This window comes from Sedimentitalea sp. XS_ASV28, assembly GCF_041224545.1.
GTDB lineage: Bacteria > Pseudomonadota > Alphaproteobacteria > Rhodobacterales > Rhodobacteraceae > Sedimentitalea.
This window is the reverse complement of sequence record NZ_JBGFGP010000176.1, coordinates 285,482-332,545: the sequence shown is the minus strand read 5'-3', so window position 1 is coordinate 332,545 and position 47,064 is coordinate 285,482. Positions and strand designations below refer to the sequence as shown.

The window sequence follows — 47,064 nt, the reverse complement described above, 5'->3', positions numbered from 1 at the left end:
CCCGCGGTTCCGCGCAGCGCTGCGCGGGTGCTGGTGGCGCAGGGCGATGACATCACCGATACGAAGGTCAGCGCGCTGCCCGGCTGGTTGCGTCCCGGCGACCGAATGGTGCTGAACGATACCAAGGTGATTCCCGCCCGGCTCAGCGGCACCCGTGAACGCCAGAGCGCCCAGGGACGCACCAGCGCGCGGATCGAGGTCACACTGCTGGAGCCGCGCGCGGATGGCAACTGGTCGGCGTTGATCAAGCCGCTGAAAAAGCTGCGACCGGGCGAAACCGTTACCTTTTCCTCTGACCTGTCTGCCGAGCTTGACCATGTGGAAGACGGGCAGGGCGTGCTGCGCTTCAATCTGAGGGGCGACGATTTCGACACCGCGCTGGCCCGGGCGGGCGCCATGCCCCTGCCGCCCTATATCGCGGCCAGACGTGCCGCGGACGAGCGCGACAAGACCGATTATCAGACGGTGTTCGCGCGTCACTCCGGGGCCGTCGCCGCGCCGACCGCATCGCTGCATTTCGACGACGCGCTGCTGGCGGACCTGTGCGACAAGGGGATCGAATTTACCCGTGTCACGCTGCATGTGGGGGCGGGGACCTTTCTGCCGGTCAAGGTCGATGACGTCACAACCCACAAGATGCACGCGGAATGGGGCCGTGTCAGCGCCGCCGCCGCCGCCGAGATTGCCGCCACCCGCGCGGCGGGCGGTCGGATCATCCCGGTTGGCACAACCGCGCTTCGCCTGATCGAGACGGCGGCGCGGGGCGGCGAGATCGTTGCCTGGGAAGGCGATACGGACATTTTCATCTATCCGGGGTTCGACTTCCGCGTCACCGATGCGTTGATGACGAATTTCCACCTGCCCAGATCGACCCTGCTGATGCTGGTCTCCGCTTTGATGGGGCAGGACCGTATCGGGCGGATTTACAATCATGCGGTAAGTGAAGGGTATCGGTTCTTCTCTTACGGCGATGCGTCGCTGCTGATCCCGCAAAAAGGCTGATTTTGCCTCTTGCGACTCACAGGATGTCGCTGCCAAGGGGGACGCGTCCGGTCTGAGCCGCGATACACGGCACCAATGCCACAACGCCAACGATCGGAGGCGCGAGATGTTACAGGTCCTGTCGAGCGCTTGGGCGTTGCTGTTGGGCATGATGCTGCTGATGGTCGGAAACGGGCTTCAGGGCACGTTGCTCGGCGTGCGTGGCGAGATCGAGGGCTTTTCGACATTGCAGATGTCGATCGTCATGTCCTCGTATTTCGTCGGCTTTCTCGGCGGCTCGCGGCTGGCGCCCGACATGATCCGGCGGGTGGGGCATGTGCGCGTGTTCGCGGCGCTGGCCTCGTTCATCTCGGCGGTGATGATCCTCTATCCGACCTTTACCAATCCCTTTGCCTGGGCCCTGGGGCGGGTCATCATCGGCTTCTGTTTTTCGGGCGTGTATGTGACGGCCGAAAGCTGGCTGAACAATTCGGCGACGAACGAGACTCGCGGGCAGGCGCTGTCGCTCTACATGATCGTTCAGATGGTCGGCATCGTCACGGCGCAGGCGCTGATGCTGGTCGGCGACCCGGCAGGGTTCGTGACCTTTGTCATCGCCTCGGTCCTGATCTCGGTGTCGTTTGCGCCGATCCTCCTTTCGATCAGTCCGACACCGGCGTTCGACACGACCAAACCCATGACCCTGCGCCAATTGCTGAAGATCTCGCCGCTGGGCTGTGTCGGCATGTTCCTGCTGGGCGGCGTCTTTGCCTCTCAATTCGGCATGAGCGCGGTGTACGGTGCCCGTGCCGGACTGAGCGTGGCGCAGATTTCAACCTTTGTGGCAACCTTCTATATCGGCGCGATGCTGCTGCAATATCCGCTGGGCTGGATCTCGGATCGCATGGATCGGCGGTTGCTGATCCTCGCGGTGTCGGGCTGCGCCGGGATCGGGGCCTGCATCGGGATGCTGTTCGGGTCGGATTTCACCCTGCTTCTGCTCGGGGCCTTCCTGATCGGCGGTCTGAGCAATCCGCTCTATTCGCTGCTGCTTGCGCATACCAACGATTATCTCGAACACGAAGACATGGCGGCCGCCTCGGGGGGGCTGGTCTTTATCAACGGTCTGGGTGCGATTGCCGGGCCTCTGATCATCGGCTGGCTGATGGATGACGGCGTGTTCGGACCGCCGGGCTTTTTCATGTTCATGGCCGGGTTGCTCTTTGCGCTTGCGGCCTATGCCGCCTATCGCAGCACCCGCCGTCCGGCGGTTCCGATCGAGGAAACCGGCAGCATTGCGCCGATGTATCCGTCCGCGACATACGTGGCCGTTGAATATGCGCAGGAACTGGCTATCGAAGCTGATCTTGAAGACGAGCAGGTGACGGAAACGCCACATGCAGGTCGATAATGCCCCGAGTGTAGCAAAATGTTACTGTAAAAATTTTGTAAATCGGTTTCACTATTGCTGTGGCTTGGGAGGGAATGTCGAGAACGTAGGGAGTGGACCATGGTTGGCCCCGAAGAAGTACTGAGTTTTTGGTTGGACGAAGTTGGTGAAGCCGGATGGTACGCCCAGGACAAGGACCTGGACGCCGAGATAACGCGCAGGTTCGAGACATCCTGGGAAGGTGCGCGCGATGGGCGGTTTTCGCTCTGGATGACATATCCCAGCGGTGCGCTTGCCTATATCATCCTGACCGATCAATTCCCCCGCAACATGTTCCGCGGCAGTGGCAACGCCTTTGCGACCGACGGTGCCGCGCTTGCCGTGGCCAAGGCCTGTGTCGACAAGCGGTGGGATATGCGGATCGATGAACCGGCGCGGCAGTTTTTCTATCTGCCGATGATGCATTCGGAGAACCTGTGCGACCAGGAGCGCTGTGTGCGCCTGATGTGCGAGCGGATGCCTGAATACGGCGCATCGAACCTGCTGCATGCGCGGGCGCATCGCGAGGTGATCCGCAAGTTCGGGCGTTTCCCGTATCGCAACGATGCGCTGTCGCGACCGTCGAGCGAACCGGAAACCGCCTATGTGGTTGCGGGTGGCTACGGCACGACCGTGCGCGAGTTGCAGCAAGCGGGATAAGGGCCGGCGGCCTTATCCCGAAGGGGTCGTTGCGCCGTCCGGTGGAACGCAGCCCCGGATACGCCCTGCGGTCAGAACCGCCTGATCCCCGGCCTTTTCGATGGCCTGATCCAGCAGCCGTTGCGGGGTGCCGCGCAGTTCGGTCAGAGTGGCCATCATCTCGTCCAGGCGCGCCTCCATCGTTTCGATGCGCTCCTCGACACGCGTCATGGTGGCGGATGAGACATCCCCCGACTGCTCCTTCAGCCCGGTGAGGTCCGAGCGCAGCGCCGCGACCTCGGCGCCCGTATTCCGCACGCTCTCCTGAAGCGGTGTCACGATCTGAAGGTTCTCGGCAAAGCTCTCGGCGAGCGAGTTGGCCCTGTTGAAGACCATCAGAGCCAGCACGAGGCAGAGCGCAACGAGGATCAGCGTGGCATTCAGCAATGCCAGAAACAGGTCTTTCACGGTCTTGCCCATGACGTCACTCCGGATTGTTCCGGTTCAGACTATCACGCGATCTGACGCTGACCAGCGCAATCTCGGGGCGAGGCGTCGATATCTTTGCAAAGGCAGAAGGCTGTTGCTAGGCTCGGGTTTGCAGGTGCAACTCCTTTTGGGAACAGGGTAATCATGGCCGCCAAAACCTTTGATATGATTGTTGTCGGGGCAGGTCCCGGCGGATATGTCGCCGCCATTCGAGGCGCGCAGCTGGGTCTGAGCGTTGCGATCGTCGAACGCGAACACATGGGCGGTATCTGCCTGAACTGGGGCTGTATCCCGACCAAGGCCATGCTGCGCAGCGCCGAAGTGCTTCACCTGATGGAGCGGGCCGGGGAGTTCGGCCTGAAGGCGGACAAGATCGGTTACGATCTGGACGCGGTTGTCAAACGCAGCCGCAAGGTCGCGGGGCAATTGTCCGCGGGGGTCAGCCACCTGCTCAAGAAGAACAAGGTCACCACCGTGATGGGGGCGGCGACCCTGACCGGCAAGGGGCGGATCAGCGTCGAGACCGACAAGGGGCAGCAGGAACTTGCCGCGGACCATATCGTTCTGGCCACCGGCGCGCGCGCCCGCGAATTGCCGGGGCTGGAAGCGGATGGCGATCTGGTCTGGACCTACAAACACGCGTTGCAGCCGCCGCGGATGCCGAAAAAACTGCTGGTGATCGGATCGGGCGCCATCGGGATCGAGTTTGCCAGCTTTTACAATACGCTCGGAGCCGACACGACGGTTGTCGAAGTGATGGACCGTATTCTGCCGGTCGAAGATGCCGAGATCAGTGCCTTTGCCAAAAAGCAGTTCGTCAAGCAGGGCATGACCATCATGGAGAAAGCGAGTGTAAAGAAACTCGACCGGGGGCAGGGCAAGGTCACGGCGCATATCGAAACCGGGGACACGACCGAGACGCTGGAGTTCGACACGGTCATTTCGGCGGTCGGGATTGTCGGGAACGTGGAAAATCTCGGTCTCGACGCTTTGGGCGTCAAGGTCGACCGAACCCATGTGGTCGTGGACGAATTCTGCCGCACCGGCGTCGATGGCCTCTATGCGATCGGCGATATCGCAGGGGCGCCGTGGCTGGCGCACAAGGCCAGCCATGAAGGTGTCATGGTGGCAGAGCTGATCGCGGGCGAAAAACCGCACCCGGTCCGTCCCGACAGCATTGCCGGTTGCACCTATTGCCAGCCACAGGTCGCGTCTGTCGGGCTGAGTGAAGCGCGCGCCAGGGAATTGGGACATGACATCAAGGTCGGACGTTTCCCGTTTATCGGCAACGGCAAGGCCATTGCCCTTGGCGAGCCCGAGGGGATGATCAAGACGGTGTTCGACGCCGAAACCGGCGAGTTGCTGGGTGCGCATATGGTCGGCGCAGAGGTCACCGAACTCATTCAGGGGTATCTGGTCGGGCGTCAGCTTGAAACCACCGAACAGGACCTGATGAACACGGTCTTCCCGCATCCGACCCTGAGCGAGATGATGCACGAGTCGGTTCTGGATGCCTGGGGCCGCGTGATCCATATGTGACGGCATCGCGAAACATGCTCTTGCCGACGGGGCGCGATCTGCCCTAATGCAGGGATCTCATGAGTCCCGCAATGTCATATCCCGGCCACGTCAGGGCCATTCTCGTACTGGGCCTTCCGCTTGTCGGAGGGCACCTTGCGCAGTTCTCGATCGGTCTGGTCGATACGGTGATGCTGGGGTGGTACGGCGTCGATGAGCTTGCGGCGGTCACGCTGGCATCGACCTATTTCTTCGTGCTCTTCATCCTTGGGTCCGGATTCGCCATGGCGGTGATGCCGATGGTCGCCGCCGCCGCGGCATCGGACGACGAGATCAGCGTGCGCCGCACCACCCGCATGGGCCTGTGGCTGTCGGTTGCCTACGCCATTGCGGTCATGCCTCTGATGATCTGGTCTCGCCCGATCCTGCAATTGCTGGGGCAGGAGCCCCAAGTGGCGCAGCTGGCATCGGAATATCTGCGCGTGGCCTGCTGGGGCATTATCCCGGCCCTGCTGGTGATGGTGTTGAAATCCTACCTCGCGGCGCTTGAGCGGACACAGGTCGTGCTCTGGGTCACGGTCGGGGCGGCGGTGACCAACGGGATTTTCGACTACATGCTGATTTTCGGCAATTGGGGCGCGCCGGAACTGGGGTTGATGGGGGCTGCGCTGGCTTCGCTGGTGACACAGATGGTGTCGCTGATTGCCATTGTCGCCTATGCCGCGTGGCGCTTGCCCGATCACCGGATCTTCCTGCGGCTCTGGCGTCCGGACTGGGAAATGATGGGCCGGGTTTTCCGTCTCGGGGTGCCGATCGGATTGACCATGGTCAGCGAGGTCGGGCTGTTTGCGGCGTCGGCGCTGATGATGGGCTGGCTGGGCAAATTGTCGCTGGCGGCACACGGAATTGTCGTCACCGTCGCCTCTGCCACCTTCATGGTGCATCTGGGCCTGTGCAATGCCGCGACGATCCGGGCAGGCAATGCCTATGGTCGGCAGGATCGGGAGCACATGACGCGGGGGGCCATTGCGGTGATCGGATTGTCGCTTGCCTTTGCCGTCGTGACCATGATCGTCTTTTTACGCGCACCGGTTCCGTTGCTCTCGATGTTCATGGAAGCCGACAACCCGTATCGGTCCGAGATACTCGAGATCGGGGTGACGCTGCTCGCTGTGGCCGCGCTGTTCCAGCTTGCCGACGGGGCGCAGGCCATGGCGCTCGGTCTGTTGCGCGGGGTACAGGACACCAAGGTGCCGATGCTGATGGCGGCGATGTCCTACTGGCTCATCGGTGTTCCCACGTCCTACTACCTCGGTTTCATCCTCGGCATGGGTGGCGTCGGCATCTGGCTTGGTCTGGTGGTCGGTCTCGCGTGTACGGCGATGTTCCTGATGACCCGCTTCTGGGGGCGGGCCATCAAGTCGGTTGGCGTGGCGGCCTGATTACTACTCGTCGCCAGCATCCTCATCTTCCGGATCGCCCTGTTCTGCAATCCATGCCACGCTCACGACCTCTTCTCCGTTCGAGGTGTTGAACACCTTGACGCCCCCCGCCGAGCGTGAGCGGAACGAAATCCCCTCGACAGGCACGCGGATCGACTGGCCTTTGGAGGTTGCCAGCATGATCTGGTCATCCAGTTCCACGGGGAAGGACGCCACGAGGTTGCCGCCCCGCATGGATTTCTCCCAGGCGGTTACACCCTGTCCACCGCGACCGCGCACCGGGTAATCGTGGCTGGAGCTGAGCTTGCCCAGCCCGCCGGTGGTGATGGTCAGGATCAGGTTCTCGATCGCCGACATTTCCGCATAGCGTTCCTGTGGCAGCGGGGTGTCTGCATTGCCTTCGCTGTCGTCGCTCTCGGCATCCTCGATCACCCCGGCCATCAGGCGGCGCATCTTGAGATAGGCCGCGCGCTCGTCCGGATCGGCCTCGAAATGGCGGATGACCGACATCGACACCACGCGGGCATCCCCATTGAGCCGGATGCCCCGCACGCCGGTCGATTCGCGCGAGTTGAACACGCGCACATCGGTGGTGCGGAAGCGAATGGCGCGGCCCGAATTCGTGACCAGCATCACGTCATCGTCTTCCGAGCAGATGCGCGCATCGACCAGTTGCACCGATCCGTCCTCGGGCAGCTTCATGGCGATCTTGCCGTTGCGCCGCACATTGGTGAAATCGGACAGCCGGTTGCGGCGCACGTCGCCGCCCGAGGTGGCGAAGATCACCTGCAACTCGTCCCAGTGATCCTCGTCGCGGTCGATCGGCATGATCGCGGCCACCGAGACACCGGTGGGCATCGGCAGGATATTGACGATGGCCTTGCCCTTGGAGGTTCGCCCGCCGAGGGGCAGCCGCCAGGTCTTGAGCTTGTAGACCATGCCTTCGGTGGTGAAGAACAGGAGCTGGGTATGGGTGTTGGCCACGAAGAGGGTGGTGACCACGTCCTCTTCCTTGGTCTGCATGCCCGACAGCCCCTTGCCACCGCGACGCTGGCTGCGGAAATCGGCCAGCGGGGTCCGTTTGATGTAGCCGCCCGAGGTGACGGTCACGACCATGTCCTCACGCTCGATCAGGTCTTCGTCTTCCATGTCGCCGGACCATTCGACAATCTCGGTCCGGCGGGGCACGGCGAATTGTTCGCGCACCTCGCGCAGTTCATCGGCGATGATGCCCATGATGCGCTCGCGGCTGCCGAGGATCTCGAGATATTCCTTGATCTTCGCGGCCAGGTCCTCGAGCTCATCGGTGACTTCCTTGACACCGATCTGCGTCAGACGCTGCAGGCGCAGTTCGAGGATCGCACGGGCCTGGGTCTCGGACAGGTTATAGGTGCCATCCTCGTTCGCCGTGTGCGTGGGGTCGTCGATCAGCGCAATGTACTCCATGATCGACGCCGCCGGCCAGCGGCGCTTCATCAGTTTCTCGCGCGCGTCGGCGGCGTCGGCTGAGGCGCGGATGGTTGCGACGACCTCGTCGATATTGGTGACCGCAACGGCGAGACCACACAGGATGTGGCTGCGTTCGCGGGCCTTGCGCAACAGATAGGCCGTGCGCCGGGCAACCACGTCTTCGCGGAAATCGATGAACGAGGTCAGGAACCGCCGCAATGTCAGTTGTTCGGGGCGCCCGCCATTCAGTGCCAGCATGTTGCAGCCGAAATAGGTTTGCATCGGGCTGAAGCGCCAGAGCTGATTCAGCACGACATCGGGGGTGGCATCGCGTTTGAGTTCGATGACCACGCGAACGCCGTTCCGGTCGCTTTCATCCTGCACATGGGCCACGCCCTCGATGCGTTTTTCCCGCACCGCCTCGGCGATCTTTTCGATCATCGCGGCCTTGTTCACCTGATAGGGAATCTCGTCCACGACGATTGCGTACCGATCCTTGCGAATTTCTTCGACACGGGTCTTGGCGCGCACGATGACGCTGCCGCGCCCTTCAAGATAGGCTTTGCGTGCTCCGGAGCGGCCGAGCATGATACCGCCGGTCGGGAAATCGGGGCCGGGTACGTAATCGATCAGCTGTTCGCTGCTCAGATCCGGATCCTCGATCAGCGCAAGCGTGGCGTCGACCACTTCACCCAGGTTGTGCGGCGGGATGTTCGTGGCCATGCCGACGGCAATCCCTCCGGCGCCGTTGACCAGCATGTTGGGAAACCGTGCGGGCAGGACGGTCGGCTCCTGATCCTTGCCGTCGTAATTGTCCTGGAAATCGACTGTGTCCTTGTCGATATCGGCGAGCAGGGCTGCCGAAGGCCTGTCCATGCGCACCTCAGTATAGCGCATGGCTGCCGGATTGTCGCCGTCCATCGAGCCGAAGTTGCCCTGTCCATCCAGCAGCGGCAGCGACATGGAAAAGTCCTGTGCCATGCGGACCAGCGCATCATAGATCGCGCTGTCGCCATGCGGGTGATATTTACCCATGACATCGCCGACCGGACGCGCCGATTTCCGATAGGGTTTGTCATGCGTGTTGCCGGTTTCGTGCATCGCATAGAGGATGCGGCGGTGCACCGGTTTCAGCCCGTCGCGCAGATCGGGAATGGCGCGCGAGACGATGACCGACATCGCATAGTCCAGATAGGATGTCCGCATCTCGGATTCGATGGAAACGCTGGGCCCGTCGTAGACGGGGCGCTCCTGCGGAGTTTCATCCATGTATTCAGGTGGTTCCGGCGTGTCGTTCACGTTATGTTGCCTGTTTTTTGTGCGTCGACTATATCTGGTATAGGGACCATATCAGACGTCGCACATAAGGTGCAATGGTGCAGCGTCCGATCAATTGGCAGCCACCTCACAATACTGATAACATACTGTTTTTGTTGAAAGTTAACAAATTTTGCCGATCATGATCCTATCGAGGCAATTTACGAGTTGGATCATGGAAAAGACTGAAACCGAACTGATGCTGCGAGGATATGGGCTGACAACGGCGGAACTGTTCTATCACATGCCGGATTACACACATGTTCTGAACAGCTTTATCTGGCAGGATTATGACCTTGCACCGGACCATCCGGCGCTGTTCAAATTCGTGGAGTTCTGGCAACGCGAGATCGACGGGCCTCTGCACTCTGTCCGCTTTACACACCGCAAGATGTTGTCGTCAGGTGAATGGCAGAACCAGGTCGGAGAGTTCACGCTGCACTGACTTCAGGGTTGACGTCGGACATCAGGGAATGTGCGGCGCATATCGACAAGTGACCGCCAGGAAGGATACGGGCAAGGCCGTTGCAACGGCCTTGCAAACGCGAATGAGAATTCGCGTTAAACGTCTTTTCAAGACGTTTGGGATCGGTGCGCACAGGCGATTTTGTGGCATTTCAGTATACGGCAGGGCCATTCCCCGGTCTTTCACGCGGTTGCCTTGCACCCATTGGAACTCAGATCCGTATCACTGTTGCCCTCTGCCGGCAATGTTGTGCGATGTGCTGCGGCTGGAACTCGGTTGCTGTCACCGTTTCGAAGCCCTGAGCGGTCAAGGTTTCGGAAATTGCGGTGGGGTCTGACACGGCTTTCCTCAGACCGGCAAAAGGGTCAGTCCAAGCCGTGTGTCACAGGTTCCGCCGCAGTTGCGTGGTGTGTTCACGCAGAGCAGCTTGCCCCGCCCAGAACGCAGAACTTGGCGCAGTGCGGATGGTTCAGATGCACGTCGCGTTCGGCTTCGGCAAGGGTCGTGCCGAGTTCGAACTCCGGCACATAGGGCAGCAGGGTACACGCCAGCACGGCGGGGTGTTCGGCCCCCTTGCGTTTGACCACCATGCGCGAAGAGGCGCACATGACATCCTCTGGCCGCTTGCCCAGAATGTCCCAGCAGGCGGTGGTGATCTCGGGAACCTCGATGGTTTCATCCATTTCCGGGAACAGCACCAGCTCCGCCGGATTTTGCGCGTCGATTGCAAAGCGATGCGCCTGAAACAGCGCCGCAAAGCCGGTGCGGGCCGAGGTCTCGCTTTCAGCGAACTGCGCTCGTCCGGCCACCGTCGTTCGAATGCCGGTATCGCGCAGCCATGCCATCCCGGCCAGCGTCTTGTCAAAACTGCCGGCACCACGTTCCTTGTCGTGAACGGTGCGGCTGTGATGGTCGAGCGAGACCCGCAATGTCAGTTTCGCCCCGAACTCTGCATGCAGGGCGGCGAGCCCGTTTTGTACACGTTCGCGCATCATCGGGCGCATGGCATTGGTCAGGATCAGTACCTCGTAACCGCGCGACAGCGCGGCGCGCGCCATGTCGATCATCTGGGGGTTCATGAAGGGTTCGCCGCCGGTAAACCCGATTTCGCGGATCGGCCATGCGCGCTCTGCTATCTGGTCGAGATAACCGATGACCTCGCTCGCGGTCATGTAGACCAGGGCGTCATTCGTCGGACTGCTCAGGATATAGCAATTCGCGCATTCTATGTTGCATTGCGTCCCGGTGTTGAACCACAGCGTTTCCGGCTTGCCGAGTGACACCGAGGCCCGCTCCTGGCCATCGGCGGTGACAAATCGATCCTGGAACTTGCCGATATTGGCGGGTTTTGCGTCCAGATCTTTCATTTGTCATCTTTCGTTGTGTTAAGCATGAAACCGGTTTAGCCGAGGCAGGTCGGCGGAGAAACGTGACAATACGGCGATTGACACAGTTGTGATACACCGCAGCGTTGGTGTATGTGAGCGCTAACATTCGACTTGAATCACCTCAACACAAGGGTAGGGCTGATCATGGTATCACGAGTCATTCCGGTGGAACCGTTCGATCTGGTGATATTCGGCGGCACGGGCGACCTTGCGCGGCGCAAGATCCTGCCGGCTCTGTATCGCCGGTTCTGCGCAGGGCAAATGCCCGAGGAAGCACGGGTTTTCGGGGCGGCGCGGTCCGGGCATGACATCGATGAATATCGTGCGATGGTGCGCGATGCGATCGTTGAATATGGCGGTGCCGCCGACGCGGACTGCCCGCAACTGGAGGCGTTTCTTGCACGCACCGATTACGTGAGGGTCGATGCGCGCGGCACTGATGGCTGGGAGGATCTGGCGGGCAAGATGCGCGAAGGGGCGGTGCGGGCGTTTTATTTCTCGGTGGCCCCGGCTCTGTTCGGCGACCTGGCTGAACGGATTCACCTGCACGGGATGGCGACCGAGCAGTCGCGTATCGTTGTCGAAAAACCGTTTGGCCACGATCTGGCGACCGCGCGGGCGCTGAACGATACCCTGGCCGAACATTTCGACGAAGGACAGATTTACCGCATCGATCATTATCTCGGCAAGGAAACCGTGCAGAACCTGATGGCGATTCGCTTTGGCAACATGCTGTTCGAGCCGCTCTGGAACAGCCAGTATGTGGACCACATCCAGATCACTGTCGCGGAAACCGTGGGGGTCGGAGGGCGTGGCGAGTATTACGACAAGGCCGGTGCGATGCGGGACATGGTGCAGAACCATCTGATGCAGCTCTTGTGTCTGATCGCGATGGAACCGCCGGCGAAATTCGACCCGGACGCGGTGCGGGACGAAAAACTCAAGGTGATCCGGGCGCTGGACCCGGTCGAGCCCCATCACATCGTGCGTGGCCAGTACGAGGCGCTCGACGGAGAGCATCCGGGCTATCGCGAAGCGGCGGGCAATCCGCGCAGCAGCACCGAAAGCTATGTCGCCCTGAGGACGCATATCAGCAACTGGCGGTGGGCGGGCACGCCGTTCTACCTGCGCACGGGCAAGCGGTTGGTGGCGCGCTCTTCGGTGATCAGCGTGGTGTTCAAGGATGCGCCGCATTCGATTTTCGGACCCGAAGCCGGCCGGCACGCGAATGTCCTGTCGATCCGGTTGCAGCCGAACGAGGGAATCACCCTGCAGGTGACGATCAAGGAACCCGGCCCCGGCGGCATGCGGCTGGTCGATGTGCCGCTTGACATGACCTTTGCCGATGCGCTTGGCCCTGACGGGGGCGATCCGCCGGACGCTTACGAACGGCTGATCATGGATGTGATCCGGGGCAACCAGACGCTGTTCATGCGCGGCGACGAGGTCGAGGCCGCCTGGGCCTGGGCCGATCCGGTCATCGCCGGATGGCAGGCGCGCGGAGAGGTGCCCAAACCCTATGAAAGTGGTAGTGTGGGCCCGGTCGACGCGGACCAGATGTTGCGGCGCGACGGTCGCATGTGGCGGGGAATCAAACCATGAATATCGTAGAATACGCGGATCGCGAACTCGCGGCGATCGACCTGGCGAACACGCTTGCGGGGAGTCTCGAATCGGTTTTGCTGACGCATGACCATGCCTCGCTTGCCGTTCCGGGGGGCACGACGCCCGGGCCGATTTTCGATGCGCTTTGCGCTGCCGATCTCGACTGGAGCCGGGTGCATGTCTTTGCAACCGACGAACGGTGGGTGCCGCAGGACGATCCGCGCAGCAATGCGGGACTGATCGCCGCGCGGCTGCTGACCGGGCGGGCGGCTGCGGCGACGCTGCTGCCGTTTCATGTGCCGGACTCCGAGCCCGACAGCGTGCTGCCCGAGGTTGCGGCACGGCTGGAACCGGACCTGCCGATTTCGGTGCTGCTGCTTGGGATGGGCGAAGACATGCACACGGCCTCGCTGTTTCCCGGTGCGGATGGGTTGCAGGCGGCGCTCGCGGATGACGCGCCGATCCTGTCGGTCCTGCGGCCCGCAACGGTGCCGGAAACACGGGTCAGCCTGAGCGCACGGGTGCTGAACGGCGCGATGGCAAAGCATCTGGTGATCTTTGGCGCCGAGAAGCGCGCGGCGCTGGAGAGGGCGCAGGATCTGCCTCCCGAAGACGCGCCGGTCCGCGCGGTGCTGGACGAAATGACGATCCATTGGGCGGAGTGACACATGGTTGACTGGACCGGTCTGAAAAAACTGCACGAGACCGCGGCGTCGCGACGGATCCTCGACCTGTTCGCCACCGATCCCGAACGCGCCGCGACATTTTCGGCGCAAGCCGGGGATCTGCGGCTGGATTATTCCAAGACGCTTGTCGATGCGAGGATCATGGAGGCGCTCTTTGCGCTTTGCGACGAGGTCGATCTTGCCGGGCGGCGAGCGGCGATGTTCGCGGGCGCGCGGATCAACGAGACCGAAGACCGCGCGGTCCTGCACACGGCGCTGCGCAACCTCGATGGCGGACCGGTGATAACGGGCGGGGTCGACGTGATGCCCGCCGTTCTGGAAACGCTCTCGCGCATGCGTGAATTTTCCGACGCGGTCCGCTCCGGCCGGAAACGCGGGGCCGGCGGTGCGTTTACCGATGTGGTGAATATCGGGATCGGCGGGTCGGATCTTGGCCCGGCGATGGCGACGCTTGCCTTGTCGCCCTATCACGACGGACCGCGTTGTCATTTCGTTTCCAACGTGGACGGAGCGCATATTTCCGACACCCTGCGCGGTCTCGATCCGAAGACCACGCTGGTCATCGTGGCGTCAAAGACATTCACCACCATCGAGACCATGACCAATGCCCGCACCGCGCGGGCCTGGCTCGTGGAAGGCGGCGGCGATCCGGCGATGCAATTCGCGGCGCTCTCGACGGCAGAGGATCGGACGGCGGAGTTCGGTATCGACGATGCGCATGTCTTCGGGTTCGAGGATTGGGTCGGCGGACGCTACTCGGTCTGGGGGCCGATCGGTCTGTCGCTGATGCTTGCCATCGGCCCGGAGGCCTTTGACGCGTTTCTCAGGGGCGGTCAGGCGATGGACCGGCATTTCCAGGCCGCGGCATGGCATGAGAACCTGCCGGTGCTGCTTGCGCTGATCGGGATATGGCATCATCAGGTCTGCGGGTATCCGACGCGCGCGGTGCTGCCTTACGATCAGCGCCTTGCGCGCCTGCCGGCCTATCTGCAGCAACTCGAGATGGAATCCAACGGCAAGAGCGTGGCGATGGATGGTGGCGATCTGGCGGTTGCGTCGGGGCCGGTCGTCTGGGGCGAACCGGGCACCAATGGCCAGCATGCTTTCTATCAGCTGATCCACCAGGGAACCGGTGTCGTGCCATGCGAATTCATGGTGGCGGCGCTGGGGCACGAACCGGATCTGGCGCATCAGCATCGCCTGCTGGTGGCGAATTGCCTGGCGCAATCGGAAGCGCTGATGCGGGGGCGATCGCTCGACGAGGCGCGCGCGCGCATGGCGGGGCAGGGGTTCGAGGGGGCCGAGCTCGAGCGTCAGGCGCGGCATCGGGTGTTTCCCGGAAACCGCCCGTCGACGACGCTGGTCTATCCGCTTCTGACGCCGTTTCAACTGGGCCAGATCATCGCGCTCTATGAGCACAGGGTTTTTGTCGAAGGGGTCATCCTGGGCATCAACTCCTTTGACCAGTGGGGGGTCGAGCTTGGCAAGGAACTGGCGACGACCCTGGGGCCTGTGGTCGATGGAACGCGGGCTGCGTCGGGCAAGGATGGCTCGACCGCGGCGCTTGTCGAATATGTGCACCGGCACGGTGGCGCCGCCTGACCGGGGCAGGGGGCGCTGCCCCCTCCGGTGAAAATCGGGATTTTCACCGTTCACCCCCGGAGTATTTCTGCAAAGATGAAGGGGCGGGTCAGGCGGGCGGGCTTGCGCCTTCCTGCTGTTCGAACTGCTGTCTGAGGCTGGCGGGAAGCGGCATGCGTCCGGCGCCGTCGGGGGTGAGCAGGACCATCACGGCGGTCAGGGTGGCGCGCAGATCGCCTGACCAGAGCTGTTGTTCGAGCGTGTAGGACGTGGTTCGGAAGGCGCTCACGCGGGCGGTGGCGACATAGTCTTCGCCCATCACCATCTCGCGGATGAATTGCATGTTGGCGTTGCGCAGCACCAGGCGCGGTTTGCCGTTCGGTGCGAAGTGGCGGGCACAGAACATGTCGAAATGTGCGACCCGCAGGGTTTCGAACCAGCCCATGTAGGATTTGTTGTTGACATGGTGCAGGATGTCGAGCTCGGCATAGCGCACGCGATCCGCCAGGGCGAGGGTTTGCGGCGTGGCGAGCCCGGCGGCAAGCTGTTCGGGCGGGCTCAGCGGTGAGTGGTAACGCAAGGTCATTTGCCAAATGGCTATCCGGAGTGCGATTTCGGGGCAAGCCCGATATTGCCATCGCGCGGCAACCTTGGCAGGCTGCGCGGAGGAGGAGACGGACAGACGGGCGACCTGCATGGCCGGACCCGTGACGACGCCTCATCTATCCGGAACGCGTACGGGCCTGTGCCCGTCCAGAAGCATTTTACGAGGAGCCTTGCATGCTGGGCCAGATGATGACTGCACCCCTGCTGATTTCGTCGCTGATCGATCACGCCGCGACCTATCATGGCGACACCGAGATCGTGTCGGTCGAAACATCGGGGGGCGTAACCCGCACGAACTGGCGCGAGGTGGCGCGCAATTCCCGCAAGCTGGGATCGGCGCTGCACAAGCTGGGCCTTGAACCGCAGGCACGCTGTGGCACGATCGCGTGGAACAACCGGCGCCACCTGGAGATCTATTTCGGCGTGTCGGGGGCGGGGTTCGTCTGTCATACCATCAACCCGCGCCTGTTTCCCGAACAGCTGATCTATATCATCAACCATGCGGATGATCAGGTTCTGTTTCTCGATGCCACCTTCCTGCCGATCGTTGCAAAGCTCGGCGAGCACCTGCCCAATCTCAAGCATGTGGTCCTGATGGGCCCGCGCGACGAGGCATTGGCCGAACAGGTGCCAGGTCTGATGTTCTATGACGAGCTGATCGAAACCGGTGACGAGAATTACGAATGGCCGGTGTTCGACGAGAATACCGCCTCGAGCCTGTGTTACACGTCGGGGACCACCGGAAATCCCAAGGGCGTTCTGTATTCGCATCGCTCCACGCTGTTGCACAGCTATGCGGCCAACCTGGCGGATACGCTCGGGCTGACGGCGATGGATGTGGTGATGCCCGTGGTGCCGATGTTCCACGTCAATGCCTGGGGCGTGCCCTATTGCGCGGCGATGGCCGGGAGCCGGCTGGCGATGCCGGGGCCGGGGCTGGATGGCGAGAGCCTGGTCAAGCTGATCGACGGGCATCACGTGACGATGGCACTGGGTGTGCCGACCATCTGGCTGGGATTGCTGGCGCATGCCAAGCGCATGGGCAGCAAGCTGGACAGTCTCAAGCGGACGGTTGTCGGCGGATCGGCCTGTCCACCGTCGATGATGAAGCAGTTCCGCGAGGATTTCGGCGTCGATACCATTCATGCGTGGGGCATGTCCGAAATGAGCCCGCTGGGTTCGGTGAATATTCCGCTGGCCAAGCACCTTGAACTGCCCATCGAGGCGCAGCACAAGGTGCGTGAAAACCAGGGTCGTCCGCCATTCGGCGTCGAACTGAAGGTGGTGGACGAAGAGGGCAAGACGCTGCCGAACGACGGGGAGACGCAGGGCGATCTTCTGGTGCGGGGGCATTGGGTCATCGACAGCTATTTCCGCATGGAAGATCAGGAAACGTTGCAGGACGGCTGGTTCGCGACAGGAGATGTCGCGACGCTTGATCCGGACGGTTTCATGACCATTCGCGACAGGTCCAAGGATATCATCAAGTCCGGCGGGGAATGGATCAGCTCGGTCGAGCTTGAGAATATCGCCATGGGGCATCCCAAGCTGGCCAATGCCGCCGTCATCGGGGTGCGGCACCTGAAATGGGACGAGCGCCCATTGCTTGTTGCGGTTGTCGCCGAGAACGAAGCGCCGACCGAGGAAGAATTGCTGGCCTTCTATGACGGCAAGATCGCGAGCTGGCAGGTGCCCGACAAGGTGGTGTTCGTGGATGAACTGCCGCTCAACGCAACGGGCAAGGTGCTGAAACGGACGCTGCGCGAACAGTTCGCGGATGCGTTGATCGGCTGATCGGTCGCAGTGCAATGCCGAAAACCCGGCGAGGTGCGGACCCATGTGGTCCGTCCTTTTCGTTTGCGGCCCGTCGCAGGTCAAATTGGGGTTGTCGCAGGGTTTTGTTTATGCTCGAATCCCTTATGCTTAGGCAGTCTCCTGGTTTGGAAAAATAAATGTCCCGCGATATCGACTATGGAAACCTGATGCACGCAGCGATGCGCGGGCTGATCAAGTCCGTTCTGCAGGACGTGGCAGAGAATGGCCTGCCGGGTGCGCATCACTTTTTTATCACCTTCGACACCTCGCATCCCGGTGTTGAACTGGCCGATTGGCTGAGTGATCGCTATCCGGGCGAGATGACCGTGGTCATGCAGCACTGGTTCGACAATCTTGATGTCGGTGACGACGGGTTTGCGGTTACCCTGAATTTCGGGGACGCGCCCGAACCGCTGTATATTCCCTATGACGCGATCAAGACCTTTGTGGACCCGTCCGTCGAATTCGGCCTGCGTTTCGAAAATGCGGAAGAGGAAGAAGAGCCGGACGAGGTCGAGGCGCTGATGCCGGCGGCGATCAACACCGATCACGCGCAGGAAGACGAGGCGACGGCGGAAAAGGCCGACGCCGAGATCGTGTCGCTCGACAGTTTCCGAAAATAGCGACCGGGGCAGAGGGGTTTGGCTGAAACGTCGGGTGGCGCAGCTGGTCGCCCGTCTCAGTTCCGTTTCAGGAACACATCGGTCGTTCGGGTTTCCTTGCCATTCGCGGTTCGGGTGAATTTCAGATCCAGCCCCCCTTGCGTCAGCGTGCGGTCGAACTGCTGCATCTCGTAGCCACCGCTGTCATTCACGAAGAGCGAAAACACCGTCAGCGTATCCCCCTCGATGCGCGCCCAGACATAGGGTTCGCCACGCATCGGATCGAGTTGGGTCTGATGGCCAAAGACATTGCGTTTCATCGCCGCTGAAAACACACCGTCGCGATCGGTCGGCAGGAAATCGATCATGAAAGTCGCTTCCTTGATCCGGTTTTCCGATTTGTACCTGGTCGTCGTCCATTCGACCGAAAACCCCTTCCGGGTCTGGCTGATGGTGACGCTCATGTCGCGCGGCTCGGTGGTGCCGTCCATGTCTATCATCTCGGCCGAACCGGTGTAGTGGCCGACGAAACGTCCGATATCGGCCCAGGCACCGGATGCCGCAAGGCAAAGGAGCGCGATGGCGATCAGCGACCGTAACGCGTGGTTGAACCGGGCATGAATGGACGTCATCCGCGACATCCTCGGAGGCGTGCGTTTGTCATGCGGCCATCTTACCGGGTCGGGGGCCAATCTCAATGATGCAAGTGTTGCAACCCTGGGCCATCACGGTGCAGCCTGCGCCCAGATGGCAGATTGCACCGACCCCCCGTGGCAGCTAAACGGCGTGCAACGGCATACCAGACGGAGACCCGACATGTCCCAGACACGCACCGAAACCGACAGCTTTGGACCGCTTGAGGTCCCGGCCGACAAATATTGGGGGGCCCAGACCCAGCGGTCGATTCAGAATTTTCCCATCGGCTGGGAAAAGCAGCCGGTTGCGATCGTGCGCGCGCTTGGGGTGATAAAGCAAGCCTGTGCCCAGGCCAACAAGGCTTCGGGTGCGCTGGACCCCGAATTGGCCGACGCGATCATCCAGGCAGCAGGAGAAGTGATCGAAGGCAAGTTCGATGACAACTTCCCGCTGGTCGTCTGGCAGACCGGTTCCGGCACCCAGTCGAACATGAACTCGAATGAGGTGATCGCAAACCGTGCAATCGAGATTCTCGGCGGCGTCATCGGCTCCAAGGACCCGGTGCATCCGAACGATCACTGCAACATGGGGCAATCTTCCAACGATACCTTCCCGACGGCGATGCATATCGCCACCGCGATGAGCGTGCGCGACGTCCTGTTGCCGGGGCTTGAGAAACTTGCCGCCGGGCTCGAGGCCAAGGCCGAACAGTTCAAGGACATCATCAAGATCGGACGCACCCACACCCAGGATGCGACCCCTCTGACGCTGGGTCAGGAATTCTCGGGCTATGCCCATCAAATCCGCCAGGGCATCGCGCGCGTCAACGCGGCGCTGCCGGGGATTTATGAGCTTGCGCAGGGCGGCACCGCCGTTGGCACCGGTCTGAACACCCGCAAGGGCTGGGGCGAAACCGTCGCGGCGAACATGGCCGAGATCACCGGCCTGCCATTCGTGACCGCGCCGAACAAGTTCGAGGCGCTCGCCGCGCATGACGCGATGGTGTTCATGTCCGGTGCCCTCGCCACGGTCGCCGGCTCGATGTACAAGATCGCCAACGACATCCGTTTCCTCGGCTCCGGCCCGCGCTCGGGTCTGGGCGAACTGATCCTTCCCGAGAACGAGCCGGGCAGCTCGATCATGCCGGGCAAGGTCAACCCGACACAGGCCGAGGCGATGACACAGGTTGCCGCGCATGTGATGGGCAATGACGCGGCGATCAAGTTCGCCGGCAGCCAGGGACATTTCGAGTTGAACGTCTACAACCCGATGATGAGCTACAATCTGCTGCAATCGATCCAGTTGATCGGCGATGTCGCGGACAGCTTTACCGAGCGGATGCTGAACGGGATCGAGGCCAACGAGCCGCGCATCGACAAGCTGATGAAAGAAAGCCTGATGCTGGTGACGGCGCTGGCGCCGACCATCGGCTATGACAATGCCACCAAGGTCGCCAAGACCGCGCACAAGAATGGCACCACCCTCAAGGAAGAGGCGATCGCACTCGGCTTTGTTGACGAAGAGACCTTTGAAAAGGTCGTGCGCCCGGAACAGATGATCGGCCCTCGGGACTGATGTCAAAGCCGGTCAACCTGAACCAGTATCGCAAGCAGAAGGCGCGGACCGACAAACGGTCCCGCGCCGACGAGAACGCGATCCGGTTCGGGCGAACGAAGGACGAAAAAAATCTGGATCGCGCCCGTGCCGACAAGGCCCGGCGCGATCTGGACGGTCACAAGGCCGAGGAATGAGCGGGCGTCCAAAGAAGCATTCGCTGACCCTGCGCGGGCATCGCACATCGGTTTCCCTGGAAGACGAATTCTGGACCGCGTTCCGACAGATTGCCGAGGAAGAATCGGTCGCCATCAACGTGATGGCGGCGCGGATAGACGAAGCGCGCGGCACCGATACAGGTCTGGCGACGGCCATTCGGCTGTTTGTGCTGGCGCATTACCGGGCACGTCTTGAGGCGTTGGAAACGTCGCGGGATTCCGAATAGCAGGTCCGATCAGTGTGCGGCGCGCAACTGGCGAAGGTCAGACTTGAAAATCTCAGTGTATTCCGCGCGCAACTGCCCCTGAACCTTGGTTTTTTCGCGGCTCACTTCCCGCGCGCAATAGGCCTGGCTGTCTGCAACCGGTGCGAACGAAAGGAAAAAACGGGCGGCATTGTTCAGAAACACGGGCATGTTGATCTCCTATCCGGTTGCGATGTCGTTACGGGTATCACTATCGGATGCACCGGCACGAAAAACGGGGAAAATTCCGGCACAGTTCCCGTAAAATCGCGGTGTCTGCGAAACTGGCGGCACCATGGGGTTCGCAAAGCCGGTGATGCGTCGCGCAGGCTTTTGATCTTGCGCGGCAAAGAGGCTTCGGCTATCCCGATCTGCGTCGCGGGTGTAGCTCAATGGTAGAGCAGCAGCTTCCCAAGCTGACGACGAGGGTTCGATTCCCTTCACCCGCTCCAGGCCCGCAAACCCTTGCCCTGTTACGATGTACCCGAGTGGGCCGGTCGGGCTTTGTCGCACCTTCGATATCTCGCGGTTCAACGCGTCTGAACGGACCGCGCCTTGGGCGTTGACGCGTGCGGCCGGGCGGTTTAGCTGGCTGCCATGGCCCGTGTTCCCCTGCTTCAACTCTCCGGTATCTCCCTCGGCTTTGGCGGCGATCCGGTTTTTGCAAATCTCGATCTGGTGGTACAACCCGGCGACCGCATGGCGCTTGTCGGGCGGAACGGATCGGGAAAATCCACCTTGATGAAAGTGATGGCCGGCCTTGTCGAGCCCGACGGGGGCGCGGTGATCGCTGCGCCGGGATCATCCGTGGGGTATATGGAGCAGGATCCCGATATGGCGGGGTTCGCCACGCTGGGCGACTATGCGGCGAGCGGGCTCGAACCGGGCGAGATGTACCGGATCGAACGCGCGGGCGAGGGGCTGAAATTCAACCCGGACCGCCCGGTCAAGACCGCGTCGGGCGGCGAGAGACGACGCGCGGCGCTGGCCAAGCTGATGGGGGAGGCGCCCGATCTCATGCTGCTGGACGAGCCGACCAACCATCTCGATATCGAGGCGATCCACTGGCTTGAGCGCGAATTGTCCACTACCCGCGCCGCCTATGTTCTGATCAGCCACGACCGCGCGTTCCTGCGCGCCCTGTCGCGGTCGACCTTGTGGATCGACCGGGGGGCGGTGCGCCGCCAGGACAAGGGCTTTGAGGCTTTCGAGGCGTGGCGCGACAGCGTCTGGGAAGAAGAGGACATGCAGCGCCACAAGCTCAATCGTCTGATCAAGTCCGAGGCGCGGTGGGCGGTCGAAGGCATCAGCGCACGGCGCAAGCGCAACCAGGGACGGGTGCGCGCATTACAGGCATTGCGGGCGGAACGGGCAGGCCAGGTGCGTCGGCAGGGCACTGCCGATCTCGCGCTGGCCTCGGGCGAAAAATCCGGCAAGAAGGTGATCGACGCCGAAGCGATCTCGAAATCCTTTGACGAGATCGAGATCATCCGGAATTTCTCGATCACCGTGCAGCGCGGCGACCGTATCGCTTTTGTCGGGCCGAACGGTGCGGGCAAGACCACGCTGCTCAAGATGCTTCTGGGAGAGATCAGGCCGGATTCCGGACAGGTCAGGCTCGGAACCAACCTTGAAATCGCGGTTTTCGATCAGGCCCGCGCGCAGCTCGATCCGGACATGACCCTGTGGGACAGTCTGACGGGCGATGCCGAAATGCGGGTTTCGGGACGTGCGGATCAGGTGATGGTGCGCGGCGCGCCGCGCCATGTGGTCAGCTATCTCAAGGATTTCCTGTTTGACGAGGCACAGGCCCGTGCGCCAGTGCGTTCGCTGTCCGGTGGTGAAAAGGCGCGGCTGCTGCTGGCCAAGCTGATGGCGCGGGAAAGCAACCTGTTGGTGATGGACGAGCCGACCAACGATCTCGACGTGGAAACGCTCGACCTGCTGCAGGAATTGCTCGACGAATACGACGGCACGGTGCTGCTGGTGAGCCACGACCGCGATTTCCTTGATCGGGTGGCAACGGCGACCGTGGCCATGGAAGGCAAGGGGCGGGCAACGCTCTACGCGGGCGGGTGGAGCGATTATGTCTCGCAGCGCAAGGAACCGGTTGCCGAGCCCGCCAGTGACAAGCCGAAGGCCGTCAAGCCCCGCAACGACAAGCCGTCCGCACCGAAATCCGGGCTGTCCTTTACCGAGAAGCACAGGCTGGAGGCGTTGCCCGACGAAATCTCCCGGCTGGAAGCCGAGATTGCCAAGCTCGAGGGGTTCATGGCCGATCCGGACCTCTACACACGCGAGCCTGCCAAGTTTCAGAAGGCGACAGAGGCGCTGGTGGCGCGGCAGGCCAAGCTTGCCGCTGCCGAAGAAGAGTGGTTGACGCTTGAGGAAAAGGCCGGATGTTAACGCATGCGCAACGCGCCGTCGATGCGGATGACCTCGCCATTGAGGTATCCCGCTTCGACGATAAAGCCCGCGAGTTGCCCGTATTCCGACGGATCGCCAAGCCGCGGCGGGTTGGGAACATCGGCGGCCAGTTGTTTCTGAACCTCTTCGGGCAATCCTGCGAGCATTGGTGTCATGAAGATGCCGGGCGCGATGGTCATGACCCGGATGCCCGTGCTCGCAAGGTCGCGGGCCATCGGAAGTGTCAGGCCGACGACACCACCTTTGGACGCGGAATAGGCGGCCTGTCCCTTCTGCCCGTCAAACGCCGCGATCGACGCCGTGTTGATGATGACGCCTCGTGCGCCATCCGGTTCCGGCGCGTTGCGGGCGATTTCGACCGCCGCGAGCCGCGAGACGTTGAAGGTGCCCGCAAGGTTGATGTCCAGCGTGCGCTTGAACGCGTCGAGCGGATGTGGCCCGTCCTTGCCCACGGTCTTGATTCCATAGGCGATCCCGGCGCAATTGACGCAGGCGGAGATCTTGCCCATCCGGTCCATCGCGTGGGCGATGGCTGCGGTGACGGAGTTTTCGTCGGTCACGTCGGTTTGTGCAAAATGCCCGCCGATTTCCGCCGCAACGGCGGTGCCCCGCTCTTCGTCCCGGTCCAGGATCGTGATCTGCGCCCCCTGCGCCGCAAAATGGCGGGCGGTGGCCTCGCCGAGGCCGGAGGCGCCGCCGGTGACGATTGCGGCCGTGCTGGACAGTTTCATGGGTGAATCCCCCTCATTTGAACATATGTTCAGTTAATCGCGGGGCGCGCATGATGTCCAGCGGTCAGGGTGATCCCGCCTGCATCCGGTGACGATCAAGTGTGGCGAACCACCTTGCCGATCTGCCCAGCGGGGGCCACCAGAGCCATGTGCCGCCCAGCGGACGGGCGACCGCGCCGCTGCCCAGTTTGAACCGGGCGAGACCAGCGGCATTTCGCGTGTCGATCTGGCCGAGATCCAGCCGCGCGACACCGTGTTCCGCAAGCCAGCAGGCGGCCCGCCACAGGATCAGGGTATGGGCCGACAGTGCACGGCCGGCCGGTGTGCTGTGACCGATGTGATAGGTGGCGGCGCGGCCGTGGCGCAGAAACAGCATCGCGGCCACGTCCTTGCGGCCGTCACGGGCGGTGATGAGGACCGCCTGATCCGGGTTTTTCCGCGCATAGGCCAGGGTCAGGGCGGTGGGCCAGTTGCGAAATCCGCGCTGCCGCTGGAGCGCCAGATCCGCCGTGAACAGCCAATGGTCCGGCGTGAGGGCGCGGGTGCTGATCGAGATCCGCAAGTGTTTGTTGCTCTCGGCCCGAACCAGCCGGTTGCGCCATTTCGGATGCAGGCGGGCACGGCGTTCGTCGCTGGTTGCTGTGAGGTCGATTTCCGCGACCCAGTTGGGAGTCATCAGCGGCACGGCCCCGCGTGCCGCAAGCCGCGTGGCGCAGGGGGAATCGGGTGACAGGATGAGTGGCGTGCGCGCCAGCCCGTTGGAATGAAGCCAGTCGTCGCAATCGGCGCACATCAATGACGGTTCTGCCCGCGCAAGCATAGCCACGGGGACACGTCCGCCAAGCCTTTGCCGCAGAATCACCGCCGGGACCGGCCGGTGCAGCTGCAACGGATCCTGACCGCAGGCACGCAATGCGGCAACGAAATTCGGATGTTGTTGCAAGGGCAGGGCACGCGCGCCCCGAGACGGAAAGCTGTCGAACATGATGCCCATTAACCCGACATGAACCTAATGCCGGGTTAATGCCTGCATGCGCAACTCACGCGATACCGTTCAGGGCTTCACATGCCCGCCCGCGCGTCCGACACGGGCGGCGGCGCTGATACTGGCCAGCATCCTGTCGATGCCGGTCTTCGTGGTGCTCAGCCTCGTGGACTGGCTGCTGCTCTGACAGTCACTCTGCGAGCTGAACCAGCGCGTGACGCTTCTTGCCCGCGCTCAGCTTGACGGGGTTCGCCAGTGCAGTGGCATCCAGCATCAACCCGGCATCGGTCAGTGGCGCGTCATCCAGCCGCGCACCCTGTTCGGCGATCAGCCGCTTGGCTTCCTTGCCGGATTTCGCCAGCCCCGCGCGCAGGATGACCTGAACGATCGAGATCGGCAGTTCCTGCTGCGTCAGCGACAGTGTCGGCAGGTCGTCGCCCACGCCGCCTTTTTCGAACACTTCGCGTGCCGTGGCTTCGGCGGCCCGGGCTGCCTCGACCCCGTGGCACAGGCTCGTGACCTCGTTGGCCAACCGGATCTTGGCCTCGTTGATCTCGGACCCGGCCAGCGCGCCAAGCCGGTCGCACTCATCGACCGGAAGTTCGGTATAGAGCTTGAGGAACCGCCCGACATCGGCATCGGTGGTGTTGCGCCAGAACTGCCAGAATTCATACGGGCTCAGCATGTCCTCATTCAGCCAGATCGCACCGCCCTGGCTCTTGCCCATCTTGCGGCCGTCGCTGGTGGTCAAAAGCGGCGAGGTCAGCCCGTAGATTTCGTGATCGAGCACCCGGCGTGTCAGGTCGATGCCGTTGACGATATTGCCCCACTGGTCGCTGCCGCCCATCTGCAACAGACATCCATAACGCCGGTTGAGTTCAAGGAAATCATAGGCTTGCAGGATCATGTAGTTGAATTCGAGAAAGGACAGCGATTGCTCGCGATCCAGCCGCGACTTGACCGACTCAAAGGACAGCATTCGGTTGACCGAGAAATGCCGGCCGATGTCGCGCAGGAAATCGAGGTAATTCAGGCCATCCAGCCATTCCGCATTGTTCAGCATCAGGGCATCGGTCGGCCCGTCGCCATATGTCAGGTACTTGGCGAAAACCTGCTTCATTCCGGCGATATTCTCGTCGATCTGTTCGGGGCCGAGCAGGGGTCTTTCATCCGAACGGAAGGACGGATCACCCACCTTGGTGGTGCCGCCCCCCATCAGGGTGATCGGCTTGTGCCCGGTCTTTTGCAGCCAGCGCAGCATCATGATGTTCAGCAAATGCCCCACATGCAGCGACTTCGCCGTTGCATCATAGCCGATATAGGTCGGAACCACCCCTGCGATCATGGCATCGTCAAGGCCCTGATAATCGGTGCAGTCGGCCAGAAAGCCGCGCTCGATCATCGTGGCGATGAATTCCGATTTGGGATGGTAGGTCATGGCTTGCCTCGGGTTGATGTTGCGGGGCAGTGTATAGGGGGCAGTGACATAAAGGAAAAGGCCATGAATAGGGCCAGAAGCGCAACAGGTACGATGCGCGCGCTCGGACTGATGTCGGGCACATCGCTTGATGGTGTGGACGCGGCGGTGATCGAGACCGACGGGCATGACGTGACCGCGTTCGGTCCGGGTCGCTATCGCCCATATTCCGACAAGGAACAGGAGATTCTGCGTGCCGCGCTCGGGCATTGGGAGGGTGCCCGCGTCGATGCGGCGGCGCGGGTTGTCACGGCGGCGCATCGCGAAGTGATCGCAGAGTTCGAACAGGTCGATATCATCGGGTTTCACGGCCAGACTCTGGCGCATGACCCGCGCGGGCGCGGCACGTTGCAGGCCGGGGACGGGGCGGCGTTGAGCGATGTGCTCGGGGTGCCCGTGGTCTGGGATTTTCGCAGCGATGACGTTGCGCAGGGGGGCGAAGGGGCGCCGCTTGCGCCGTTTTATCATTTCGCCTGTGCCCGCAGGATCGGTGCGCAGACGTCGATTGCCTTTCTCAACCTTGGTGGTGTCGGCAACCTGACCTATGTGGACAGTTCCCGCGCGCGCCCCGAGGATCCGGGGGCCTTGCTCGCCTTCGATACCGGCCCCGCAAACGCTCCGATCAATGACCTGATGCAGGCAAGGCTCGGGATGACAATGGATCGTGACGGTGAACTGGCGAAGCGGGGCGTTGTGCATCGCGAACTCATCGAGGAGTTTCTGGCCTCACCCTATTTCACAAGAGATCCTCCGAAGTCTCTGGACAGAAACGATTTTGTCTTCGCCTCGTCACTGGTGGACGACCTTCCGGACGCGGATGCGGTGGCGACGCTGACGGCGATGAGTGTTGCGGCGGTCAGGCGCGGGTTGGCGCATTGCCCCAGAGCACCGGGCCGGTTGCTCGTCACCGGCGGCGGGCGCTTGAACCCGGTCGTGATGGCAATGCTGGACGAGGCGCTGACCTGTCCGGTGGCGCCGGTTGAATCGGTGGGGCTGGATGGGGACATGCTCGAAGCACAGGCCTTTGCCTATCTCGCCGTCCGTGTGGCGCGCGGGTTGCCGACCTCTTGCCCCACGACGACCGGGGTTCGCCAGCCGGTCGGCGGTGGCCGGATTTGCGAGTCGGCAGGTTCGGACGTTTCTGCGTGACTGCTGCTGCGATGTCACGTAGCCGATGCTTTGACTGTGCCCTGCGTCCTGCGCCGGCAAGACGGTCATGCGCGCTGTCTCTGGCAATCGTGTCACGGGTGGTTATGTATGGGACATGACCCTGAGCATCCCATTTGACAACAGCTATGCGCGCCTGCCGCCCGCATTCTTTTCCACGCAACCGCCAAGCCCGGTGACCGCTCCCAGGCTGATCGCGTTCAACGCCGACCTCGCCCGGTTGATGGGCATCGAACCCGGAGAGGTCGGGGAAATGGCGCAGGTCTTTGCCGGCAACCGGCTGCCCGAGGGCGCGACGCCGATTTCCCAGTTGTATTCCGGTCACCAGTTTGGGCAATACAATCCGCAGCTTGGCGACGGGCGGGCGGTGCTGCTCGGCGAAACCGTCGGGATCGACGGGGTCAGGCGGGATATCCAGCTCAAGGGATCGGGGCGCACCGCCTATTCGCGGGGCGGGGACGGACGGGCATGGCTTGGTCCGGTCCTGCGCGAATACGTGGTCAGCGAAGCGATGCATGCGCTCGGGGTGCCCACGACCCGCGCGCTGGCCGCTGTCGAAACCGGCGAGCCGGTCTATCGCGAGGGGGCGATGCCCGGTGCCGTGCTGACGCGCGTGGCGGCGAGCCATTTGCGCGTCGGCACGTTTCAGATCTTCGCTGCGCGCGGTGATACCAACAATCTGAAACGTCTGACCGATTATGCAATCGCGCGGCACTATCCCGATGCCGACGGGCCAATGGGCCTGTTGGCGGCGGTGCGGGATGCACAGGCGCGGCTCATTGCGCGCTGGATGTGCGTCGGGTTCATCCACGGGGTGATGAACACCGACAATTCCTCGATCTCGGGGGAGACCATCGATTATGGCCCCTGCGCCTTTCTGGATATCTACGATCCGGCAGCGGTTTTCAGCTCGATCGACCGCACGGGGCGCTATGCCTATTCGAATCAGCCCGATATCGCGGTCTGGAACCTTGCACAGCTTGCGACGGCGCTGATCCAGCAATACGACGACCGCGAGGCGATGGTGGAAGAGGCGACCGGGATCGTCCATGCCATGCCCGATCTGATCCGGCAGCACTGGCTTGCCGGCTTCGGGGCCAAGATCGGGCTCTCGGATGCACGCACCGAGGATGTGGCGCTGATCGGCGATCTGCTAATGCGGATGACCGGGAACCAGGCGGATTTCACCAATACTTTCCGCGCTCTGGGCAATGGTTCCGCACGAGATCAATTCACAGACCCCGCCGCGTTCGATGCTTGGGAGGCGAACTGGCAAGACCGCCTGACGACCGAGAGCGACCCGCAGGCGGTGATGCGCGCTGCCAACCCGGCCTTCATCCCGCGCAATCACCGGATCGAACAGATGATAGCCGCAGCGGTCGAGGGGGATTACGCGCCGTTCAAGCGCCTGAACGCGGTTCTTTCCCGACCCTATGAAGAGCAGCCGGATGCCGCCGATCTGGCGCGCCCCCCGATGCCGGACGAGGTTGTCGCGGCCACGTTTTGCGGCACATGATCAGCGGCGGTTGATCAGCGGCGGTTGATCAGCGTGATGCCGACGGCGACCAGCGCCAGCGCCCCCCAGATCGGCGGCCCGATGGTTTCGCCAAGGATCAGCCACCCGAACAGCACGGCCAGCACCGGCGACAGGAACGAGAAGGACGCGACGCTGTTGGCCTGATAGATCGTCATCAGCCAGAACCAAATGAGATAGGCGAGTCCGACAACGACGATGGCCTGAAACGCCAGGCCGGCATAGTGAACAGGCTGCGGGTCGCGGAGCAGGGGGCCAAAGAGCGGGGCAAGGGCCAGCAGCGCCAATGCGGACACGACCACCTGGCAGAGCAGCTGTGATTCCGGGCGCATTCGTCGCATCGGTGTCACCCGTACCATGAGCGCGATCGCCGCCCAGGCCTGAGCCGCCCCCAGCGCCAGCAGATCGCCCGCGACGCTCGGCTTGCCGCTGCTGCGGTCGGCGACGGCCAATGCCACGCCCCCGAGCGCCAGGGCAAGGCCTGCCATGCGCATCGGAGTCAACCGCTCGCCGGGCAGCAAAAAGTGACCTCCAAGCGCCACCCAGACCGGCATCGAATAAAGCAGGATCGAGGCGCGCGACACCGTGGTCAGGTCAAGAGCGATATATATACCTATGAATTCCAAGGAAAAAAAGACACCCGAAAGGATGCCCCAATAGAGGGTTCCCGGCGGTGGGGTGATGTTCAGACCGCGCGCCCGCATCCAGATCAACAGGAAAACCGTCGCTCCGACCGAACGCAATCCGGCCTGAAACAGCGGCGCAAAGCCGTCACCGGTGACCTTGATCACAATCTGGTTGAATGCGAGTATCGATGCGCACCCGATAAGAGCCGCCGCTCCGAACCCGTCAATGCCACGCTTCTGATCCATTGCGCCAGATGACGGTCGGATTATTCACATGTCAAGCATCCGTGACGGACCGGGCTTGCGGTTTTCATTCGCAACACGCAAGAGAGGGGCGAGCCAGCTGCCCGGACCCGCATGAAGACACTCTCTCCCGACCCCGCCCACCTGAGATTGGCAAGCTACAACATCCAGAAATGCGTGGGGCTCGACCTGCGCCGTCAACCACGTCGCATCCTGCAAGTGCTCGATGGGCTGGGGGCCGAGATCGTGGTGCTGCAAGAGGCCGACAAGAGGCTGCCGCCAAGACCGGCCGCCCTGCCTCATTTCGTTCTGAACGAGGCGGGATGGCATATCGCGGATCTGGGCGGGGCGGGATCGCTCGGGTGGCATGGCAACGCCATCATCTGGCGGGGTACACGGATCGGCCTGACCGCGCTGGGGCAGATGACCTTGCCGGGGCTGGAACCGCGCGGCGCCGTTCGGGTCGAATTCGAAACGCCGCTGGGGCAGCTCAGGGTGGTGGGTCTGCATCTCGGGCTGATCGGGCAATACCGACGCAGGCAGGTTCAGCATCTCGCGGAACTGACCAGCGGGCTGCACGAGATGCGGACCGTCTGGGCGGGCGATTTCAACGAATGGTCGCGCTTGCCGGTTCTGGATCAATGTGCGCCGAAAATGCGCTTCCTGCCGCCGCGACCAAGCTTTCCCTCGCCGCGTCCGGTGGGACCACTGGACAGGATCGCGCTCAGTCGCGGACTGGTTGCGGCCCGGCACGGCGTTTACGATGAACGGCCGGCGCATATCGCCTCCGATCATCTGCCGATCTGGGTCGATCTGGCCGCCGAGTGATGCCCGCCCGGGCCCCGACGCAGGATTTTCCGGATATTTTTCCTTCACAGGCGGCAAACTTGTGTCACGGTAAGGTGATGGTTTCGGCAATTTGAATCAAAGGGGAGAGACGGACATGAGTCTGATGGGAACACTGGCAAAGCTGGCGATCGGATATGCGGCGGCACGCGGCGTCGACAGGATATCGGGCGGTGGTGGCATCGGGGCCTTGTTCGGTGGCGCTCATATCGCGCCCGAGGATGCCCAGGCCGATCAGGCCCCGGGCATGGGCAACATGCAGGATATGATGGCGCAAATGGGCGGCGGTGCCGGCAAGGGCAGCGTGCAGGACATGATCGGCCAGATGACCAGGGGCGGTATGGGAAACATTCAGGAAATGGTCTCGAAAATGGCGGCGCAGGCGGGATTCGACCTGTCGACGCTGACCGGCGGCGGCTCTGCATCCGGCGAGAAAAAGGGCGGATTGCTTTCGGGCACGTCCGAAAGCGGGACGGGTCTCGCCGGGGTTCTCGCGGCCCTTGGCGGTGCCGCCGCGATGAGCGGGCAGAGCGCGGGCGCAGTGATCGATCAGTTCGGAACGCCGCAATTGGCGCCGCAGGCCGAAGAGGTGGCGGGCCTGCTGTTGCGGGCAATGTTCCAGGCGGCCAAGGCGGATGGGGAAATCGACGCAGACGAACAGGCCAAGATCATGGAAGCCCTGGGGCCGGATGCGGATGCCGAGGACATCAGCTTTGTGCGCGAGCAGATTGCCGCGCCCATCGATGTGGACGCGCTGGCCGCCGACACGCCCGCGCCGCTCAAGGCCCAGGTCTATTCCATGTCCCTGATGTCGATCCGTCTCGATAAGCAATCCGAGGCCGAGTATCTCGACAGCCTTGCGCGCGCGCTCGGGCTCAACCAGCAGACGGTGAATGCGCTGCATCTGCAAATGGGTGTCCAGCCGCTGTATTCCTGAACCAGCAATCCCGGTGCCGTTCCGGCAATAATCGCGCTCGCGGCCCTGGCGGTTCCCGACTTTGTCGGGCAGTGGGGCGCCGCGCATCATCCTGTCACAAACGCTGCGCGACCGGGGGGCGACCCCGGTCGGCATGGCGCGCTTCAGGCGGCAGATTGCTGGCCGCCGCCCTTGCGGCGGTTGGGTCGGCGGCGGCGGCGTTGCCCGGTTCCGGATTTGGCATTCGCGTCACCGCCGCCCTGCCGGCGCTGGCCTCCGCGTGCGCCCCCGCCGCGTTTGGGTTTGCGCTCTTCCTCGATCGGCTCCCACGGACGACCCGATGCAACCGGAATGGTGATGCCCATGGTTTTCTGAATCGCCTTGAATTCGCCTATCTCGTCCGGTGCGCAAAAGGCGACCGCCGATCCGTCCTTGCCAGCGCGTGCGGTCCGTCCGATCCGGTGCACGTAATTGTCCGGCACGTTGGGCAGGTCATAGTTGTAGACGTGTTTCACATCGGGAATATCCAGCCCCCGCGCCGCCACGTCGGTGGCCACCAGCACCTTGATATCGCCCGCCTTGAACGCGGCGATGGCGCGGTCGCGCTGGCCCTGGCTCTTGTTGCCGTGGATCGATGCCGTCGCAAACCCCCGCTTGTCGAGCAGTTTCATCAGCTTTTCCGACCCATGCTTGGTGCGTCCGAACACCAGCGCGCGTTCTTCCTTGTGCCCGCCGAGCAATTCGATCAGCAGGTTGGCCTTTTCCGCCTTGGCGATAAAGTGGACCTCTTGCGTCACCTTGTCGGCTGCCTTGCCCGGCGGCGTCACTTCGACGCGAATCGGGCGATCCAGGTAACTCTGCGCGATCTCGTTCATCTGCTTGGACATCGTGGCCGAGAACAGCATGGTTTGTCGCTCCTTCGGGAGCATCGCGGCAATTTTGCGCAGGGCGTGAATAAAGCCCATGTCCAGCATCTGGTCGGCCTCGTCGAGCACGAGGAAACTGCAGGTTTCAAGTGTCAGGGCGCGCCGGTCCATCAGGTCGAGCAACCGCCCCGGCGTGGCCACCAGCAGATCGGTGCCGCGCTCGAGCCGCGAAATCTGCGCGTTGATCGACTGGCCACCGACCACCACGCCGACCTTGAGCGGGGTATTCTCGCACATCGCCCGCAGGTTCTGCGCGATCTGCCCGGCCAGTTCACGGGTCGGGGCGAGCACGAGTCCGCGCACGGTGTATTTCTCGGGTTTCTTGCCGAACTCCAGCATCCGGGTGACCAGAGGCAGGCCAAAGGCTGCCGTCTTGCCGGTGCCGGTCTGCGCCAGCCCCATCACGTCGCGCCCGTTCAATGCGTGCGGGATCGCCTGTTTCTGGATCGGGGTCGGTTCGGTAATGCCCATGTCGGCAAGGCGTGCCACCAGCTTGGCGGGCAGGCCCATCATGTCGAAATCGCTCAATTCATATCCTTTCGGACCTGCAAACCGCAGGCCGTTCGCCCGACCGCCCCTGCGGTCAGGATGGGGAAGCGCCAGCCCTCACGGTCCGACGGCAGAATGCCGCAAACGGACTGGTCCGGCGCGTTTGGCCCCACGCGTGATCTTGGGAACACGGTATCGCTATCTTGCATTCGGGCCGTCTCGCGGCCGGGCGGTGTGTCCGCTTTCGATCTTTCCTGCTCACGCGGCAGAAGATAACGCTCGCGTCTGACATGGGCGTTTCCGGCGCGCGAGTCAACCCGCGAGGTCGCCGCAGGGTTGCGACTGTGGTGCATCTGCGGGTGCGAACCGCTGCGGCTTGCCCTTTTCCTGTGGGCCGGGATGCTTTAAACCCGCCGCGACGCCCGCGCCGAGAAGGACAGACATGACAGACACGATCAGCGCCCGTTGCGAGGCCAAGGGCCTGCGCATGACCGGACAGCGCCGGATCATCGCGCAGGTGTTGCAGGACAGCACCGATCACCCGGACGTGGAAGAACTCTATGCACGGGCCAGCGCGCTCGATGCCGGGATTTCCATCGCCACGGTTTACCGGACGGTCAAGCTGTTCGAGGAGGCGGGCATTCTCGACCGGCTCGAATTCGGCGACGGGCGGGCGCGGTACGAAGACGCCGAGCGTGAGCATCACGACCACCTGATCGACATGCATTCCGGCGACGTGATCGAATTTGTCGATCCGGACATCGAAGCCTTGCAGGAGAAGATCGCGGCCAAGCTGGGTTATGAATTGCGGGGGCACAAGCTCGAACTTTACGGGGTGCCGATCCGCAAGCGTTAGGCGGGCGCGCGCCGTCCGAGCAGGATCGGGATCAGAACGATCAGGATCAGCAGCCGGGCGACGTGACAGGCCGCGACAAATCCCGGGCTGGCGGCCATTGTCGCGCCGAGGGCGATCATGGTTTCCAGCCCGCCGGGCGCAAAGGCGGCGAGCACATGCGCGGTCGGCATCCCGAGCGTCATCGCAACCGGAACGGCAGCCAGCGTGGTGACCCCGACCGCAACCAGCGTGGTGCTGAGCCCGGCAAGGAGCGATCCCAGGAAACTGCGGCGCGACATGCCGGAGAACCGTGTTCCGATCATCGTGCCAAGGATCAGGAAGGCGGGCGCAAGCAGCATGTCCGGCACCGCGCCCACACTCAGTTCGGTCACATGGCCGATGGCAGACACCACCATCGCCGCCAGCAACAGCGGAGCCGGAAAGCGCAGGCGTTTGAACACGAGACCGACGAGGATCGCGGCAATTGCCAGCGCGGCAAGCGGCCCCGCCGCCAGCGGCGCGTCGCTCGACAGGGTGAGTTCGCTGAATTCATATCCCATCGCGACGGCGATGAACGGCACCGAGAGGGTCAGGAACAACAGCCGGATGGATTGCACCACGGTGATCCGCGCGACGTCGATGTTGAGATCGGTTGCGAGACCGAGCACAAAGCTCAGGTGGCCGGGCGCGGCGGCAAGTGTGGCGCTGCGCATGTCGAACCCGAAACCGCGCCGGAGTACCTCGCGGCACAGGATCATCGTCACCAGCAGGGCGACCGCCAAAACCACGAAGGCCAGAGGCCAGCGTGCAATGGCGGCGCCGGTGTCGGGTGCGAAACCGGTGCCGATCCCGATACCCAGCACGATGAAACACATATCCCGCACCGGCGGAGCGATGGCCAGTCGCATTCCCGACAGGCTGGCCATGCTGGAGGCCAGGGCAGGCCCGAGCAGAACCCAGGCGGGCAGCGACACCAGATAGGCCAGGGCGGCACCGCATAGCCCGACAAGAATGGTGACGAGCGTGGTTCTGGCAGCGGACAGGGAGGATGCGAGCGGCATGAAACCGTGCCTATCACCGGACCTTACCCTTCACAATCTCGCGCGGCTGTTGCAGGGGTGCCATGCGCGGAGTGCAACCCGATCTTGTGCAGGTTTCCGATTTCGGACACAGGCAGATCACAACCCTGATTTCCGAAAGAGAACCCCATGGAAAATCTGCGCGGTGCTGCGTTGATGACGCTGGCGATGCTTGGCTTTGCAGTCGAGGACATGTTCGTGAAACTGCTGGCCGGTGTTTTTCCGACATGGCAGATCATCGGCATCCTCGGCATGGGCGGAGGAATTGTCTTTGGCGCGCTGACCCTGCTGCGCCGCGAGGTTCTGTTTCCGCGCGCGGCTCTGAGCCCGACGGTGCTGGTTCGCAATCTCGGTGAACTGATCGGCACGGTGGGCTTCGTGACGGCCATTGCGCTGACACCGCTGTCTTCGGCCTCGGCGATCCTTCAGGCGACGCCGCTCGCGGTGACGCTGGGTGCGGCCCTGTTCTTTCGCGAACCGGTGGGATGGCGGCGCTGGAGCGCGATCCTCGCCGGGTTTTTCGGGGTGCTGATGATCATCCGGCCCGGCATGGATGCGTTCGATCCGCTCTCGCTGTTCGCCGTGATAGCGGTTGTGGGGCTGGCGGTGCGCGACCTGGCCACGCGTAATGTGCCGCGCGCGACATCGTCCTTTCAACTCAGTTTCCTGGCCTTCATGACCTTGATCCCTGCCGCGACGCTGCTGTCCATTTTCAGTCCGAGTGGTTTCGTCATGCCTGCCGCGTCCCATTGGGGGCTGATCCTCGGCGCGGTCGTCATGGGGGTTGCGTCCTATTACGCCATTGTCGCGGCGATGCGGATCGGCGAAGTGTCGTTTGTGACGCCGTTCCGCTACAGTCGCCTGATCTTTGCGCTGGTGATCGGTATGCTGGTGTTTCGCGAGACGCCCGATCTGACGATGCTGACCGGCGCGGCGATTATCGTCGGCTCGGGCATCTATACGCTCTGGCGCGAACGCAAACTGCGTCAGGGGCGGCAAAGGTCTCTTTCCCTTGGGGCATCGCAAGGGTATGAAGCGCCAAAATCTATTTGAGGGACAGACCGACATGAGCACGATTATCGACATCCATGCCCGCGAGATCCTGGACAGCCGGGGCAACCCGACCGTCGAAGTGGACGTCATTCTGGAAGACGGCACCATGGGCCGGGCAGCGGTTCCCTCGGGCGCCTCGACCGGAGCCTATGAGGCGGTCGAACGGCGGGACGGCGACAAATCGCGTTATATGGGCAAGGGCGTGCTCGAAGCCGTGGCGGCGGTGAATGGTGAAATCGCCGAGGAACTCGTCGGGTTCGATGCAACCGAACAGGTGGCCATCGACACCGCGATGATCGAACTGGACGGGACCGAGAACAAGGGGCGTCTGGGTGCCAATGCCATTCTCGGTGTCAGCCTCGCGGTGGCCAAGGCGGCGGCGGATTTCACCACGCAGCCCCTGTTCCGCTATGTCGGCGGCACGTCGGCGCGTGTGCTGCCGGTGCCGATGATGAATATCATCAATGGCGGTGAACACGCGGACAACCCGATCGACATCCAGGAATTCATGATCATGCCGGTCAGCGCGACCAATATCCGCGAAGCGGTGCGCATGGGATCCGAAGTGTTCCACACCCTGAAAAAGGAACTGTCGGCGGCGGGCATGTCCACCGGCCTGGGCGATGAAGGCGGATTTGCCCCCGAATTGGGCAGTACCCGCGACGCGCTCGATTTCGTGCTGAAGTCCATCGAAAAGGCCGGATACAAGCCGGGCGACGACATTTACCTGGCGCTGGATTGCGCCGCGACCGAGTATTTCAAGGACGGGAAATACGTGCTCGCGGGCGAGGGAAAGACCCTGAGCAGCGAGGAAAATGCCGATTATCTGGCCGCGCTGGTCAGGGATTACCCGATCATCTCGATCGAGGATGGCATGGGCGAGGACGACTGGGACGGCTGGAAGGCGCTGACCGAGGCGCTTGGCGACAAGGTGCAACTGGTGGGCGATGATCTGTTCGTCACCAACCCTGCGCGTCTGGCCGAGGGCATCAGCCGGGGCTGCGCGAACTCGATGCTGGTCAAGGTGAATCAGATCGGCAGCCTGACGGAAACCCTGCAGGCGGTCGATATGGCGCATCGTGCGCGCTATACCAACGTGATGAGTCACCGCTCGGGCGAGACCGAGGACGCCACCATCGCCGACCTCGCCGTTGCCACCAATTGCGGACAGATCAAGACCGGGTCGCTGGCCCGTTCGGACCGGTTGGCCAAGTACAACCAGCTGATCCGCATCGAAGAGGCGCTTGGCGAGGTTGCCGAATACGCAGGTCGTTCGATTCTGCGCGGCTGACGGACGCTATGACAAGGCCCCACGCTGGCGGTGGTCGTCAGCGTGGGGATGCGTTCGGCGCCGAACTCTGCCGTGCGTATCACGAGGGGACACAGCCTGCCGCGAGTCCTCGCCGTCGCGTGCTCTACAGGGTCCTGCTCATCAGCATGTAACGCTCGCGCGCGCGGAAACCCGCGCGGGCGTAGAGCTTTTGCGCAGTTTCATTTTCGCGATCGACTTCGAGATGCAGGCCCTTGACGCCCGCTTCGGCGAGCGCCTTGGGCAGGCTGATCAGGACCTCGGTTGCGATGCCGCGCTTGCGCACCGGCGGGCGCAGGTAGATCTCGTCGATGATCCCGTCCAGGCCGCCGTACTCCACGGACCAGCCAAAGGTGATGATCACGTAGCCGATCGGGGCGCGGGCCGGGCCGATCAGATAGGCCGCACCGTGGGGAATACCGTCGAGCAACGGCGCAAGACCGGCGCGTCGGGCCTCGTCCGATTGTTCGATCCCCTGTTCCGCGTGAAAGGCCGCCACCAGGGTGGTCAGGCGGTCCAGATCATCGGGCTTGGCGAGATGGAGAGAGGCGCTCATGGGGCTGCTTTCGGTTCTGTGCAAACAAGGGGTGGCGGTCGGCGATGATCACAACCTGGCAAGGCGTTCGGTCAAAAGGGCGAAAAAGCCATCGGAATCGATATCTCCCATGAACATCGCGTTCGGTGCGCGGTCGGTCACGCCCCACCAGTCCGCGACGGTCATGCCAAGCGTCAGTTCCGAGTTGGTCTCGATCTCCACATTCACATGGCGACCCATGAACAGATCCGGCCTGATCAGGTAGGCGATGACGCAGGGGTCGTGCAACGGTGCGCCCTGGCTGCCGTATTTTTCCTTGTCGAAGCGTTCGAAAAAATCGGTCATCTCGGCCACCGCCGTGCCGACGCGGGTGCCCAATGCGCGAAACGCATCGTTGCGCGGGCGCGTGACCAGTGCCTTGTGCGTGACATCCAGCGGCATCACGGTGATCGGAACGCCGGATTTGAATACGATATCCGCGGCCTGCGGATCGACGTAAATGTTGAACTCGGCAGTCGGCGTAATATTGCCCACCTCGAAATAGGCACCGCCCATCAGCACGATTTCCGCGATGCGTTCGGCGATATCTGGGGCCTTGACCAGCGCCATCGCGATATTGGTGAGCGGCCCCAGCGGACAGAGCGTCACCGTGCCGCTTTCCTGCGCGCGCAGGGTGCGAATGATGAAATCGACCCCGTGTTCCTCTTGCAGCGGCATCACGGGATCGGGCAGCACCGGACCGTTCAGCCCGGTTTCGCCGTGAACATGCTCAGCGGTGACCAGAGGACGACCGAGGGGACGGTCACATCCCGCGTGGACGGCAATATCCGGCCGGCCCGCCAGTTCACAGACGATCCGCGCATTCCTGGCCGTCAGGGCCAGAGGCACGTTGCCGGCCACGGCGGTGATTCCAAGGACATCGATCTCGTCCGGGCTGGCAAGCGCGAGCAGGATGGCGACCGCATCGTCCTGTCCCGGATCGGTATCGATGATGATCTCGCGCGTGCTCATGATGTGCCTTTCGCTCCGACAAGGGGAAACAGTGTCAATCCTCCGGCGCTTTGTCCAGCGTCCCGGCCGTGCCGGCTACCACGGTCGTGGATAATATGCGTCCAGCTGTTCGTAATCCTCGTTCAGAAATTCGCGAATACAGCTTTGGGTATCAGGCTGAAGGTCGGCATAATCGAGTTTGTCCGAACTTTCGTTGAAGCGGGGCAGGTTGACGTCCTGACCGATCCGTTCGGCAAGATCGCGGGCCAGTTCGCCCATTTCCTCGATTTTGTAGACACGATCATACCGGTGCGGTTTCAATCCGATGAACAGATGGGCGGGCAGGACATGATGCTTGATGACGGATGCAGCCTGTCGGTATTCGGGCAAGTGCCGGAAGAAGAAATCCGGGTCCGGATCGCGGGGAAGGGTGGCGTCCTGGCGCCTGAGCTTCGGGCTCTTGTAGAGATCCCGTCGTTTCACCACACGGTCGGTATAGGCCGATAACAGGCGCTTGAGAGGATCGCGGACAACTGCAAACCGCCACCAGCCTTCGTAGGCCTGCCACCGGTGCGGTCGAAACCGTCGGGTCCGGTAATAGCCATGCACGATGTCGGGGTTTTGCGCGATCGTCTCAAGTGATGTGTCGATGGCCGGATCAACCAGCGCCAGCCCGGCCTTTACCGAGGTGCAGGCCGCTTTCGGCAGTGGCATGTAGGCGATCTTGTACGCGTCGATATGGACGACCATTCGTTTCCCCTTCAGGCCGTTGCCGCTTTTTCGGCATCCTTGACCTTGTTCCACAGCAGGTCCATTTCGGCCAGATCGCTGTCTTTTGGTGATTTTCCCTTCTCCGCCAGATGCATTTCAACCCCCTGGAACCGCCGGATGAACTTGGCATTGGCGCGGCGCAGGGCGGCCTCGGGATCTATGCCCATGTGACGCGCGAGATTGGCCATCACAAAAAGCAGATCGCCAAATTCCTCTTCTGCATGGTCGGTGTCCTGCGCGTCGCGCGCCTCGACAAGCTCGGCGCATTCCTCGCTGATCTTGTTCAGGACATGTGACGCATCGGGCCAGTCGAATCCGACGCGGGCAGCGCGCTTTTGCAGCTTGTAGGCCCGCAGCAACGCAGGCAGGCCCACGGCGACGCCGTCAAGCGTGCCCTGCTGTGCCTTGCCCGCCCGTTCCACGGCCTTGATCGCCTCCCAGTCGGCAGTCTGCTGTTCCGCCGACTTGTCGCGCGATTCATCGCCAAAGACATGCGGGTGGCGTGCGACCATCTTGTCGGAGATTGCCCGCACCACCGATTGAAAATCGAAGTGACCGGCTTCCTCGCCCATCTGTGTGTGATAGACGGTCTGCAACAGCAGATCGCCCAGTTCACCCTGCAATTCGTTCCAGTCCTGGCGGTCAATCGCGTCGGCAACCTCATAGGCCTCTTCAATCGTGTAGGGCGCGATCGAGGCGAAATCCTGTTCGACATCCCAGGGACATCCGGTCTCGGGATCGCGCAGGCGACGCATGATTTCCAGCAACCGTTCTATTCCTGCGTTCCGGTCATGTATCAGCGTATCATCGGGCATTGCGGCGGCCTCTGTTCCTGTGTCAGATGAATAATCCATTCCGCGAGACAGGAGTCCACCTCATGCCCGTCGTCAACCGCATTGCCGATTTTTCTGCCGAAATGAGCGAATGGCGGCACTACCTGCATACCATTCCGGAACTGGGCTTCGATTGTCCCAAGACCGCGGCGTTCATCGCCGAGCGGCTGCGCGAATTCGGGGTGGATTCGGTAGAGGAAGGGATCGCGCAGACGGGCATCGTTGCGCTGATCGAGGGCAGCGAAGCGGGTCCGACCATAGGCTTGCGCGCGGATTTCGACGGCTTGCCGATCACCGAGGAAACCGGCCTGGACTATGCCAGCACCCATGATGGTAAAATGCACGCCTGTGGCCATGATGGCCATACCACCATGCTGCTCGGTGCGGCGCGTTATCTTGCGGAAACCCGTAATTTTGCCGGGCGCGTGGCGCTGATTTTTCAACCCGCCGAAGAGTCGGGCGGGGGTGCCGAGGTCATGGTGCAGGAGGGCATACTCGATCGCTACGGGATCTCGCAGGTCTATGCGTTGCATAACGCGCCGGGCTTCGAGGAAGGTGGCTTTTACACCACGCCCGGAGCGCTGATGGCGGCGGTGGATACCTTCCATATCGACATTCAGGGGGTCGGCGGGCATGGCGCAATGCCCCATGAAACCCGTGATCCGGTGATGGCCGCCTGCGGCATCGCGCAGGCGATACAGACCATCGTGAGCCGCAACCATTATGCGCTGGACGATCTGGTCATCTCGGTGACGCAGATTCACACCGGCACCGTAGACAACGTGATCCCCGATACCGCCTATATCAACGGCACCGTGCGCACCTTTGATCGCCGGGTGCAGCAGATGGTACAGGAGCGCATGGCCGCCATCGTCGCGGGGCAGGCGGCGAGCTATGGGGTGACGGCGGAACTTCGCTATGAGGTCGGTTATCCGGCGACGGTCAACGATCCGGAAAAAACCGCATTCGCGGCGGATATTGCCCGCGAAATCTCTGGCGAAGGACGCGTGATGGCCGAGGCCGGGCGCGAAATGGGGGCAGAGGATTTCTCCTATATGCTGCAGGAACGGCCCGGGGCCTATCTGTTCCTGGGGCAGGGCGATACCGCCGGGCTGCACCACCCGGCGTATAATTTCAACGACGAGGTTGCACCGGTCGGGGCCTCGTTCTTCGCGCGCCTCGTGGAGCGGGCGCAGCCTCTGTCGGTGACAGAGGCCGCCTAGGCTGACGGCAGATGGCTTGTGAAACTGGGAAATGAGACGTGTGATGGTGATCGTATGGCTGTGTGTGACCCTTGCTGTCGTGGCGATGGGCTATGTCCGGCTTGCGCCCAGCGATCCGGGAAAATGGCATCAGACGCCTGACGGACTACAGGCCGGTGATTTTGCAAATGGCGTGACTCGCGTCGTCGATACGGGCGGTGACGGTCTGGCCCGGTTTGATGCAATTGCCGTCGCCGAGCCGCATACCAAACGGCTGTTCGGGTCGGTGGACGAGGGGATGGTCACCTATGTCACCCGATCTGTCGTCTTTGGTTTTCCGGACTACACGACGGCACGGCAGGTGGGCGACCGCCTGGAGATCTATGGCCGTGCGCGGTTCGGAAAATCAGATCTGGGGGTGAACCGCGCCCGCGTCGAGAACTGGATCGATGCCCTGGAGCCGTGATGACAGGCAACCTTCGCGAATCTCGCGCCACATCGGAACGTTCAGCGACATCTGGCACTGGGCCATGAACATGCGGCCATCGACCTGCAGGCAGATGGTTTCACCCAGATCGACCCGCGCGCCGCTCTTGTCGGTGCAGTAGCACTCCTGCACCTTGCCACCCGGACCGGTCACATCGGCGAGGGCCGGGGATGTGCAAGCGAGCAGTATCGGCAGGAAAACACCTCTCATTGCGAGATCCTAGCACAGCCTGCCCCTTGACCAAAGACCCCCGATATAAGAAACCCCGCAGATGGTCCCTGAAGAACGCCTAGAACAGATCAACCAGCGGTTTCAGTTCCTTGAAGCCGCAATGGCCGATGGTGCCAGCGGCGGCGACATTGCCGCGCTGGCCAAGGAGTATTCCGACCTGCGCCCCGTGGTCGAACAGATCGAGACCTATCGCCGCCTGCGCGAAGAACTGGCCGAGGCCGAGACGATGCTGGCGGATCCCGACATGAAGGAACTGGCCGAGGAAGAACTGCCGCTGCTGCGCGCGCGGCTGCCCGAGGCGGAACATGCGCTGCAACTCAGCCTGTTGCCGCGTGACGAAGCCGATGGACGCCCTGCGATGCTGGAGATTCGTCCGGGGACGGGCGGGGACGAGGCCGCGTTGTTCGCCGCCGATCTTCTGCGGATGTATCAGCGATACGCCGAGACCCGTGGTTGGGGTTTTGACATCATCGAGGAACAGGCTACCGAACTGGGCGGGATCAAGGAAGTCGTTGCCCATATCAAGGGCCAGAACGTGTTCGCCCGCATGAAATACGAAAGCGGTGTGCACAGGGTGCAGCGCGTGCCGACGACCGAAAGCGGCGGGCGCATTCACACCTCTGCCGCGACCGTGGCGGTGTTGCCCGAGGCCGAGGATGTGGACATCCAGATCGACGCGAATGACCTGCGGATCGACACGATGCGAAGTTCTGGCGCAGGCGGGCAGCACGTGAACACCACCGATTCCGCCGTACGCATCACCCATCTGCCGACCGGGATCGTCGTCACCAGCTCCGAGAAAAGTCAGCATCGCAATCGCGAAATCGCCATGCAGGTGCTCAAGACACGGCTCTATGACATGGAACGTCAGCGGGTTGACAGTGAACGATCCGCGGATCGCGCGGCGCAGGTGGGCAGTGGCGACCGGTCCGAACGTATCCGGACCTACAACTTCCCGCAGGGCCGGATGACCGATCATCGAATCAACCTGACGCTCTACAAGCTCGATCAGGTGATGCAGGGCGACCTGGATGAGGTGATCGACGCGCTGACCACTGACGATCAGGCCCGTCTGCTTGCCGAGATGGGCGCGTGACGACCGCGGCACAGGCCATGGTGGCCGCAACCGCTCGCCTGCGTGCGGCCGGCGTGGCCGAGCCGGCACGGGATGCGCGGATTCTGCTGGCCCATGCCGCGCGCATCGAAGCCGCGCGCGTGACGCTGATTGCGCCGGAGGATCTCGCGCCGGATATCGGCGAACGCTATGAGCAACTGATCGCGCTGAGGTCTATCCGGGTGCCGGTCTCGCATCTGGTGGGCGAGCGGCAATTCTATGGGCGCCGCTTCAAGATCAGCGGAGAAGTGCTTGATCCAAGGCCGGAAACCGAAACGCTGATCGAAGCCGCGTTGTCAAAGCCGTTTTCGCGGTTACTCGATCTTGGCGTGGGATCGGGCTGTATCCTGGTGACGCTGCTGGCCGAAACGCCGCAGGCAACCGGGATGGGCGTGGACCTGAGCGAGGCGGCCTGTTTGCAGGCCAGCGCCAACGCCGTCCTTCACAATGTGCAATCGCGCGCCGAGATCCTGCGCTCGGACTGGTTCGAGGCGGTGTCCGGTGCGTTCGATCTGATCGTGTCGAACCCGCCCTATATCGCGCAGGCCGAAATGCCGGGGCTTCAGGATGAAGTTCGCCAGCACGAGCCCGAGATGGCGCTCACCGACGGGGGCGACGGGCTGGGAGCCTACCGGGCGATTGCCGCGCGGGCGCTACAGCACCTCAGTCCGGGTGGACGGGTGCTCGTCGAGATTGGCCCGACACAGGCAGAGGCGGTCAGCGCGCTGCTGCTCGCGGCGGGATTGGGCGATGCCGACGTGATTCATGATCTTGATGGCCGTCCACGTGTCATCCGCGCATCAGCCCCATAATTTTTCTGTAAACTGCGGCAGAAAACCACGATTTCAGGCAAATTTGCGCGAAAAATGTTCAGAAAGACTTGTCTGCGACTGCCGGACATGGTTACTCAAGGACGTTGCCCCGAAAGATGCTCAGCGAGCACGCGTGCAACGACAAGCCCAAAAAGTCGATGATCCGGTGTTTACTTGAACGCACGAGGCGTGAAGCGGATCAAAAGACAGCGAATACAAGGCTGACACTAAGCATATGAGATCGTCCAAATCACGTTCGCGGTCAAAGTCGAACCGCAACCGGTCGCAAGGTGGTGGAAATGTCATCAACCGGGTTTTCGACAGTTCCGGCCCGGAAGGCAAGGTACGTGGCACGCCACAGCAGATCATCGAGAAATACAACCAACTGGCACGTGATGCGCAGTTGTCCAATGATCGCGTGGCGACCGAGAATTTCCAGCAGCATGCCGAGCATTACCTGCGCCTTCTGAGCGAGGCGCAGCGGGAAATGGAAAGTCGCCGCGAAGAGCAGGAACGCCAGAATCGCGAGAGACAGGCGGAACGGGATCGCGAACGCGCCGAACGGCAGGAACGCGAGGCCGCTGCCGCCACGAGTCAGGCGCCTGAACCCGACGCAACGCCCGAGCCTCAGCATCAGCCCGATCCGGGTGCCGCGCCGCAACCCGACGTTCTTGACCTGAGCAATGATGAAAGCGACGAGAGCGGCCTGGTGGAAACACCCGAGAACAAGGCGAAAAAGCCGGCCCGGAAACCGCGTACGCGCAAACCGGCGACGAAGGCGGACGCGCCCAACGAGACCGAGGCCGCGCCCAAGAAGGCCGCTGCGCCGAGCAGGAAGCCCCGGACCACGACCAAGGCCAAGGCGGCCGCAAAGGTCGAGGCGACGGATAATCCGGACGGTGGCAGCCCGGAAGCTGCCGAATAGGGCGTCATGTGTCGCGCCGGACACGCGCGCGGCACCACATTCGGCGCTTTCGTCAGCCGTCGAGATTGCGTGCCAACGCGCAGAACCCTTCCAGCGGGACCTGTTCGGCACGGTCCGTCGGGCGCAGGCCAACCGCGATCAGCCGATCCTCGATATCGTGAGCAAGCCCGCGCAATGCGGCGCGCAGCATCTTGCGTCGCTGGTTGAACGCGGCGGCGACGACCCGCTCGAGGGTTTTTGCGTTTGCCGGATAGCGTGGTTCGGGCAGGGCGGTCAGATGCACCACCGCGCTTGAAACCTTGGGGGGCGGCGTAAAGGCTCCGGGCGGCAGGCTCATCGCGATGCGGGCCTCGGCGCGCCATTGTGCGAGAATGGCCAGCCGTCCATAGGCTTTGGTGCCCGGCCGCGCCACGATCCGCTCCGCCACCTCGCGCTGAAACATCAGCGTCAGGCTCTGCCAGAAAGGCGGCCATTCCGGCGGGGTCAGCCAGCGAATCAGCAACTCCGTTCCCACGTTATAGGGCAGGTTGGCCGCGATTCTGATCGGTGGCGTCAGGTGGGCCAGCGGGTCGATTTCGAGCGCATCGCCTTCGAGGATTTCGAGCCGCCCGGGACAGGCCGCCGCGATCTCTTGCAGGGCAGGGATGCAGCGGCTGTCTTTTTCCACCGCGAGCACCCTGCGCGCGCCCTCCGAGAGCAGGCCCCGCGTCAGCCCGCCGGGACCGGGCCCGATCTCCAGTACATCGCATTCGTCCAGCTTGCCCGCCTGTCGCGCAATCTTGGCCGTCAGGTTGAGATCCAGCAGGAAATTCTGGCCCAGTGATTTGCGTGCGGACAATTGATGGGCCGCGATGACCTCGCGCAAGGGGGGCAGGTCGTCGATGGCGCTCATCGCGCGCCGCCTCCATCATCGCCGCTGCGCGCCGCCGCGGATCGGGACGCCATCGTTTGTGCGCATTTCAGCGCTTCGATCAGGCTGTCGGGATTGGCCTGACCCTGACCCGCAATATCGAACGCTGTGCCGTGATCCGGCGAGGTCCGGATGAAGGGCAGGCCAAGCGTGATATTGACCCCGAGATCGAAATCCAGTGTCTTGATCGGGATCAGGGCCTGATCGTGATACATCGCGATCACCGCATCATAGGTCGCGCGCGCCGCCGCGTGAAACAGGGTATCCGCAGGGTGCGGGCCGGTCAGCGTCGCGTGTTCATCCGCGAGTTCCCCGAGCAATGGTGCGATCCAGTCGCGCTCTTCTCCACCCATTGTGCCGCCTTCGCCCGCGTGCGGGTTGAGCCCGGCGACGGCGATGCGGGGGTGGGGGATGCCGAATTGCTGGCGCAGCCCGTCGGCGGTGATCCTGATAGTGTCGCGCAGCAAATCCGGCGTCAGCAGGCGTGGCACATCGGCAAGAGCGACATGAATCGTTGCGGGCACCACGCGCAGGCGCGCGCTGGCCAGCATCATCACGGCCCGCTCGCATCCGGCGAGGGCCGCGAGAAATTCGGTGTGGCCGGGATAGGCGAAATCGGCGCCGTCTATCAGCACCTTCTTGCTGATCGGCGCAGTGCAGACCGCAGCGGCTTCGCCGGATTGCACCAGCGCCACGGCGCGTTTGATCACCTCGATGACATCCGCCGCGTTTTCCAGGTCCGGTCGGCCGGGTGTCGCCGGAGACGCAAACCGATGCGCCAGCACGGGCAACCCGCGTCGAGACGCAGCACAGGCTTGTCCGGCGTTGTCGATTTCGGCAATCGGCGTGGCCGGGGGGAGATGGCGCGGGTCACCGATCCAGAAGAACGGACAATCCGGGCCGAGCATCTGCCACGCCTTGACGGCAAGTTCCGGGCCGATCCCG

Annotated in this window: 47 protein-coding genes and 1 tRNA gene (1 of these 48 running past the window's edge); 29 read left to right on the top strand and 19 right to left on the bottom strand. The window is 62.7% G+C overall.

The window, feature by feature from the left end; all coding sequences use genetic code 11:
* The 3 genes from queA to AB9K34_RS23385 all read left to right on the top strand — a co-directional run.
* A partial coding sequence (gene queA, locus AB9K34_RS23395) for a tRNA preQ1(34) S-adenosylmethionine ribosyltransferase-isomerase QueA (protein ID WP_369957107.1) occupies positions 1 to 1,002 on the top strand: 1,002 nt, incomplete at its 5' end.
* 106 nt (positions 1,003 to 1,108) lie between these two features.
* Positions 1,109 to 2,392 carry an MFS transporter gene (locus AB9K34_RS23390; protein WP_369957106.1) on the top strand — a complete coding sequence of 428 codons (1,284 nt, stop codon included), beginning with the start codon at positions 1,109 to 1,111 and terminating at the stop codon, positions 2,390 to 2,392.
* 99 nt (positions 2,393 to 2,491) lie between these two features.
* The gene (locus tag AB9K34_RS23385; protein ID WP_369957105.1) at positions 2,492 to 3,070 is read left to right on the top strand and encodes a DUF924 family protein; all 579 of its coding nucleotides are present in this window, start codon (positions 2,492 to 2,494) and stop codon (positions 3,068 to 3,070) included.
* A gap of 12 nt (positions 3,071 to 3,082) precedes the next feature.
* Here AB9K34_RS23385 and AB9K34_RS23380 read toward each other — a convergent pair whose 3' ends face one another.
* Entirely contained in the window at positions 3,083 to 3,529 is a 447-nt protein-coding gene (locus AB9K34_RS23380; protein WP_369957103.1) for a hypothetical protein, read from the bottom strand.
* Positions 3,530 to 3,682: 153 nt separating this feature from the next.
* Between AB9K34_RS23380 and lpdA the strand changes: the two genes are divergently transcribed.
* Positions 3,683 to 5,077 carry a dihydrolipoyl dehydrogenase gene (lpdA, locus tag AB9K34_RS23375; protein WP_369957102.1) on the top strand — a complete coding sequence of 465 codons (1,395 nt, stop codon included), beginning with the start codon at positions 3,683 to 3,685 and terminating at the stop codon, positions 5,075 to 5,077.
* Positions 5,078 to 5,148: 71 nt separating this feature from the next.
* Positions 5,149 to 6,498 (top strand): MATE family efflux transporter, encoded by a 1,350-nt coding sequence (locus AB9K34_RS23370; RefSeq protein WP_369957100.1) that lies wholly within the window; start codon positions 5,149 to 5,151, stop codon positions 6,496 to 6,498.
* 3 nt (positions 6,499 to 6,501) lie between these two features.
* Here AB9K34_RS23370 and gyrA read toward each other — a convergent pair whose 3' ends face one another.
* Positions 6,502 to 9,216 carry a DNA gyrase subunit A gene (gyrA, locus tag AB9K34_RS23365; RefSeq protein WP_369957127.1) on the bottom strand — a complete coding sequence of 905 codons (2,715 nt, stop codon included), beginning with the start codon at positions 9,214 to 9,216 and terminating at the stop codon, positions 6,502 to 6,504.
* A 223-nt stretch (positions 9,217 to 9,439) separates the two neighbouring features.
* Between gyrA and AB9K34_RS23360 the strand changes: the two genes are divergently transcribed.
* Positions 9,440 to 9,709, top strand: coding sequence for an usg protein (locus tag AB9K34_RS23360; protein ID WP_369957098.1), 270 nt, complete (start codon positions 9,440 to 9,442; stop codon positions 9,707 to 9,709).
* Positions 9,710 to 10,143: 434 nt separating this feature from the next.
* On the opposite strand, the gene AB9K34_RS23355 is transcribed toward AB9K34_RS23360, so the two are convergent.
* On the bottom strand, positions 10,144 to 11,097 hold the full coding sequence (locus AB9K34_RS23355; protein ID WP_369957096.1) for a radical SAM protein: 954 nt from the start codon (positions 11,095 to 11,097) through the stop codon (positions 10,144 to 10,146).
* 165 nt (positions 11,098 to 11,262) lie between these two features.
* Between AB9K34_RS23355 and zwf the strand changes: the two genes are divergently transcribed.
* Genes zwf through pgi form a run of 3 tightly spaced genes read left to right on the top strand, consistent with a single transcriptional unit; the run spans position 11,263 to position 15,011 of the window.
* Positions 11,263 to 12,720, top strand: a complete 1,458-nt coding sequence (gene zwf, locus AB9K34_RS23350) for a glucose-6-phosphate dehydrogenase (RefSeq protein ID WP_369957094.1) — start codon at positions 11,263 to 11,265, stop codon at positions 12,718 to 12,720.
* Positions 12,717 to 13,388, top strand: a complete 672-nt coding sequence (gene pgl, locus AB9K34_RS23345) for a 6-phosphogluconolactonase (protein ID WP_369957092.1) — start codon at positions 12,717 to 12,719, stop codon at positions 13,386 to 13,388. Before zwf ends, pgl begins: the two co-directional genes overlap by 4 nt.
* Positions 13,389 to 13,391: 3 nt before the next feature.
* Positions 13,392 to 15,011 (top strand): glucose-6-phosphate isomerase, encoded by a 1,620-nt coding sequence (gene pgi, locus AB9K34_RS23340; RefSeq protein WP_369957091.1) that lies wholly within the window; start codon positions 13,392 to 13,394, stop codon positions 15,009 to 15,011.
* 88 nt (positions 15,012 to 15,099) lie between these two features.
* On the opposite strand, the gene AB9K34_RS23335 is transcribed toward pgi, so the two are convergent.
* Positions 15,100 to 15,576, bottom strand: coding sequence for an acyl-CoA thioesterase (locus AB9K34_RS23335; RefSeq protein ID WP_369957089.1), 477 nt, complete (start codon positions 15,574 to 15,576; stop codon positions 15,100 to 15,102).
* Positions 15,577 to 15,770: 194 nt separating this feature from the next.
* Here AB9K34_RS23335 and AB9K34_RS23330 point away from each other — a divergent pair, with 194 nt between their 5' ends.
* Positions 15,771 to 17,390: a long-chain-fatty-acid--CoA ligase gene (locus tag AB9K34_RS23330; protein ID WP_369957088.1), complete on the top strand. Its 1,620-nt coding sequence runs from the start codon at positions 15,771 to 15,773 to the stop codon at positions 17,388 to 17,390.
* Between the two features lie 158 nt (positions 17,391 to 17,548).
* Positions 17,549 to 18,034 carry an SspB family protein gene (locus AB9K34_RS23325; RefSeq protein ID WP_369957086.1) on the top strand — a complete coding sequence of 162 codons (486 nt, stop codon included), beginning with the start codon at positions 17,549 to 17,551 and terminating at the stop codon, positions 18,032 to 18,034.
* A gap of 56 nt (positions 18,035 to 18,090) precedes the next feature.
* Here AB9K34_RS23325 and AB9K34_RS23320 read toward each other — a convergent pair whose 3' ends face one another.
* Positions 18,091 to 18,645 carry a hypothetical protein gene (locus tag AB9K34_RS23320; RefSeq protein ID WP_369957085.1) on the bottom strand — a complete coding sequence of 185 codons (555 nt, stop codon included), beginning with the start codon at positions 18,643 to 18,645 and terminating at the stop codon, positions 18,091 to 18,093.
* Positions 18,646 to 18,829: 184 nt separating this feature from the next.
* Between AB9K34_RS23320 and fumC the strand changes: the two genes are divergently transcribed.
* From fumC to AB9K34_RS23305, 3 genes are read left to right on the top strand one after another with little or no spacing between them, the layout of a single operon-like run.
* Positions 18,830 to 20,224, top strand: coding sequence for a class II fumarate hydratase (gene fumC / locus AB9K34_RS23315; RefSeq protein WP_369957084.1), 1,395 nt, complete (start codon positions 18,830 to 18,832; stop codon positions 20,222 to 20,224).
* On the top strand, positions 20,224 to 20,400 hold the full coding sequence (locus AB9K34_RS23310; RefSeq protein WP_369957082.1) for a DUF4169 family protein: 177 nt from the start codon (positions 20,224 to 20,226) through the stop codon (positions 20,398 to 20,400). Before fumC ends, AB9K34_RS23310 begins: the two co-directional genes overlap by 1 nt.
* The gene (locus AB9K34_RS23305; RefSeq protein WP_369957081.1) at positions 20,397 to 20,648 is read left to right on the top strand and encodes a ribbon-helix-helix domain-containing protein; all 252 of its coding nucleotides are present in this window, start codon (positions 20,397 to 20,399) and stop codon (positions 20,646 to 20,648) included. The genes AB9K34_RS23310 and AB9K34_RS23305 overlap by 4 nt, the downstream gene beginning before the upstream one ends.
* 9 nt (positions 20,649 to 20,657) lie before the next feature.
* On the opposite strand, the gene AB9K34_RS23300 is transcribed toward AB9K34_RS23305, so the two are convergent.
* On the bottom strand, positions 20,658 to 20,837 hold the full coding sequence (locus tag AB9K34_RS23300) for a hypothetical protein (protein ID WP_369957079.1): 180 nt from the start codon (positions 20,835 to 20,837) through the stop codon (positions 20,658 to 20,660).
* 207 nt (positions 20,838 to 21,044) lie between these two features.
* Here AB9K34_RS23300 and AB9K34_RS23295 point away from each other — a divergent pair.
* Both AB9K34_RS23295 and AB9K34_RS23290 read left to right on the top strand, forming a co-directional pair.
* Positions 21,045 to 21,118 (top strand) — tRNA-Gly (locus tag AB9K34_RS23295).
* A gap of 145 nt (positions 21,119 to 21,263) precedes the next feature.
* Positions 21,264 to 23,072: an ABC-F family ATP-binding cassette domain-containing protein gene (locus AB9K34_RS23290; RefSeq protein WP_369957077.1), complete on the top strand. Its 1,809-nt coding sequence runs from the start codon at positions 21,264 to 21,266 to the stop codon at positions 23,070 to 23,072.
* On the opposite strand, the gene AB9K34_RS23285 is transcribed toward AB9K34_RS23290, so the two are convergent.
* Positions 23,069 to 23,824, bottom strand: coding sequence for a 3-hydroxyacyl-CoA dehydrogenase (locus AB9K34_RS23285; protein ID WP_369957075.1), 756 nt, complete (start codon positions 23,822 to 23,824; stop codon positions 23,069 to 23,071). The two genes, AB9K34_RS23290 and AB9K34_RS23285, sit on opposite strands and share 4 nt — an antisense overlap.
* A 64-nt stretch (positions 23,825 to 23,888) precedes the next feature.
* Positions 23,889 to 24,809, bottom strand: a complete 921-nt coding sequence (locus AB9K34_RS23280) for a GNAT family N-acetyltransferase (RefSeq protein WP_369957073.1) — start codon at positions 24,807 to 24,809, stop codon at positions 23,889 to 23,891.
* A gap of 46 nt (positions 24,810 to 24,855) precedes the next feature.
* On the opposite strand from AB9K34_RS23280, the gene AB9K34_RS23275 reads away from it, so the two are divergent.
* Positions 24,856 to 24,996, top strand: coding sequence for a hypothetical protein (locus tag AB9K34_RS23275; protein WP_369957072.1), 141 nt, complete (start codon positions 24,856 to 24,858; stop codon positions 24,994 to 24,996).
* A gap of 3 nt (positions 24,997 to 24,999) precedes the next feature.
* Here AB9K34_RS23275 and tyrS read toward each other — a convergent pair whose 3' ends face one another.
* A complete protein-coding gene (gene tyrS, locus AB9K34_RS23270; RefSeq protein WP_369957071.1) occupies positions 25,000 to 26,247 on the bottom strand; it encodes a tyrosine--tRNA ligase in 1,248 nt (415 codons plus the stop codon).
* A 63-nt stretch (positions 26,248 to 26,310) separates the two neighbouring features.
* Here tyrS and AB9K34_RS23265 point away from each other — a divergent pair, with 63 nt between their 5' ends.
* On the top strand, positions 26,311 to 27,435 hold the full coding sequence (locus AB9K34_RS23265; RefSeq protein WP_369957069.1) for an anhydro-N-acetylmuramic acid kinase: 1,125 nt from the start codon (positions 26,311 to 26,313) through the stop codon (positions 27,433 to 27,435).
* A gap of 115 nt (positions 27,436 to 27,550) precedes the next feature.
* A complete protein-coding gene (locus tag AB9K34_RS23260; RefSeq protein ID WP_369957067.1) occupies positions 27,551 to 28,969 on the top strand; it encodes a YdiU family protein in 1,419 nt (472 codons plus the stop codon).
* Positions 28,970 to 28,983: 14 nt separating this feature from the next.
* On the opposite strand, the gene AB9K34_RS23255 is transcribed toward AB9K34_RS23260, so the two are convergent.
* Complete coding sequence (locus tag AB9K34_RS23255; protein WP_369957065.1) at positions 28,984 to 29,859, bottom strand: DMT family transporter; 876 nt, start codon at positions 29,857 to 29,859, stop codon at positions 28,984 to 28,986.
* A 111-nt stretch (positions 29,860 to 29,970) separates the two neighbouring features.
* Between AB9K34_RS23255 and AB9K34_RS23250 the strand changes: the two genes are divergently transcribed.
* Entirely contained in the window at positions 29,971 to 30,684 is a 714-nt protein-coding gene (locus AB9K34_RS23250) for an endonuclease/exonuclease/phosphatase family protein (protein ID WP_369957063.1), read from the top strand.
* A 115-nt stretch (positions 30,685 to 30,799) separates the two neighbouring features.
* A complete protein-coding gene (locus AB9K34_RS23245) occupies positions 30,800 to 31,639 on the top strand; it encodes a DUF533 domain-containing protein (protein ID WP_369957062.1) in 840 nt (279 codons plus the stop codon).
* A 143-nt stretch (positions 31,640 to 31,782) separates the two neighbouring features.
* Here the strand turns inward: AB9K34_RS23245 and AB9K34_RS23240 are convergent, their stop codons facing one another.
* On the bottom strand, positions 31,783 to 33,072 hold the full coding sequence (locus tag AB9K34_RS23240; RefSeq protein ID WP_369957060.1) for a DEAD/DEAH box helicase: 1,290 nt from the start codon (positions 33,070 to 33,072) through the stop codon (positions 31,783 to 31,785).
* Between the two features lie 403 nt (positions 33,073 to 33,475).
* Here AB9K34_RS23240 and AB9K34_RS23235 point away from each other — a divergent pair, with 403 nt between their 5' ends.
* Positions 33,476 to 33,889 (top strand): Fur family transcriptional regulator, encoded by a 414-nt coding sequence (locus tag AB9K34_RS23235; protein WP_369957058.1) that lies wholly within the window; start codon positions 33,476 to 33,478, stop codon positions 33,887 to 33,889.
* Here AB9K34_RS23235 and AB9K34_RS23230 read toward each other — a convergent pair.
* Positions 33,886 to 34,929 (bottom strand): AbrB family transcriptional regulator, encoded by a 1,044-nt coding sequence (locus tag AB9K34_RS23230; RefSeq protein WP_369957057.1) that lies wholly within the window; start codon positions 34,927 to 34,929, stop codon positions 33,886 to 33,888. The genes AB9K34_RS23235 and AB9K34_RS23230 overlap by 4 nt on opposite strands.
* Before the next feature lie 147 nt (positions 34,930 to 35,076).
* On the opposite strand from AB9K34_RS23230, the gene AB9K34_RS23225 reads away from it, so the two are divergent.
* Positions 35,077 to 36,000: a DMT family transporter gene (locus AB9K34_RS23225; protein ID WP_369957056.1), complete on the top strand. Its 924-nt coding sequence runs from the start codon at positions 35,077 to 35,079 to the stop codon at positions 35,998 to 36,000.
* 13 nt (positions 36,001 to 36,013) lie between these two features.
* Positions 36,014 to 37,291, top strand: a complete 1,278-nt coding sequence (gene eno, locus AB9K34_RS23220; RefSeq protein ID WP_369957054.1) for a phosphopyruvate hydratase — start codon at positions 36,014 to 36,016, stop codon at positions 37,289 to 37,291.
* A 124-nt stretch (positions 37,292 to 37,415) separates the two neighbouring features.
* Here the strand turns inward: eno and AB9K34_RS23215 are convergent, their stop codons facing one another.
* The 4 genes from AB9K34_RS23215 to mazG form a co-directional block, all read right to left on the bottom strand.
* Complete coding sequence (locus AB9K34_RS23215) at positions 37,416 to 37,865, bottom strand: GNAT family N-acetyltransferase (protein WP_369957052.1); 450 nt, start codon at positions 37,863 to 37,865, stop codon at positions 37,416 to 37,418.
* A 48-nt stretch (positions 37,866 to 37,913) separates the two neighbouring features.
* Positions 37,914 to 38,855 (bottom strand): nucleoside hydrolase, encoded by a 942-nt coding sequence (locus tag AB9K34_RS23210; protein ID WP_369957051.1) that lies wholly within the window; start codon positions 38,853 to 38,855, stop codon positions 37,914 to 37,916.
* A gap of 75 nt (positions 38,856 to 38,930) precedes the next feature.
* Positions 38,931 to 39,584, bottom strand: coding sequence for a sulfotransferase family 2 domain-containing protein (locus tag AB9K34_RS23205; protein ID WP_369957050.1), 654 nt, complete (start codon positions 39,582 to 39,584; stop codon positions 38,931 to 38,933).
* 11 nt (positions 39,585 to 39,595) lie between these two features.
* Positions 39,596 to 40,420, bottom strand: a complete 825-nt coding sequence (gene mazG, locus AB9K34_RS23200) for a nucleoside triphosphate pyrophosphohydrolase (RefSeq protein ID WP_369957048.1) — start codon at positions 40,418 to 40,420, stop codon at positions 39,596 to 39,598.
* Between the two features lie 62 nt (positions 40,421 to 40,482).
* Between mazG and AB9K34_RS23195 the strand changes: the two genes are divergently transcribed.
* Both AB9K34_RS23195 and AB9K34_RS23190 read left to right on the top strand, forming a co-directional pair.
* The gene (locus AB9K34_RS23195; protein ID WP_369957047.1) at positions 40,483 to 41,661 is read left to right on the top strand and encodes a M20 aminoacylase family protein; all 1,179 of its coding nucleotides are present in this window, start codon (positions 40,483 to 40,485) and stop codon (positions 41,659 to 41,661) included.
* A 43-nt stretch (positions 41,662 to 41,704) separates the two neighbouring features.
* Positions 41,705 to 42,106 (top strand): DUF1499 domain-containing protein, encoded by a 402-nt coding sequence (locus AB9K34_RS23190; RefSeq protein WP_369957046.1) that lies wholly within the window; start codon positions 41,705 to 41,707, stop codon positions 42,104 to 42,106.
* On the opposite strand, the gene AB9K34_RS23185 is transcribed toward AB9K34_RS23190, so the two are convergent.
* Positions 42,047 to 42,337, bottom strand: a complete 291-nt coding sequence (locus AB9K34_RS23185; RefSeq protein ID WP_369957044.1) for a hypothetical protein — start codon at positions 42,335 to 42,337, stop codon at positions 42,047 to 42,049. The two genes, AB9K34_RS23190 and AB9K34_RS23185, sit on opposite strands and share 60 nt — an antisense overlap.
* Before the next feature lie 61 nt (positions 42,338 to 42,398).
* Here AB9K34_RS23185 and prfA point away from each other — a divergent pair, with 61 nt between their 5' ends.
* The 3 genes from prfA to AB9K34_RS23170 all read left to right on the top strand — a co-directional run bounded on the left by prfA (position 42,399) and on the right by AB9K34_RS23170 (position 45,209).
* Positions 42,399 to 43,454 carry a peptide chain release factor 1 gene (gene prfA / locus AB9K34_RS23180; RefSeq protein ID WP_369957043.1) on the top strand — a complete coding sequence of 352 codons (1,056 nt, stop codon included), beginning with the start codon at positions 42,399 to 42,401 and terminating at the stop codon, positions 43,452 to 43,454.
* 17 nt (positions 43,455 to 43,471) lie between these two features.
* Positions 43,472 to 44,284, top strand: a complete 813-nt coding sequence (gene prmC, locus AB9K34_RS23175; protein WP_369957125.1) for a peptide chain release factor N(5)-glutamine methyltransferase — start codon at positions 43,472 to 43,474, stop codon at positions 44,282 to 44,284.
* A 235-nt stretch (positions 44,285 to 44,519) separates the two neighbouring features.
* The gene (locus AB9K34_RS23170; RefSeq protein ID WP_369957042.1) at positions 44,520 to 45,209 is read left to right on the top strand and encodes a DUF4167 domain-containing protein; all 690 of its coding nucleotides are present in this window, start codon (positions 44,520 to 44,522) and stop codon (positions 45,207 to 45,209) included.
* 52 nt (positions 45,210 to 45,261) lie between these two features.
* Here the strand turns inward: AB9K34_RS23170 and rsmA are convergent, their stop codons facing one another.
* Both rsmA and pdxA read right to left on the bottom strand, forming a co-directional pair.
* Positions 45,262 to 46,101 carry a 16S rRNA (adenine(1518)-N(6)/adenine(1519)-N(6))-dimethyltransferase RsmA gene (gene rsmA / locus AB9K34_RS23165; RefSeq protein WP_369957041.1) on the bottom strand — a complete coding sequence of 280 codons (840 nt, stop codon included), beginning with the start codon at positions 46,099 to 46,101 and terminating at the stop codon, positions 45,262 to 45,264.
* A protein-coding gene (gene pdxA / locus AB9K34_RS23160; protein WP_369957039.1) for a 4-hydroxythreonine-4-phosphate dehydrogenase PdxA crosses the window boundary here: on the bottom strand, positions 46,098 to 47,064 show its 3' portion. The gene runs 38 nt beyond the window's last position; 967 of the gene's 1,005 nt are visible here — the last part of the coding sequence; its start codon lies off the right edge, out of view; it ends in the stop codon at positions 46,098 to 46,100. The genes rsmA and pdxA overlap by 4 nt, the downstream gene beginning before the upstream one ends.

What these genes read in the sequence shown, in the direction of transcription:
- AB9K34_RS23195 (WP_369957047.1), top strand. Translation starts at nt 40,483, where the DNA reads ATGCCCGTCGTCAACCGCATTGCCGATTTTTCTGCCGAAATGAGCGAA.
- AB9K34_RS23285 (WP_369957075.1), bottom strand. Translation starts at nt 23,824, where the DNA reads ATGAAACTGTCCAGCACGGCCGCAATCGTCACCGGCGGCGCCTCCGGC.
- AB9K34_RS23265 (WP_369957069.1), top strand. Translation starts at nt 26,311, where the DNA reads ATGAATAGGGCCAGAAGCGCAACAGGTACGATGCGCGCGCTCGGACTG.
- AB9K34_RS23210 (WP_369957051.1), bottom strand. Translation starts at nt 38,855, where the DNA reads ATGAGCACGCGCGAGATCATCATCGATACCGATCCGGGACAGGACGAT.
- AB9K34_RS23310 (WP_369957082.1), top strand. Translation starts at nt 20,224, where the DNA reads ATGTCAAAGCCGGTCAACCTGAACCAGTATCGCAAGCAGAAGGCGCGG.
- AB9K34_RS23355 (WP_369957096.1), bottom strand. Translation starts at nt 11,097, where the DNA reads ATGAAAGATCTGGACGCAAAACCCGCCAATATCGGCAAGTTCCAGGAT.
- AB9K34_RS23205 (WP_369957050.1), bottom strand. Translation starts at nt 39,584, where the DNA reads ATGGTCGTCCATATCGACGCGTACAAGATCGCCTACATGCCACTGCCG.
- prmC (WP_369957125.1), top strand. Translation starts at nt 43,472, where the DNA reads ATGGTGGCCGCAACCGCTCGCCTGCGTGCGGCCGGCGTGGCCGAGCCG.
- AB9K34_RS23385 (WP_369957105.1), top strand. Translation starts at nt 2,492, where the DNA reads ATGGTTGGCCCCGAAGAAGTACTGAGTTTTTGGTTGGACGAAGTTGGT.
- AB9K34_RS23215 (WP_369957052.1), bottom strand. Translation starts at nt 37,865, where the DNA reads ATGAGCGCCTCTCTCCATCTCGCCAAGCCCGATGATCTGGACCGCCTG.
- pgl (WP_369957092.1), top strand. Translation starts at nt 12,717, where the DNA reads ATGAATATCGTAGAATACGCGGATCGCGAACTCGCGGCGATCGACCTG.
- AB9K34_RS23390 (WP_369957106.1), top strand. Translation starts at nt 1,109, where the DNA reads ATGTTACAGGTCCTGTCGAGCGCTTGGGCGTTGCTGTTGGGCATGATG.
- AB9K34_RS23255 (WP_369957065.1), bottom strand. Translation starts at nt 29,859, where the DNA reads ATGGATCAGAAGCGTGGCATTGACGGGTTCGGAGCGGCGGCTCTTATC.
- pgi (WP_369957091.1), top strand. Translation starts at nt 13,392, where the DNA reads ATGGTTGACTGGACCGGTCTGAAAAAACTGCACGAGACCGCGGCGTCG.
- AB9K34_RS23245 (WP_369957062.1), top strand. Translation starts at nt 30,800, where the DNA reads ATGAGTCTGATGGGAACACTGGCAAAGCTGGCGATCGGATATGCGGCG.
- AB9K34_RS23290 (WP_369957077.1), top strand. Translation starts at nt 21,264, where the DNA reads ATGGCCCGTGTTCCCCTGCTTCAACTCTCCGGTATCTCCCTCGGCTTT.
- lpdA (WP_369957102.1), top strand. Translation starts at nt 3,683, where the DNA reads ATGGCCGCCAAAACCTTTGATATGATTGTTGTCGGGGCAGGTCCCGGC.
- AB9K34_RS23380 (WP_369957103.1), bottom strand. Translation starts at nt 3,529, where the DNA reads ATGGGCAAGACCGTGAAAGACCTGTTTCTGGCATTGCTGAATGCCACG.
- AB9K34_RS23170 (WP_369957042.1), top strand. Translation starts at nt 44,520, where the DNA reads ATGAGATCGTCCAAATCACGTTCGCGGTCAAAGTCGAACCGCAACCGG.
- AB9K34_RS23250 (WP_369957063.1), top strand. Translation starts at nt 29,971, where the DNA reads ATGAAGACACTCTCTCCCGACCCCGCCCACCTGAGATTGGCAAGCTAC.
- AB9K34_RS23305 (WP_369957081.1), top strand. Translation starts at nt 20,397, where the DNA reads ATGAGCGGGCGTCCAAAGAAGCATTCGCTGACCCTGCGCGGGCATCGC.
- AB9K34_RS23370 (WP_369957100.1), top strand. Translation starts at nt 5,149, where the DNA reads ATGTCATATCCCGGCCACGTCAGGGCCATTCTCGTACTGGGCCTTCCG.
- AB9K34_RS23225 (WP_369957056.1), top strand. Translation starts at nt 35,077, where the DNA reads ATGGAAAATCTGCGCGGTGCTGCGTTGATGACGCTGGCGATGCTTGGC.
- AB9K34_RS23280 (WP_369957073.1), bottom strand. Translation starts at nt 24,809, where the DNA reads ATGTTCGACAGCTTTCCGTCTCGGGGCGCGCGTGCCCTGCCCTTGCAA.
- AB9K34_RS23235 (WP_369957058.1), top strand. Translation starts at nt 33,476, where the DNA reads ATGACAGACACGATCAGCGCCCGTTGCGAGGCCAAGGGCCTGCGCATG.
- AB9K34_RS23230 (WP_369957057.1), bottom strand. Translation starts at nt 34,929, where the DNA reads ATGCCGCTCGCATCCTCCCTGTCCGCTGCCAGAACCACGCTCGTCACC.
- AB9K34_RS23325 (WP_369957086.1), top strand. Translation starts at nt 17,549, where the DNA reads ATGTCCCGCGATATCGACTATGGAAACCTGATGCACGCAGCGATGCGC.
- AB9K34_RS23260 (WP_369957067.1), top strand. Translation starts at nt 27,551, where the DNA reads ATGACCCTGAGCATCCCATTTGACAACAGCTATGCGCGCCTGCCGCCC.
- tyrS (WP_369957071.1), bottom strand. Translation starts at nt 26,247, where the DNA reads ATGACCTACCATCCCAAATCGGAATTCATCGCCACGATGATCGAGCGC.
- gyrA (WP_369957127.1), bottom strand. Translation starts at nt 9,216, where the DNA reads ATGGATGAAACTCCGCAGGAGCGCCCCGTCTACGACGGGCCCAGCGTT.
- AB9K34_RS23360 (WP_369957098.1), top strand. Translation starts at nt 9,440, where the DNA reads ATGGAAAAGACTGAAACCGAACTGATGCTGCGAGGATATGGGCTGACA.
- mazG (WP_369957048.1), bottom strand. Translation starts at nt 40,420, where the DNA reads ATGCCCGATGATACGCTGATACATGACCGGAACGCAGGAATAGAACGG.
- AB9K34_RS23320 (WP_369957085.1), bottom strand. Translation starts at nt 18,645, where the DNA reads ATGACGTCCATTCATGCCCGGTTCAACCACGCGTTACGGTCGCTGATC.
- AB9K34_RS23300 (WP_369957079.1), bottom strand. Translation starts at nt 20,837, where the DNA reads ATGCCCGTGTTTCTGAACAATGCCGCCCGTTTTTTCCTTTCGTTCGCA.
- eno (WP_369957054.1), top strand. Translation starts at nt 36,014, where the DNA reads ATGAGCACGATTATCGACATCCATGCCCGCGAGATCCTGGACAGCCGG.
- AB9K34_RS23335 (WP_369957089.1), bottom strand. Translation starts at nt 15,576, where the DNA reads ATGACCTTGCGTTACCACTCACCGCTGAGCCCGCCCGAACAGCTTGCC.
- rsmA (WP_369957041.1), bottom strand. Translation starts at nt 46,101, where the DNA reads ATGAGCGCCATCGACGACCTGCCCCCCTTGCGCGAGGTCATCGCGGCC.
- AB9K34_RS23330 (WP_369957088.1), top strand. Translation starts at nt 15,771, where the DNA reads ATGCTGGGCCAGATGATGACTGCACCCCTGCTGATTTCGTCGCTGATC.
- AB9K34_RS23275 (WP_369957072.1), top strand. Translation starts at nt 24,856, where the DNA reads ATGCGCAACTCACGCGATACCGTTCAGGGCTTCACATGCCCGCCCGCG.
- prfA (WP_369957043.1), top strand. Translation starts at nt 42,399, where the DNA reads ATGGTCCCTGAAGAACGCCTAGAACAGATCAACCAGCGGTTTCAGTTC.
- AB9K34_RS23185 (WP_369957044.1), bottom strand. Translation starts at nt 42,337, where the DNA reads ATGAGAGGTGTTTTCCTGCCGATACTGCTCGCTTGCACATCCCCGGCC.
- AB9K34_RS23190 (WP_369957046.1), top strand. Translation starts at nt 41,705, where the DNA reads ATGGTGATCGTATGGCTGTGTGTGACCCTTGCTGTCGTGGCGATGGGC.
- zwf (WP_369957094.1), top strand. Translation starts at nt 11,263, where the DNA reads ATGGTATCACGAGTCATTCCGGTGGAACCGTTCGATCTGGTGATATTC.
- fumC (WP_369957084.1), top strand. Translation starts at nt 18,830, where the DNA reads ATGTCCCAGACACGCACCGAAACCGACAGCTTTGGACCGCTTGAGGTC.